We start from the raw sequence: 57,671 nt of genomic DNA, 5'->3' as shown, positions 1-57,671 counted from the left end.
ACTCTTCTAAAGCTTTAGCAACTTCTCTAAACTCCTCAGTGGGAATTTCTCGAATCACTTCTTCGCTTTCTTTATCAAAGACCTTAATAATAGGTGGCTCCCCTTGCTCATCAAACTCAAAGACTAAATTAGTTGACGTAACTGGAAGATATTCATTTAGCTTTTCCAAGTTCTGTTTAACTTCATTTACTAAATCTAACTTGCTCTTGAGCTTTATCCCACTCTCGACATTACCGGCTATTGGCTCTTTCGCCATCAATTCAGAGTCTTTCAACTCTTTATTGCTTAGCTGCCTAGGCTTTAAGGTACTGCCGTCTGAAGAAAGGGTTTCAGCAGGTCGTTGAGTTGAATTCATATCAATCATTATTACAACTCCTATTTTCCTCTTTAATATAGTTTAAGCCACTTTAAGAAAAATATCTCTTAAAGTGACTTGTAAACCTGGTAGATTACCCTAAGAGAGAAAGGGCGACCTGAGGACGCTGGTTTGCTTGGCTTAAGATTGATTGGCTTGCTTGCTGAAGTATTTGCGCCTTTGTTAAGCTCGCAGTTTCTTTAGCAAAATCAGTATCTTGAACCCTAGAGCGAGCAGCCGACAAGTTTTCTGAAATATTAGACTGATTTCGTATTGTCGACTGAAAGCGGTTCTGCACCGCACCTAATTCTGAACGTTTCTTGTCAACAACAGCAATTAATGCATCCATACCCGCCATTACGAGTTGAGCGTTATATTGAGTCGATACCGATATCCCTGTTTCAGTAAACGTCGTTGCAAATGTTGCTGTAGAAGCTGTAAATGCCGTGTCACCAGCAGCCGCAGCTAGCTCATTTAACTTCGTGATCCCATCAGCATCAACATAACCAGCAGCTGCTGCAGTCGACGCAGCACCGACCAAAGCACGACTACCAACTGCAGACGCAATACCTGCTATCCCAGATAGTGTAAATCCACCATTGGCAGTCAACGTATTCGTTGTGGCTCCAACGGTTTTCATACTAAAATCAATCGTCTGGGCAGCCTCTGCACCTACTTGAAAGCTTGCTCCGTAAGAGCCATCTAACAAATTTGTGCCACCAAACGAAGTATCTGATGCAACCCTGTTGACCTCATCCATTAATTGATGAATTTCTTCTTGAAGTGCTAAGCGATCTTCATCAGTGTTTGAGCCATTGGAAGCTTGTTGCGCAAGCGTGCGGACCCGTTGGAACATAGATGTTACTTCTTCCATCGCACCTTCAGCGGTCTGTGCTAAAGAAATCCCGTCGTTAGCATTCCTGATACCTTGATCAAGACCATTCACTTGACTAGTGAGACGGTTTGCGATTTGCATACCTGCCGCATCATCTTTCGCACTATTAATGCGCAAACCTGATGACAAGCGCTTAAACGAAGTATCTAGTGTGTTACCAGAGTTCATTAATTGTCTTTGTGCGTTCAGTGAACTCACATTAGTATTTACATATAAAGCCATTATAGCCTCCGCTTTTCAGTTTCTGAGCTAAACCGCGGGATACCCCTACCCTGCGACTTAGCTGATTTAGAGCACTAGACTTATAGTTCTCTAAATCAGTTATCGTCATATTGAGCGAAAGCTTTAGCAAAATTAGTAATTTTATTTAACTATTTTTATAAACTTTAGCCTTGTAATAGGCTTAATGCTGCCTGGGGTCTTTGATTGGCTTGACCTAAAATGGTTTGGCTAGCTTGTTGTAAAATTTGGTTCTTAGTTAACTTTGCGGTTTCTAAAGCAAAATCAGCATCTTTAATTCGAGATTTTGCGGCTGACAAATTCTCTGAAACGTTCGCTTGATTTCGAATAGTAGATTGAAAGCGGTTTTGAACTGCACCTAGCTCAGAACGTTTCTTATCTACCACAGCAATCAATGCATCCATACCAGCCATCACTAACTGGGCATTATATTGCGTCGATACTGATATTCCTGTTTCCGTAAATATTGTCGCAAATGTTGCAGTCGATGCTGTAAACGCAGTATCACCAGCGGCTGCGGCAAGCTCATTTAGCTTGGTAATTCCATCCGCATCAATATAACCTGCTCCTACTGCAGTCGTTGCAGCTCCCACCAGAGCCCTTGTACCCACTGAAGATGCAACACCTGCAATACCCGATAATGTAAAACCACCGTTTGCAGTTAGTGAATTCGCAGAACTTCCCACAGTTTGCATACTAAAACCAATTGTTTGAGCTGCATCAGCACCAACTTGAAAACTAGCTGCATAAGATCCATCTAGCAAATTTGTACCACCAAATGTGGTGTCTGATGCCACCCGATTTAACTCATCCATTAATTGACGAATTTCTTCTTGAAGCGCTATTCTATCTTCATCTGTATTAGAGCCATTTGCAGCTTGCTGAGAAAGAGTTCTCACTCTTTGCATCATGCTCGTCATTTCCTCCATTGCCCCTTCGGCTGTTTGAGCTAAAGAGATACCATCGTTAGCATTTCGGTTACCTTGGCCTAGCCCTAGTATTTGGGATTGCAAACGATCAGAAATTTGTAGACCAGCAGCATCGTCTGCAGCACTGTTAATCCGAAGACCTGAAGATAAACGCTTGAAAGACGTATCCAACTCATTTCCGGAGTTCATTAAATTTCTCTGGGCATTCAAGGAACTCACATTGGTATTTACATATAAAGACATAACTCACTCTCTTTTTGTCAAATCATTATCTAATTTAATAGATAGCTAAATGACAAAGCGGCACTTATGCATCGGGTATTTAACCAACTAAGGCAACCAATTGCCACTTTGACGCCAGAATTTACTGTAACTAGTAATAAGCAAATAGCAGGCCAAAAACCCAAAGCTATGATTAAATAAAACAGGAAACTTAAAAATAGGTATTAAATACTTTGTTTATCGAGGAACGACTAACTAGCATTTCGGCATCTAGCCGCGGCTTTTTTGATGGATGGAGAGGCTTCAGCTCAAAGTGTAGGGAAATAAAAAGAGGCCAGTTGGCCTCTTTAGATAAATTTGAGAGTGAGTGTCATTTTTCTAGCATAAAGTTGGCATACTTAATGCTTTGATTAACGTGTTCATTGTTTTAATGAACGCTATTGGATTTAAGCACCTCCGCTTTATCATCCAATTAGGTGCCTAAGCAAATACCCCATTCGGCTTAGGCACCTTTACTTTCCAACTGTTATCCTAGAAGACTTAAAGCAGCCTGAGGACGTTGGTTAGCCTGGCTTAGGATTGTTTGGCTAGCCTGTTGAAGGATCTGCATTTTGGTTAAGCTAGCGGTTTCTTTAGCAAAGTCAGCGTCCTTAATACGAGAGTTCGCAGCCGATAAATTCTCGGAAATATTAGACTGGTTACGAATCGTTGATTGGAAACGGTTTTGAACCGCACCTAATTCAGAGCGCTTTTTATCCACTACAGCTATAAGCGCATCCATTCCGGCCATTACTAGCTGTGCATTATATTGCGTTGACACAGATATGCCCGTTTCAGTGAATACGGTTGCAAAAGTTGCTGTCGACGCCGTAAATGCTGTATCCCCAGCAGCTGCTGCTAAATCGTTTAGTTTTGTAATCCCATCCGCGTCAACATAACCTGCTGCAGCTGCAGTCGACGCTGCTCCCACTAAAGCTCTGCTTCCCACTGCGGAGGCAACACCTGCAATACCCGATAATGTAAAGCCACCATTTGCTGTTAAAGTATTGGCCGTACCTCCGACTGTTTTCATACTGAAATCGATGGTTTGAGCTGCATCAGCACCCACTTGGAAGCTTGCAGCGTATGAGCCATCTAGCAAGTTTGTTCCACCAAACGTTGTATCTGAAGCAACACGATTAACTTCATCCATTAATTGATGAATCTCTTCTTGTAGTGCTAAGCGATCTTCATCGGTATTTGAGCCATTCGCAGCTTGTTGTGCAAGCGTACGAACACGTTGGAACATCGACGTCACCTCTTCCATTGCACCTTCAGCGGTTTGTGCCAAAGAAATACCGTCGTTTGCATTTCTATTGCCTTGATCGAGACCGTTAATTTGTGAGTTCAAACGGTCAGAAATTTGAAGGCCTGCAGCGTCATCAGCAGCGCTGTTGATACGAAGGCCTGAAGATAGACGCTTGAATGATGTATCTAGTGAGTTACCAGAATTCATTAATTGTCTTTGTGCGTTCAATGAACTTACGTTAGTATTTACATAAAGTGCCATGATGGTTCTCCCACTTTAAATCGAGTCTTTCACTCTCAAACTTAGATTCTTTTCCAGCCTTTGAATGTTTTTCACTCTCCGGCTTGGTTAATTAAGTTATCGGTCGGCAAAAAATTTCCTTTAGTATTTTTTTAAAAAAAAGTTTATTACTTTGATTACTAGGCACTTTATCTCGTAATAAAGAAGGAGTGACAACGTTTTGACATATGATGGCGAGAAAATAGCTCTGACCTTAAACCGACTATATTTCAATCGTTTAAAAGGGAAATTGAAGTTTAGTGGCTTTAAAAGAAAAATGGCCAGTAAAGGCCACTTTTTAGCGAATATAGTCTAGTAGTGTAAGATTAGTTAACCGACCAAATGTTGCTTGTGAAGCTTGAAGCGCCGTTTCATGCTTAGTCAGCTCTGAGATAGCGGAGTAGAAATCAACCTCTAAAAGAGAAGCCTTGTTTGCTTTGTTATCGATATCTAAATCTGAATTTGAATCTTTAACCAGCTTTGCCGCATTTAGCCTACCACCGAGCCCAGCTTGACCTTGTGATACTTTAATCTTAGCGTTTTCTAACCCGGTCAACCCATCTGCAAGTACCTGTTTGTAATCGTCACCTGTAATACTGGGGTCTCTCAATGACGTAATCATAGATTCTAATGTATTTAGAATGTTTTCCTTCTGGGGCTTTTCTAAATCAAAGCTTATTTGGCCTGGTGCAGCACCAGCGAAGTCAAACTCCATACCAGCGACTTTAATAGTTCCGCTTTCTGCAGTACCGGTTGAAATAACTGTACCTCCCTGCTCAAGCTGATAAGTATTTGGCGTACCCGCTGTCACCACTAAGTCAAAGGTGTTTGCACCTGCAGGCGCACTTGGATCCGCGTTGTAATTCGCTTTATGAAACTTATCAAACACAGCTTGCTCGTCTACATAAACCGATGCAGAAGTAATTCCACCAGAAACCGCACCTGTATTTGACGTAATATTCAGTCGCTTCTCTGCACTTTCAAATACATCAAAACCGTTATCACTTGAGCGTATTTCAACCCCTTCAGAAACTTTTATTTTATGCTGTCCTTGGTCACCGTTATATACGTACTTTCCAGTGGCTGAATCGAAACTATAAGTTTGCGTATTATCTTGGTAGCCGGAAAATATAAACTTACCATCCTCACTTTTTGAGTTCATTAAATCCAAAATAGTATCTTGGATGGACTCTAGCTCATCAGCAATCGCTTCACGGTCAACGTCAGATAACCCACCGTTACCTGCCTGTATTGACTTCGCATAAGCGCTATCAATGGCCGTTTTAATATTTTCAAGCACTGATTCTTGAGTATCTAATCTCGAAGACAACATAGTCAGGTTCTTGGTAAACTGATCGTTTGCTTGGATCCGGTCGTCAAAAAGCATGGCTCTAGCAGTCGCTGAAGCATCATCGGAGGCACTCAGTACCCGCTTTTGCGTGTTCAGCTGCTGTGTTGCTTTATTCACGTCCTGCTGATTACGCAAAATAGAATTAAGATTAGAATTAAAAATTTGATTTTGAGATAAACGCATAATTACCTCGCTGCACTTAATAAGGTATCGAACACAGTTCTCGCTGCCGAAATGACTTGAGCCGAAGCCGAGTAAGACTGTTGAAAACGTAACAAGTTGGCCGCCTCTTCATCTAGGTTTACACCCGATAGAGACTCAAACCATGCACTCGACTGATTAGCCAGCGCTTCAAATGCCGCGCCATTGGTTTTCGCTTGATTGGTAATAACCCCTACACCTGTGACAATATCGGCATATGCTTCATTAAAGGTTTTATGGCTTTCGGTACTACCTGTAGACTCTACATTTTGCCTAACTAAATCCGACGATTTCAGACCATCGAGCGCCGCGCCATTACGATTGTCATCAAAGCCACCGGTGTTAAAACTAATCTCAAAACTATCACCGATATTCGGTGTACCCTCGATATCGAAAGTGAAGCCAAGATTATCAAAAGGTGCAGGTGCAACTCCCACTCCAGAGAGAATATCTTTACCATCGGCAGGAGCCGTAAAGGTATGCGTTGTACCTGAATTACTGGTTAATGTATATTCGTTAGCATTGGCTGTTTTAGTCAAAGTATAAGGACCATCATTCAACGTTGGCGGCGTTCCCGCAGTAAACGCACTGGTCGCGGGATCGGTATCAGTGACGACTCCTGCTGAAATGGTCGCCGTACCATTATTGTCTGCTGATTTTTCAGTACGAATTGGCGACGCTAATGCGAGAGCTTCTGGTCTTTGAGTTGCAAGCTCCAACCCAGTTGCAGCCTGTTGATTTAATTTCACAAGAAATCTATCACCTGTTGCACCACTACCCGTTACGTTCATTTGTAAGCCAAAATAATCGCCGGTTCCCGTGATGACTCCACCTGCAATATTACCAGTCGTCGGCGTACCGATAGGATTGCCTTTGGCATCTACAGCTGTTATTTCAACGGTTGTTGCACTGGTATAAGTAACTTGAAAATCGGTAGCTGGCAACTCATTGCCGCGCCCAGGCTCAAGTGTTGCCGTAAGCGCTGCGGTGCCTGTATTTTCGCTGTAAGCAAAACCACCCACGGTGGGTATTTTAAATATATCTCCACCTATATTGCCATCTAAGTCCATTCCCAATCTATTTTGCTGATTAAAAGCATCTGCCAATGCGAGGCCAATTTGACCTAGTTGGTTTTGTGCCGGGATCAACACTTCATCTCTAAATGCCAGTAACCCGCCGATTTTGCCTTTCAAGCTGCCGCTATCTAACTCGAGTTGCACAACATTTTTATCTTTAATGTCTAGGATTAGTTCTTTATGATTAGGATCTGGATTGCCTTTCATCGCGAATAAATTGAAGGCACCACCTTGCATCACAAGCGCATCCCCAGTGCCTAAAAATACGAGCTTCTCGCCATTTTCACCGTCGAGTGTTTCTATATCTACGAGCTCAGCAAGCTCTTTAATTGCTTGATCTCGCTCATTAAGCACGCTGTGATCGACATTGTTAAGATTGAGCGCTGACTTACTCGCCACTTGCTTATTCAATTCACTGATTTTTTGCACAAGGTTATTGGCTTCTTCTGAGAAAATATCCAATTGCTCGTTCACGATACTGTTTTGATCAACAACAATACCTGACAATCTATCCATTTGATCGACTAGGCCTTGAGCGCCCGTCATAAATAAAGAGCGGTTAGTTGTCGATGAAGGCAAGTTAATCGCGCTTTGTAAATTATTAAACATCGAGTTGATGCTCTTGCTCAGACTGTTTGAGTCTTGTGCAAACAACGTATCAACGCGGCTTGCCTCAGTGACAAACTGCTCATAGTAAGATTGATTAGAAATATCACGATTTAATTGCTGCTGCGCAAATTGGTTGATCAAACGCACCGTTTCACCACGACCAACCATGCCACCTATCATCGTTCCGTGCTCAGTCCGTTCACGGATATACCCTTTGGTATTTAGGTTAGCAATGTTTTTACTGGTGGTTTGTAGTAACTCGGAGTTAGCCCTAACCCCTGCTGCACCAATATTTAATAGATCAAATGACATCTCATCTGACTCCCTTTGTTAGCGCACCGGATAAGAAATCGGATACATCAATACGCTTTAAAACTGACTTAATTTTGTTGGCATAATTCGGATCGGTCGCATAGCCTGCATTTTGAAGTTCACTTAAATAGGCGTGACTATCACCAGCCTTATTTAAGGCTTGCTCGTATCTCGGATTACCTTTTAGGAAACTGACATAATCATCAAAGCTTTGTTCAAGCGACTTATAAGCACGGAAATCGGCTTGCTTTTGCACCGGTAACCCTTGCTCAAATTCAAGTGTCGATTTTCTGGCGCTTTCACCACTCCAGCGGCTATCCGCTTTAATATTGAATAGATTAAAACTGCTACTACCATCCTTTTTGCTGATGATGTGTTTACCCCAACCGGTTTCCAGTGCAGCTTGTGCAACCATTACCGCAGGGTTCAAGCCCAACTTTTTCGCCGCTGTTTGAGCGTATTCCCAAATTCTGTCGACGAATTCCTCAGGAGAACCAAAGCCTGTTTGTTCATCGCTTGAGGCATCTGCCTTTACATTGACAACCTGCGGTTCGGGTTTATTCACACTCTCACTCGCTGTCGCCTGCTTTTTAAAGGAAATATCGCCGTCAGCTCTCATTACTGAGGCAGGCTTATACTTTTCAGAGTTAGGAGACAACTGCTGCACAATCAGATCTGCCAGTCCTAAGCTGCCTTGCTCAGATAAGTGCATCGAAAGTTGCTGATCATGCATTTCTTCAAAAAATTTGACACCACTAGAGTTAAATGGACTGTCTTTATCCTCTAGCGCCTCATTCGCTTTACGCATGCTTTGTAACAACATTTGCGTAAAGATAGACTCAAACTGTTGTGCCGCCTTCTTCAATGCCTGATCTGAGGCACCTTGATCGCCAGCACCTTTCAGCGCCTCTTTACGGATCGAATCAAGGTTTCCTAGGTCAAAAAAGCTTTGATTTTTCAATTGGTCGGTGTTCATACACTCAGCACTGTTTGACGTTAATAACTATACAAATAGAAATGCAAAATCCGAGCCAAAAAAAAGCCCCACAATTGCGGGGCTAACTAGTTGATTAATAATGGAACATCAAATGACGACTAATTGACCATTTATCGCGCCTGCTTCTTTTAGCGCTTCAAGGATCGCCATTAAATCGCCAGGTGCTGCGCCAACCTGGTTAATTGCCCTAACCAAGTCATCAAGACTCACGCCTGGGTCAAACACAAACGCTCGAGAGTCATCCTGATTTACGTCGATAATGCTTTGCTGCGTCACTGTTGTTTCGCCATTCGCCAGCGCATTAGGTTGTGACACATTTTGCTGCTCAGCAATTGTTACGGTAAGGCCGCCATGAGTAATTGCCGCAGGCTGCAACTTGACATTTTTGCCGATAACGATAGTGCCAGTGCGCGAGTTAACGATGATCTTCGCAGCGGTATCCGCTGGTTTGAATTCAAGATTCTCTAGCGTAGATAAATACGCAACGCGCTGAGACGGATCTCTTGGTGCAATTACTCGAACTGAGGCTGCATCCATAGGTTTTGCACTATTTGGTCCAACAAGGCCATTGATAGTATCGGCCAAGCGTTTTGCAGTAGTAAAGTCTGGTCTATTCAAGTTAAAGGTAATGTAATCACCCTGAGTAAACGGACTTGGTACCGCTCGCTCCACTGTCGCGCCGTTTGCCACCCGACCAACAGTCGGCGTATTGATCACAACTCGACTCCCATCGGCACCATCAGCACCCAAACCACCAACAATCAAACTTCCTTGCGCAATTGCATATACGTTACCATCGACCCCTTTTAGAAAGGTCTGAAGTAAAGTACCGCCTCGTAAACTACCAGCACTACCAATAGATGAAACGGTAACGTCAATGGTTTGGCCGGGCTTAACAAAAGGTGGCAGATCTGCGTGAACCGCAACAGCCGCAACATTTTTAATTTTTGGCTTTAAGCTTGCGGGCATCGTTATGCCAAAGCTATTCAACATCGCTTTAAAGCTTTGCTCGGTAAATCTGGTTTGCTCACCGGTACCAGGCAAGCCTACAACTAGGCCGTAGCCAACCAGTTGGTTTGAACGAACACCTTCAACCATACTGACGTCTTTAACTCGCTCAGCAGAAGCCAAAGAAGAAAAACCAACCAACGTAATGGCCGCACCGATAAGCAAAATATTCTTAAGCATATTGTTCATTTTCAGCACCTTAAAACGGCATCAGCGCGCTCATAAAGAAACTCGTTAACCAACCTGCACTTTGCACTTCTTGTTGGTCACCTTTACCTGAATATTGAATTCTGGCATTTGCCACTCGATTAGACTCAACAGTGTTATCTGCGGTCACATCCTGAGGTCTTACCAACCCTTCTAAGCGAATAAATTCCTCACCAGTATTGAGGGTTAACCACTTTTCACCGCGGATCACTAAATTACCGTTAGGCAATACTCGGGTTACATTGACCGATATATTCCCGAATAAGCTATTTGACTGATTAGACTTCGAATCACCAGAGAAAGAAGAACTGGATTTAGCACCAAACTGTATTGCTTCTTTTCCGATATTAATGGCATTGCCACCAAGACCAATCACAGGGTCTAAGCTCGAATCACTGGATTTATCCAGCTCAGAATTTGCAGCTTTGGTCGCCTGAGTCGTTTCTCTGAGTACGATGGTAATAATATCGCCGACTCTTAACGCTTTTTTGTCAGCATAAAGATCATTGGAAAACTGCGTATTAAATAATGACCCTGTTGCCACCATTTGGGCTTGATTATCCTCGGGATAGATAGGCGCATAATACGGATCGTCACGCACCACATTTTTATTTTGTGTTGTACTACATCCAGATAATGCAGCGACCGTTACGATGGCTAAATATAATGCACGCATAATACCCCCTACCCAATTACAGCTGTTGATTAATGTAGCTCAGCATCTGATCTACCGTTGAAATCACTTTTGAGTTCATCTCATACACGCGTTGTGTCTCAATTAGATTTACAAGCTCTTCGGTCACATTAACGTTTGACGTTTCAAGTGCGCCTTGCACAATCTTACCTAGCCCTTCAACGCTTGGATTACCTTGTACTGGTGCACCACTTACCGCAGTTTCTGTGTACAAGTTTTGTCCAATCGGTTCAAGACCTGATGGATTAATAAAGTCACTGATCGTCAACTGTCCGATAACAACGTTTTCAGCTTGTCCTGCAACGCGCACCGATACTTCACCATCTTGAGAAATAGTAATTGACTGCGCATCGTCGGGTACGTTCATCTCAGGTAACACAGGAAAACCCGCACCTGAGGTAACAATTCGACCTTCTTCATCCGTCGTGAACTGACCGTTTCTTGAATACGCAGTTGTGCCATCTGGCATCTGAATCTCAAAGAAGCCCGGGCCTTGGATCATCCAATCCAAAGAGTTTTCGGTACTTAACATATTACCTTGAGAAAAGTTCTTTTGGTTGGCGACTACTTTGGCACCTGCACCAAGCATCAAACCAGACGGTAATTCTGTATCTTGAGAGCTGCGGCCACCTGGCTGATTGATGTTTTGATATAATAAGTCTTCGAATATCGCCCGACTCTTTTTGTAGCCGACGGTACTGGCGTTCGCCAAGTTGTTCGAAATAACTGAAATATCAGTTTGCTGAGCATCTAAGCCTGTTTTACTTATCCACAATGCCGGATTCATGATCTCTACCTCACTCTTAAACTATGCGTAGGAGCGAAGTGTGTCGCTCATCTATTTCTTCAGCTGTTTTCATCAGCTTAATTTGCATTTCAAATTGTCTTTGATGGTTGATCATATCCACCATCTCATGAACGGGATTGACGTTGGACATCTCTAAGAAGCCACTCATCACTTTTGCGGTTGGTGATATTTCACAAAAGCCACAGATCCCATCTTCTAGCTTATCTTCTTTTGGTCTATAAAGGCCGTCATTGCCTTTTTGCAGCTTATTATTATCTGCTTCAATAATTTTCAGCCGATCAACCACTTCAAGAAAGTTAGCAGGAGCGCCTTGTGGACGCACTTGAATAGAGCCATCGTCACTAAACACCACTTTATCAACGGGGATAGGTAAGACAATAGGTCCACCTTCGCCAATAAGTTGACGCCCATGAGCTGTGACCAACGCACCGTCATTACGAATATTGAGCGTGCCGACTTTGGTGTAAGCTTCTTCACCCGAGGCATCAACAACACTGATCCATGATTTATCATCTACTGCAATATCTAGCTCACGGCCAGTTTCAACGATTGCGCCACCGGTCATATTGGTCCCTGGGCGTTCTTGCATAGCAAAAACCCGTGTAGGTAACCCTTCACCAAACGCCTGCATTGAGCGCGCTTGAGCAAAATCTGCTTTGAAGCCAGTCGTATTGGCATTAGCAAGGTTATTCGCCTTAAGTGCCACACCACGTAAGCTTTGCTTAGCGCCTGACATTGCGATATACACCATTTTATCCATGACGATGACCTATAAAATTCAAACTTAGTCTAGTTAATGCAAGCACAGTGCCAAAGTGACGAGATGTTTTTGACGGACATAAAAAAGGCTGCCTTTGTAGCAGCCTTTGGAGGGCATAATATATTATCGGATCTGTAATATATTTTGTTGTAATGTTGAGTTAACCTCAAGCGCTCGAGAGTTCGCTTGGAAGTTACGTTGGGCGCTGATAAGGTCAACTAACTCGTTTGTGAGGTTGACGTTCGATTGCTCTAACGCAGATGAACTAATACCACCGAGAGTACCTGTGTTTGGCTCGCCTGCAAGTGGTTCACCAGAAGATAGGCTCTTCTTCCACTCAGTATTACCAATCGCCTGAAGGCCTTGAGAATTCGGGAAGCGTACTAGCGCGACTTGCCCTAAGAACGTTGAGTCGCCGTTAGTATATGAAGCCACAACTTTACCATCAGTACCAATATCAATACCTGCTAAACGGCCAACGGTCGCACCGTCTTGCTCCAATGCTTTTACTTCAAATCGACCCGATGAATATTGCGTTGGTAGCTTTTGAGCAGTATTTGCTTCATCACGCCAGTTAACAACAATATCATTCGGAAAAGTTGCACCGTTATCAAGCAAGTTTGACATACCGATAGTTGGGTCAACTGCATCTTGAGGTCCAGCAAGACTTAAGGGGTTAAATGTCGAGCCAGTATTGTTGTTAAAAACAAGCGGCGTAGCTGAAGGATCGGCAGCCGTCTGTGATGGAATACCGCTAGCATCGAAACGGAACACACTAACTGGCGTATAAGGAACAGGTGGTGTTGCTGCTGGATCAATTTGCTGCGCATTATGGTTAAAAGGTTTATCGTCCATTGTTGCGTAAGTAGACCACTCATTATCCGCTGTTTTTCTGAAGAATAACTGCAATGTATGTGATTCACCCAACGAGTCATATACCGTAATTGCTGTTCTTGAATTATATGAGGCACGTTGCTCAGGATCAAAAGCAATCGTAGGTGGTTGCGCAGTCGCATCTAGGTTAAACGAGGTATAGATTTGCGATGTTGCACGAGGAGAACCTGATGCATCTGGAATTTGAACGGGTGATGTTGTGCTTAAACTCAAAGACGTGGTATCACCTGTAGATGGATCGACTGGAAAGCCTTGCAAGTAATCACCCTTAGCATTCACGATAAAGTTGTCTTTGTTGAGCTTAAATGCACCCGCTCGAGAATAGGTGAAATCTTGTGACTGGAGCGAGTTTGACATGGCAAAATAGCCTTCGCCCTCAATCGCCAAGTCTAGCGAGTTTTGCGTAAACTTTAATGATCCTTGGTGAAACTGCTGTGCAACCATGGTAGTTTGTACACCATCGCCATTTTTCGTTTTGCCAGAGCTAAAAACCGAAGACGCGTAAACATCAGCAAATTCTGCGCGAGACTCTTTAAAACCCGTCGTGTTCACGTTAGCAATGTTATTTGCTGTTACGTCCAAGTCTTTTTGCGCGGCGGCAATACCTGTCAGTGCTATATTGAAACTCATACTCTCACCTCTAAGTTCTTAAGGTTAATTCTTTAAAACTACTATGCTATTTCAGCAATATCAGTTAAGCGCACCGCGCCTTCTTTGGTATTAATGACGATGCCGTTAGCACCATTAACATTAACACTGTCTATATTTCTAAATGTGGCCGACGGTAAAGTTTGATATTCACCTTCAATCATACCCTCCGCTTTTATGGTGTATTCACCTGGAGGCATCATCTCACCGTCTTTATTTTTACCATCCCAATCGAATCGCACAGCGCCCACACTTTGTTCGCCAAATTCAAGCGTCTTTACAAGCGCTCCAGATTCATCATAGATACCCACTGATAGATTCTGAACTGGTTCCTGTACAATCACAGAACCTTTTGTAAGTGCATCGTCACCATGTTCTAACGTCGTTGATTCGAGTAATGCTTTCTTACCAATCAGCGTTGATGCTTGAAGCGCCGAGTTAGAAGTCATCGATGCAGCTAACGAGTCAAAGTTCTCATTTAACTTTGAGATCCCCTCGGCCATGGTAAAACTTGTCATCTGCGCGATCATTTGATCGTTGTCCGCAGGCTTACTTGGATCTTGGAAAGAGAGCTGTTGAGTAAGCAGCGAGAAGAAATCTTCTTGCGATAGCTCATCTCTGGGCTTTTTCTCCTCGGCCTGTTTCTGCCTGTCCCAGTAGAGTGAATCTACACCCGTTGAAGAAGTGGCATTTACATTATTACTCATCAGCTGTTACTCCCAATTTAGCGCTGGCCTAGTTGCAATGTTTTACTAAGCATTTGCTTTGCAGCATCTGCAACTTGAACATTGGTTTGGTAAGAGCGAGAAGCAGAAATCATGTTTGCCATCTCCTCTACCACATTCACATTCGGTTTATAAATGTAGCCATTTGCGTCAGCACTTGGGTGGTTTGGGTTATATTCAACTTGAAGCGGCTTATCGCTCTCAACCACACCTAATACTTTTACTCCAACTGACGATCCCGCGACATTGCTCTGGGAAGCTGAAGCTTTGGAAAGTTCAGCGGCAAATACAGGGTGTCTAGCGCGATAAACATTATCTTGACTAGAACTCACTGAGTTTGCGTTCGAGATATTACTTGCGGTGGTATTTAGTCGCACATTCTGTGCACTCATCCCTGAACCCGCAATATCGAAAACGTTATATAAACTCATAATTATGCCCCTTGTCCGCCGAGTGCCTTCTTAAGGCCACTGAACTTACCACCAAGAAATTGCAAACTGGCTTGGTACTCTAATGCATTCTGTACATACAAATTTCGTTCCACTTGTATATCTACTGAGTTACCATCACCTGTATCTGCTTGATTTGGCGAACGATATAGTTCAGATGAGTTACTCATTTTAGTACCACCACTGAGGTGTTTTGCATCTGTTCTAACCATATCATTGCCGCTTCTTTGCATTGTCTTTGCCGCTTTCAAAGCACTAGCAAAGTCGATATCTTTAGCTTTGTATCCTGGAGTGTCTGCGTTTGCGATATTGCTTGCTAGAATTTCAGCGCGTTGTGAGCGAAGCAGCATAGTATGCTGATGTATACCCAACGCTTTATCGAAACTAATTGCCATTATCTGACTCCAAAAAATTGACTCAGGTATGACAAAGCAATCTTTAGGCCAGTTTTAATGTTAAATTTATCCCTTAAATTTCATACAATTAAACTATATTTTAGGAATAATTAAACTTGAATCAGTGTTGAGTCGGTAACGTAAATAAGAGCAAATATTCGAATAATTGACAACTTGGCTGAAGCAATTTGAGGCTAAAAGGTAGGAGATGGTTATTAGAATTACGTTACACATTGCAAATACTAGCTATAGCGACTATCCCTGCCGCTATATGTGAGTATTAAGTCTTTTTCTGATAGATAATCCCAGGATTACAACGGATCATATTAAAGTCGTCACTCAACCCCGCCATCGATTCCGACGCCCCTAAAAACAAATAGCCATTCGGGTTTAACGACTGAGCAAATTGCGAAATGATTTTGGCTTTCACTTCAGGTGAAAAATAGATCAGGACGTTACGGCAGAAAATAACATCAAACTTACCCATCAACGCGTAAGAATCTAGCAAGTTTAAATGTCTAAAGCTGACCATTTTACGGATAGGTTCAACTACCTTAGCCATTCCATTACCGCTATCCATAAAAAACTTCTTTCTGCGCTCAGGCGACAACCCTCTCGCCAACGCCAACGCGTCATATTCAGCATTCTTACACATATCAAGCATCGTGTTAGAAATGTCTGTACCAACGATCTGAACACCCATTTTCAGCGCGCCTGGGCTTTTACTCACATATTCACTCGCAGACATCGCAATTGAATATGGCTCTTGTCCTGATGAACTTGCCGCCGACCAAATCTTAACTGGACGTCTCAAGTCTTTAAACTCTGGTAAGATTTTCGATTTAATTAGCTCGAACGGATAAGTATCCCTAAACCAAAGTGTTTCATTCGTTGTCATCGCATCCACCACAGCGGCACGCAATTGCCGCTCATGGGGACTGAGTGTTTTAGCTACTAAAGACGATAGTGTTTCCACACCAAAGCGAGCCATCAGAGGAGCGAGTCGGCTTTTGACCAAGTACAATTTATTGTCACCCAGTACAATACCGCACTGTTGCTCCAAAAAGGTTCTAAATTGGTCGTACTCTTTTTGCTCTAAATGCTTATTTTCCAAGTGCTACCACCAGCTTTAATCACAATGAACCCATTTTTTAACCGCTGAAGCTAATTCATCTGGGTTAAACTTAGCAATAAAATCATCAGCGCCAACCTTCTCAATCATGGCCTGATTAAATACACCACTCAGTGAAGTATGGAGTATCACATGCAATGGCGCTAATTTTGGATCAGCTTTTATTTCAGCCGTTAGCGTATAACCATCCATTTCTGGCATTTCAACGTCAGAAATCAATAGCCCAACTCGCTCGGTGACATTATTTTGACAGTCCATTTCGGCAATTTCACGAAGCCTGATAAGTGCTTCTTTACCATTCTTTGCCAGCTCAGTCTGAACACCTAATGGCTCCAATGCACGTTTGACCTGATTACGAGCAACCGCAGAGTCATCAGCGATAAAGACAATACGTTCGCCTAAATCTTTTTGCATTTCACCATCAGAGACAATGTCAGCACTGACTTCCGTGTTGATCGGGCAAATTTCATTGAGGATCTTTTCTACGTCTAATATTTCAACTAGCTCGTTTTCAATTTCTGTAACCGCTGTCAAATAGGAATAACGGCCTGCCCCAGATGGCGGGGGCATTATTTTTTCCCAGTTCATATTCACAATGCGTTCTACCGCACTGACTAAAAAGCCTTGAACTGAACGGTTGTATTCCGCAATTACAATAAAACAATTGCGAATATCTTGAATAGGAGGCCCACCAACCGCAAGTGACATGTCAATTACGGATATTGTTTGGCCTCGAATATGAGCAACCCCTCGAATCAAAGGGTTTGACTTGGGCATGCTTGTCAATGCTGGACATTGAAGCACTTCTCGGACTTTGAAAACGTTAATGCCGAAGCGCTGTCGACCTTGAAGTCGAAAAAGTAATAGCTCGAGACGGTTTTGTCCAACCAGCTGTGTACGTTGGTTAACCGAGTCTAAAATACCTGCCATTTCAATCTCCTACTGTATAAACCGCTAATCGGAACGATCTTTGCTTCGACTCTGATATGGTTTACCACCCTTGATTAGGTGCAGTTATTAAAGCAGAATCTTTATACCTTGTTTCACCCCATAAGCATAGTCGAAACATCATGAGTTTGTTAAAAAAAACCCATTACATTCAGTTTTTTTGTTTGTTCGCTTATTTTATAGGCGTTGACTATGGTTATTGTCAGCAATATGACAACAAAACTTTAGAACAAAGCGCAATAGAATTTGTTGAACCAAATGTAGAGCAAGATCCCGACAGCCAGCTATCACTAACTGCTATACCACTTGATTCAAGAATTCCAGCAAGGGATTGTCAATCACCGTTGCAATATAGTACAGCAATGACTCCGCCTTTTGACACTCAAGTGACTGTACAAATTAGATGCAACGATACCCTCAGCTGGACTCAATACGTCCACGTGCGTATCGATCACCTCTTCCCTATTTTAGTTAGCGCGACCATGTTAGAAAAAGGCCGTGTTATTCAGGATGACGATGTGAAAATAGAGTATCAGCCGAAACGTTTTCGTAGGGTTTCCTATATAGAAGATAAGTCGATACTAATAGGCAGTAGAAGCAAACGTAATATCAGAGAAGGTCAAGCCTTTACTCAGGCTCATATTTGTATGGTCTGCAAAGGCGATACGGTGACGATTATTGCTAAATCAGGTGGGCTTGTGATCAAAACTCAAGGAGAAGCGCAGCAAGATGGCAACCGTGGTGAACTTATTAATATTAAAAACGCTCGCTCTGGCAAAACCTTACGTGCTAGAGTAATAGAAGTGGAAACAGTAGAGGTGAATTTATAAAAAATTTGCTAAAGTAATACTATTAAACGCCGATAACAAGGCTGAGAGTATAATTTTATTGGGTCTACAATCATGGTTAATCAAGTTAACGGTCAGAATCAGTCTACATCCGTTGCTAATAATGTTAAGCAACAGAAGGCTGAATTGCAAAGAAATGATGCTAATAGTGCGTCAGTTAAATCACCAGCTACACCGAAAGCAGCTGCGGATTCAGTGAGCCTGACTCCACAAGCGCAACAGCTGAAAACGGTCAACGAAAAAGCGCAGCAGTCATCAGGCTTTGACGACAAGAAAGTCGAAGAACTGAAAAAAGCGATTGCAGAAGGCAAGTATCAAGTTGACGCGGAAAAACTAGCCAAAAACATAGCTGCATTTGAGTTCGAAATATATGGATGATTTGGTTCGGCTCTGCCACCACAAACTTTCAGAACAAATCTCGACGCTAGAAGCGATGACCCAGCTTCTGGCTCGTGAGCTTGACGAGCTCGCGTCTCGGCGTGGCGACAACTTAAAAGAAATCGCTCGTGAAAAGCTAACTCTCATTTCAAAACTGCAAAAGCTCGACAATGAATTGTCAAAAACTGAGTCTCACGTCTTTGAAAGCAGTGAAGTAGCCCCGCTCGTTGCTAAAGTGCGAGCACTACTCAGTGAGTGCCAAACCAAAAATGAAATCAATGCTAAAACGGCTCATCAGGCTAATGTAAGCACACGTGAACTAAAAGGGATCTTAATTGGCGCACCAACTTCAATTACATATGGTCAAGATGGCAGCGTGAAAAGTAGCGACAGTGAATTGGTACGTAACCTAAAGGCGTAGCCACGCCTGTCGTATTTTAGTATTGAGGAACAATCGAAGTGAAGCGCATTAAGTAAGCAATATGTGATGAGTGCTTACTTAAAGCTATAAGATATCTTCTTAATTTTCTGCGGCTTGACTTGAGTAATATACAAATCATAAACGCGTTTCATATCAAGCTCTAACTCCGTCGCGTAAGTATCACCAACTGCGTAACTTTTCAGCACCTTAGCCCCACGAACAAGTCCATTTACTTGGCCCTTAAGACCGTCGTTTTGCGCAACCGCTCCTTTTACCGTAATCGTGGATGTCAAATTCTGGCCATACAGTTGCTCAGCCAATTCACGATAGGCTTCTAATTTTGAGACTTTAATGGCCATTAGCTGCTTCTCACCCGCAGTTTTACCCGGCTGAGCACTCAAAGGAGCGTACCCCACAGCCCGTAAAACAGGAAAAGTTTCCGGTTGCACTGTTTCATATTCAATATGCTTATCAACGAGGCTTGAACAGCCGCTGAGCCCTGCTAGCGAACAAACCATAACAACTGAACTGATAGAATTAGTGATACGCATTTCACTACACTCCGCTACAATAAATACCAATCAAAATTTAACGCTTCCCCAGCATCTTGGTCTCGCAAGGGTTGTTGTGGTTTCATCGAGTATTGGCAATAAATAAAATTAACTTTCATAAAATATGATTATGCACGAACCTTGCCAAAATTTGGCACAGGTATTGCTGAGTTAAAGGGTAGTTTTTGATCTGGGCATTTAAACATGAAAAAGCAATTCGCGACCAGTCTATCATTGTTGTGTATCACCTTAACTAATCCCGCTTATGCTGAATGGTTTGAAGTTACCGGCATAGCTGACGTTAAAAATGGCGACCATCAAAAAGCCAAAAGAAAGGCGGTAAATGACGCCATCACACAAGCTTTGCTGTTTTCTGGCGCTTCGGTGAGTAGTGTGCAAACCGTCACCGATGGTGTACTCACCCAAGATCAACTTAAGATCCGCTCAAATGCTGAAATCCAAAGTGCCAACGTAATTGCTGAAGCAAAAGTTGGTGACTCATGGCAGGTGACATTACATATCGATATTACCCCACAGAGTGCTCAGTGCCCTACTAGTGCTTACGACAAACAGGTTGCAGTCACACAAAGTCAGTTAAAAAATAAACACCAAGCAACACTAGGTCAAATTTTTGACATAAATAAAGCGGTGAGCGAGCGCCTATACCAGACAATGTCTGAACAAAAGTTGAGCTTAGAACCTGTTCCTTATTTCGCACAGACCATAGACGTTAACCGCTTTTTCAGCCAGCGGTTTGATTATAATGAACAGCTAATCGAGACCATTACGGCAAATACGAACAGCCAATTTGTATTACTGAGTCAAATTACTGATATTGCAGGTGTCGATAAACTTAATAGCGACTTCGCATTTTGGCAAAGTGATAAATATTTAAGAAGCTTCAAGGTAGACTTTGCGCTGTTTGATGCACTTTCTCATGAAAGGGTGTGGCAAAAGCAATATGCCACTCAAGGCGTGTGGCCGTTTAAGAAGACCAAATTAATTGATGTGTACAGTGAGCGCTTTTGGCAGACAGATTATGCTGATGAGATCCAAACCACGCTGACACAAATCGCAACTGATTTAAACGCAGCGGTGGCCTGCTTACCAACCAACGGCAAAATCCTACATATCGATGATGAACAAGTCGTTATTAATTTGGGCCGCATGCATGGCTTAGAGAATGGCCAGATCCTTAACGTAGCGCATAGTAATCCGCTGACTAATGTCGATGGTAAAATATTTATGCATCAAATTAAAACCATTAATAAACTGCAAGTGATCCAGGTGAATGCGCAAAACGCCATTGCGGTAAATATCAGTAATCGCCCACTTCACAATGTGCAAATTAATGATTTGGTTGAAATTCAAATAGAAAATGAAAATGAGTTTGAACTGTAAGGTTAAGACTACCTATGACGCAGACAAGATTTTCGACGACTTTACACACTCTACATCATGCTTCCGCCGCCCATTTACTTTGGTAATTCCACGCAAAAGTGATACCAATGGCGTCCCCAGTAGGAATCGAACCTACATCTAAGCCTTAGGAGGGCCTTGTTTTATCCATTAAACTATGGGGACAATCTCTAAAGTCAGATAACGATCGCTTTTTTTGACCTTCACTAGCGGGATCTGCATTACTTAATACCCATGAAAGTCTGGAGTTGTCGATTCTCTGTTGTACTGCATCTCAGTGACTTCACTTTAGTATACTGATCTTAATGAACTTTTAAAGATTAATAGTCAATTTATTCGCGGTAATAAATGAGCTGGTTCAGTAGGTGAATACGCAGCAGTTAAGACCCACTACTGCGCTATCAGTTACTTCACTTGAGGTGTGAATAAGAAGTAGGATAGTTCTTCGTTTAATAAAACCTAAACGGTATTTTCTTCTAAAAACCGCTATTTGAAGTACTACCTTGCAGCGGTTGCCTGATCATCAAGGATAAAATACGGGATGGTCACCACCGTGCTTGCTATCACTAAGTTGGTGTTAAACTCTAACAATCTTGCATTTACCTCCACGCCTCGTGGACGGTAAACCATAGTGCCTGTGAGCAAATGGCTGGGAGATTGCGTGTTTTTCAAGCGGCTTGCGTTACGCGAAAAAGTCAAGTCGCCACTGGATGTCACTTCAATTTTCCCCAATGCTTTAAAGTCTAACGCTTGATAACCTAGCTTTTGCATTTGATGCATTAAGGACTCAGCCAATTGGTTTCCTAGCTGGTTTGTATCCCTTAATGATTCATTAAAGTTGACAAAACTGGCTACCGCTATCGACTCAGGCTTTTGCCCTAATACAGTATCTGACAGTTCCAACGCAATTTGATTGGCGTAGTTAGCAATTTCTTTGCGATGACGATAGCTAACGAAACCAATATCTTGCAATACCGAGGCTTGTGAATCTTCATTACGCTCTTGCTCTTCCATCATGGCATACAATATTTCCATGTCGGATTGCTGCGTTTCTGTAGGTTCGGAAGCCGTTTGTTTTGTCATTTCGCAGCCACCGAGTAATGCAAGTGTCGTCGCGAATAGCACTACATTTTTCATCATCGCCTCCGAATTAGTTCGCACGCTCTATACGAATGCCATCGTATGCCGCACCATCTTGTAGGGCGTTAACTACGTTTTGCGGTAAAAAGCCTTGAGCAGAACCCACGACACTTTTACTTCTAAGCCCAACCACTCTGGCATTAACCATAACCCCGCCCTGATGATTCACCAAAGTACCACCTAGCACATACAAAAAAGGATGGTCGTCAGATAGCTCTAAAAAGTCACGGCTAAAAATGAAATCGCCTTCAGGTGTCACCCGGATATAGTCTGTTGTTTTAAAGTCCACAACAGGGATCCCAAATGCATGAAGCTCATGGATAAAGCTTTCTGCCAACTGGTTACCCAGCAAGGAACCTTTATCAAATTCTTTATCTAAAAATACAAAGCTTGTCACTGCTACCGGCGTTTTCTCATTCACGTGTTTCAAGTTTGCAACCATGTCTTGCATAATAGACTGGACATAGTGAGTGACATTTTTACCAGCCATTTGCTGAGAAACAGAGAATTGTTTCATACCGTTTGGATTACTTTGATACATCGAAGATTTTTCAAAGCCATTACGCACGGGCTCAGCCTGAGCATTATCCACCGCAAAAAAGTTACTCTGAGCACAGCCAACCATCAATGAAAGCGGCAAAACCAAACTTAATACTTTTTTCATTACTTTCATCTCCACTAATATTGGCTCCGTATAATCTGACCGTCACGATTTGTGACACGCTCCGTACCCCACATAACAGCTTTTGGAATGCTGATTGATGCGGCTGAGACGGCTCGATTATGTAACGTATCAACCAGCCGCGCATTGACCAAATAGGTATCACGACTTTCTACGATTGTCCCGACCACCACGAGGTCAATTTTCTGGCGCTGATTCAGCACATTCAATTCTCGACTTAACATACTATCGGCAGAACTTTGTAAAGATAAAGCGTTTCTGAGTCGATATTCCACGACATCGGCCCCCATTTGACTTAAATGGGTCATGAGGGATTCTTGCAAGGCCACGCTCAAACCTGAACCTTGCCCAGCAACGGTATCATCCAGCTGATTAGCCTTAAAAAAACTTGTCACAGCAACCGTTGAGTTCGGCTTGAACGGCCGTACATACTGCCCGAGTTCCGCGGCTAACTGAGCGCCAAACCCATCTAAGTCAGGTAAGATTTCTTGCTGCTGGGTCGCTTCTCTTTTGCCGACCTGTTGGCTGTTTGTACACCCTGCCAACAACATAATCACTATGAGTGCTAGATATTTCATTTCACCAAGCCCACGATAAACTTATTGGATAAAATGCAAAATACGCACCAAGTTTTAAAGTCGATGACTGGTGTAATGGCTAACCAAACAGCTTAAACCTGCACGCTTAAGTTGCTGGCAACCTTTATATGCAGAGGCCTTATCTGCAAATGCACCTAATTTGAGCCGATAATATTTCGTATTTTGAATATCTATTTGCTCGATATTCACTTCGCTTGTTGCAAAGTCTTGCGGTAACTTATCCTTGAGTTGCTCGTAGGTTTGCCTAAGCTTGGTATATTCCGTTGTAGAGGCCAATTGAATTGCGAATTCAGCTATCTCGACAGGCTGTTTTTGTTTCTCGGTGGGCTTTGTTTTTTGCTCTATCACTTGCTCGGGTTGCTCTGCGAAAAGCTCAGCATGCTTTTGCTTTGCAAGCGAATTTGATAGCTGCATCGCAATAACATCTAAATCTTCCTGCACTTCTTCAAACCTAGCAACCTGCTGTTTTAGCGCTCTGAGCTGTTCTACTTCTTGTTGTAAGGTGCTTACCTGCTGTTCCAATAAAGATATCTGCTTCTTCATTTGTAATGAGTCAAGTTGACTCTTGCTCGCAGTTGCTTGGCAACCACTTAACGCAACGAAACTGAGCATAATGAGATGCCACTTAATTGATTGCATTGTTTTCTCTTTCATAAATAGTTAAGGCTTCCACCGTGCAAGAAACTTTGAAGGGAAGTAGATTTTGGCAAATATTTGCCGCATTTTGTGTGGCGTCATCTCTTAATATAAGTAAATAAGTGGCGTCGCCTTCTTGTTCCGCATACCCAAAACCACCGCTTAATAACGCGGGATAACGCTTAGCCAAAATCGCCGCGTACACTTTTAATATCGTTAATGTCTTGAAGCGTCCAACTACAGCAAACTCTCGCGTGGTTGCGCGCTGTCGTTGTAATTCGTGATTTACATCAAGCAGCAAGTCTCCCTCTGCACTTAACTCCACTTCTATCTGTTGAGTACTGGCTACCGCGAGCCTTTTCGCATCACTTATTGCTGTACGGTAAGTCCCAGGCTTCAAACCAGTAAATACATAGTAGCCGTCATATGCCGTCTGAGTGCGCGCGACTTCGTTACCCGTTTCATCAAGTAAACTCACGGTAGTGAATCCTGCAGGTCGGCGCTCAGTACCCTCATTGATTTCAACAATACCTTCAACTTCCGACGAGTTTACAAATGGTATTTCAACATATTCAATATGACCGGGTCTTGGAGTGAATGAAAAGCCATCATTAGCGGGAATTAAAAAGGGTTCAGGGATCGTTTCTTTGTCAACAATAATATCTGTTCGTTTGTAATTAACCATTGCGGGTAATAGAGCCACACCGTCGTCGTCAGTTTTACCTTGTGCAAAGTTTTGCAATGCTTTTATAGTTACCCCCTTCAGCGGTAACTCCCCATCGTCAAGATAGCCGTTATTATTTTGGTCGATAAAAGCACGAATCATCAAAGAGCCAAACTGCGACAAGCGTTTGCCAGTTAAAAAAACCTGATCTACGGTTTCGCCTGCTCCAATACTTACTTGTCCAGAGAGGCCTAGTTGCCAGTTATCATCGTTATCGTATTGCAAGTCTGTTAACAACCGAAACTTATCATGGTTCCAGCTCAATCCAAGTTCGGTTTTATAGTATTCCGCAGCAAAGTCTTTGTATAAGGTAATGCCAAGATCAAGCTCAGGACTTAGCGCTTTGCTCAACTCTAGCTCAGCAGCTGTAATTTCATTAGCAGGTTCTATGTCATACCAAGTAGTAAAACGACTATATATCCCAAAAATCCTTCGCTGCCAGCGCAAGTAGCCACTCACATCGCTGGCTTGATCTGTCTGCGCTTGCCACACAAATTGGTTACTGAAAGTGCCCCAATAATTCCCCGTGCTAAACAGCAGCGACGCTTGCTCGGTGGTGTCTATATTAGCTCTATTAAGCTGAAAGTATTCAGCACGATAGTAAATTTTAGCGGCATCAAAAAGAGACCAATCTCCCGCCGCCGTTAATTTTATCTCGGTCGCATTTTCATCCCGTTCTAAATCTTCCTTTAGCTCAAATTTAGCACCTACCTGCTGGCCAAATAGACGGGTTCGAGTATTTGCAGAGAGACGTTGGTTCGCTTCGCTCTTATTATAGTCAACATCCAGTAATAGTCGTTTATTAATATTGGTGTTAAACCCTGTAGAAAAGTATTGTTCTGAGGCGCTATTTTTTACACCTTGACGATGCTGCAAGCCTGCATACACCGCAAAGTTTTTAGTAAGACCGTAGTCAAATCGACCATTTATTTGCCAGCTTGATGCTCCTGATACCGCAGTCTTGTCGCCCAGTATACTTTTGCCCGTCTCAGTAATTGATACGGCAAAAAAGCCTTCGCCTTCGTTTACGGTGCTCTGTTCAACATAATAGGTCTGCACTTCTTTTGATACTTGACCTTGCCCTCCATACATCACCAGTTCAAAGGTATTTTCACCAAATAGTAAATCAATATTTTCAAACTCATAGCGCCCAGATTGAACATTATTTTCTTGCCCTATTAGCAAGCCATTTCGATAAAGCTCTACGTCCCACCCTACCTGAACAGGACCTGAGATGACAATGCGCTGACGGTTAGTGCGGCTATCTAACGGCGCGTTACTGAAGTTCACTCCTCGCCCTTCTTCATTTAGCGCATCAACTCCAACTTGAACACTCTGTACATCACCGAGCGATACCTTGGTAAAGTTGCCAAACGGTAAAACATCGGCTTTTTTAGAAGCACGGTTTAGGGATAATCGTGAGCGATTAATCACATCTCCCTCTCTACCAGCAATAAAATACTGAGCTTGCCAATAGGCGATGTCTTGCGAACCAAAAAGGGAATAAGACGTCTGACTAATGTCTTCAGTCACCTGCGCATTTATCTGAGCATCCAGCACTGGTTTACCGATGCTTTGATAAGGACTTGGTCGCCACGGTAATGTTGCGCTGGCATTGCGGTCAAACCTGACAACTTCTCTTCCTAATCGCTGTTGCTGTGCTTCTATTGGCAGAATTTGCCTACTTTTAACCGTAAGAGATAAATCCTGTATATCGGTAAACAGGCTCACATCGAATAAGGTCGCAACGATATAATCGGCGAGAAATACCTCACCATTGATAACCTGAACCTCCTTATCACTCAATTGCGTTCGCTGCCCTTTGCTCTCAACTAAATGCGCTTTGGCATTAAGACTAAAGGTGTTTTCAGGTGTGAAGAACCAGCCATCAAAAGTTCCTGATACATCTTCTGATACCACAAAGCCCAAAGCTGAAAACAAGCTCAAGAGTTCCACATTGACGCCTTGTTCCGACGTCACCGCGATCACTTCACCTAAATATAAATTTCCTTTATAAGCGGATAAAAACAGTTCCGTACCAACATCAACCCGAGAGACCTCCCGCTCACTTTGCTGTATCGCAAGTTTTGCTTTCACTCGTTCAACCCGTTCTAATAGCTGTTGCAAAGTATCAACCTGCGATGCCATAGCAGGTTGATAGCATAGTATGCCAATTAGTAACGCGCGCCAAATAGCGGGGGCTCTCATTACGTTCGCTTACCCTAAACTACAAAGATACCGAATCATCTACAAAGGTACGGTCAGTGTACTCCTCATCACCCACATACTTGATTAAGACCTTGCCTGATGGCCCAAGCTTAATTGCAGGGTCTATCGAGAATTCTACACTCCTTTGATTAAGCTCTGGATATACGGCAAACTTATTTAATACTCCGATCCGCACCGGTTTAACGTCATTTTTCCCCTGCCAATAAGCGGATAATTCGCCAAAGCTACTATATTTCCCAGTTCGATTAAGTAGTACCGTAATTGCCTGACGACCATTTTTCGCGTTGCTTACAATGACATCCTCAAGCTGTACTTGCGGGTTCGCATCGCCAACTCGTAGCATCACCGGAATGCTATAGCTCATCAGCACGTCAATATTGATACCTTCTTGCAGCTTGCCTTTATTATTCGGCAGCTCCCTAAAAAGCAAATGTGAGCGATACTCTCCTTGTTCCATATTCGCCTTTCTGCGCACAGCCAGCTTTATTACCTGACGCTCACCAGGCCCTAGTGTTACTTGCCTAGGTGAAATACGAATGAAATGGCTTGCAGCCATAGGGTTCATTTTTTGCTCGGCAAAGTTGGCATAACCACCTTCTTTAAGTGCTAGCTTCTCTTGAAATTCAAGTCGATAAGATTTGGTCACATCACCATTATTAATGATTGTAACCCTCTCAATTCTCTGACGCTCTTCGAAAGCAACCCGTGTTGGGGTGATCATCAGATTGGCGCTTACTTTACAGCAACAAAACAAAAGCAGCGTTAATATTAATTTATTCATAATTTAGTAAGACAAAGTTATTTCAACGTTCAAGGTTTGCACTCCATCCGATAGCGATTTACCATTGCCAGCAAAGCGCAATTGACCACCGACCTTAAACTCACCAGACCCAACACTATCGGTGTAAATCGCCTTCTCGTGATACAGCTCTGTCAATTGGAAGGCATCGGATGCACCAAGATTCCAATATCCAAACCAGTCGTTGTAAATGGTAGATTGGACGCTAATTTGGCGATTGTGAGGAAAATCGGTCAAGAGGATTTCTGCCGCATGACCAAACTCTACGAATAGAATATTGCTTGAGGTTTGTGGCCTGACATTAGGTTCTATTGTCACAGTGCCTGCGCTATTTTGGTCAATAATCGCAATAGTGCCAAAGCTCAATTTCTTAACGACCGATATATCTTGAGCTTTGGCCAAGTGACTGGCAAAAAGCAATGCCAGTACCATGTAACGCCACATGTTTTAGTAAGCGATTTCGATATCAACTTTACTGGTGTATACACCACCACCATACGTATCTGTTCCAGAAAGTGCTTTCGTACTTAATGTCGCACCAACGGAAAGCGTTGCGGCACCATTTGCATCAACCCTAAACTTGTTGTTTGTCACTTCACTATTAGGCTGTGCACCACTTACCACATAAAACTCAAAATCCTTTAAATCAAAAGAGGCATTACCCACGCTATCAACCGTAGTTGCGGCCGGAACTGTAATCGTTAGCTCAGTGTTTGGCGCTGCATCAGTGATATTGATAGAGCCTGCTCCACCTGTACTAATAAGGTTTATTACTGCGTCACCAGTATTCTTGATTTCAGGATCGGTCAGTGTTGGATCCGCCTCAATCTTCATCGTGGCGACATCAGCTGCATCGCCCTGCACTCGAATGATACCGAAATCAAGCGGATCACCAGCTTCCGCTGAAAATAAGTTTTTAACTTCTACTTTAACTTCAAGACGGGCAGTATCTTTAGCAATTGCTGAAGAAGTAAGTAAAGCAGCGGAAATAGAGCTTGCAACAAGCGCAGATTTAATCAGTGTTTTCATCTTTAAATTCCTTTAGGAGTCATTTTTATCATCACCGCAATGCCATTTTTTTGGTGACTTATTGTTTATCGTTCCCAAATGGGAAAACTTTAGTAAAAATTAAAGCATTAATCTCCTACAATCAATGCTTTGGATAGAAAATAGTCTACAGTAGATTTTTGCTTCTTGAGTTGATCTTAATCCAGAAACTGTTGCCCAATCCCACATTTCAAATGCTTGAATTCGAAATTCTGCCTCAGAGAATATACTAGGAAACTTTCGCTTTACTGCCGCTAATAGCGCTTGATGTTGCTCAACTTGAGGCATGGAATTGATGGATATTGGAAACAACTTGAGTTGAATTCCAGTCGTTTGATTCGCCTTTTGTTTACTGGCGGAATAACGCTTAACCTCTACGTCAGTAGTCGATGCTGCTTGGATATTATCGACGCTAGCTTGAGACTCTAACAAAGTCAGCAGGTTTGAGAGATCCTCTTCTAACGAGCTCAATCGCTTAATACTTTTGAGCTGTTGCTCACTTAACTGCGAGGGCTGTTGAACTGAATGACTACAGCCACCTAAGGTGATTACAGAGCCGAGTAGTATAAGTTTAAAAAACTGAATATTCACAATAAGTTATAACAAAAATCCATTTTCTGCTATGGTACATAAATCGCGGTAAATAACCAAATGCTTTTACCGCAAATATCGGTACATTTAACTTTTTGCAATAGAATCGATAAGAGAAGCAAGCTCAGTCGAATACTCTTCTCTTCGCATCGCATGCTCAACTATCGCTTTTAAATAGCCAATTTTACTTCCGCAATCATGGCTTTTTCCACGTAGCGAGTATGCATCAACTTGCTCTCGCTCCATCAACATGGCAATCGCATCGGTCAATTGAATTTCACCACCAGCACCTAGCGGTGTTTTTGCCAAAAGTGGCCAAATAGATTTATTTAACACGTAACGACCAACAACAGCTAAGTTTGAAGGTGCACTTTGCTGTTCAGGCTTTTCGACAATAGACTGCATCGCGCCTGACTCTCCTTGCGCGAGTGCTGCTCCTCCCAAGTCCACAATACCAAACTGAGAAACGAGTTCAGGCGCTACCGCTTCTACCATCACTTGGCTATTACCTGACGCTTTAAAACGCGCGATCATATCAGCAAGATTATCTTTTGTTAGATCGCATGCAGCGTCATCGACTAATACGTCAGGCAGCATAACCACAAAGGGCTCATCGCCAATCACAGGGGCAGCGCAATTGATGGCATGACCAAGGCCACGAGCCTCACCTTGACGCACATGGATCAGCGTAACGCCTTTGGGGCATATAGATTGTACTTCTTCTAGCAGCTGACGCTTAACCCGTTTTTCCAGTGTCGCTTCCAACTCAAAGCTTTTATCAAAGTGGTTTTCAATTGAGTTTTTACTTGAATGGGTTACCAGGACAATTTCTTTGACGCCAGCGGCCGCTGCTTCATCTACCACATACTGGATCAGAGGCTTATCGACAATTGGCAGCATTTCTTTTGGAATGGCCTTCGTTGCTGGTAACATGCGGGTGCCAAGACCCGCCACTGGAATAACGGCTTTCATAAATGCTCCTAAATCGCGACCGGTGCCTTTATATGCGGGTGACATTCGTAGTTCACCAGTTCAAAGTCTTCAAACTTAAAACCAAATATGTCTTTTACTTGAGGGTTGATCTGCATTTGCGGCTTCGCAAACGGCGCTCGGCTTAGCTGCTCTTCAACTTGTTCCATGTGGTTTAGGTATAAATGGGCATCGCCGAAGGTATGTACAAAATCCCCCACTTCTAAGTCACAAACTTGTGCAATCATCATCGTTAACAGCGCATAGCTTGCGATGTTAAAGGGCACACCTAAGAAAATATCCGCACTGCGCTGATAAAGCTGGCAAGAAAGCCTGCCATCTAGTACATAAAATTGAAATAACGTGTGGCAAGGTGGCAACGCTTGTTTGCCCATCGCTGCATTTTCTTTCGGTGAATAGTTAGTATCAGGCAAAAGCGCAGGGTTCCAAGCACTCACAATCAGGCGACGAGAGTCAGGGTTGGTTTTGATTTGCTCTACAACATCTTTGATTTGATCTATCACTTCACCATTTGGCCCCGTCCAAGAGCGCCACTGGCTGCCATAAACTGGCCCTAAGTCCCCTTCATCCGTTGCCCAGCCATCCCAAATGCTAACGCCATTTTCCTTTAGGTATTTGATGTTAGTATCGCCTTGCAAGAACCAAAGTAGCTCGTGGATAATCGAGCGTAGATGACACTTTTTCGTCGTTACAAGCGGAAAGCCTTCTTGCAAGTTGAAGCGCATCTGGTATCCAAAAACACTCACTGTGCCAGTGCCAGTGCGGTCTTCTTTTTTTGTGCCATTATCACGCACATGGCGCATCAGTTCTAAATATTGCTTCATTGTTCGCTACTCTTTAACTTTTAACTTGCTCGTTAGATGGGTTGCTACTTTCTCGCTTATATGCCCATACCATAAGGATAGCGCCTGCAATCACCATAGGGAGGGATAAGATCTGACCTTGAGAAATAAAGCCACCATATAAGCCAATATGTGCATCTGGTTCACGGAAATACTCGATTGAGAAGCGGAAGACACCGTAACCGGCTAAAAATAGACCTGCTACGCTGCCCGCTGGGCGCGGTTTTTTCCTAAACCATACCAACATCACAAACAATACCAACCCTTCAAAAAACGCTTCATAAAGTTGTGATGGGTGGCGCGGCTGTGGTCCGCCCGTTGGGAAAATAAATGCCCAGGGAACATCCGTTACGCGACCCCATAATTCGCCATTAATGAAGTTACCGATACGACCAGCAAAAAGCCCAACAGGCACCATAGGAACGACAAAGTCACCTACCGATAAAATCGAACGTTTGTTTTTAAGCGCATACACGATAATTGCCGTTATAACGCCCAATGCACCGCCATGGAAAGACATACCGCCTTGGTCCACCCTAAACAAATAAAGCGGGTTTTCAATAAAATGAGAGAATTGATAAAACAACACGTAACCAATTCGCCCGCCCAAGATCACACCGAGCATACAGTAAAAAACTAGGTCGCCAACTTGGTCTTTATTCCAACCAGAGTTTGGTTTTTTTGCTTCTTTCCCTGCCCACCACATGGCGAACATAAAGCCGATTAAATACATTAATCCATACCAACGAACACTTAACGGTCCGATGGAAAAAATCACAGGGTCTATCTGTGGAAACTGCAAAGCCATAGCCTTTCCTTAATTCATTAACATATTGCCAGCGATAACAATGAGTAACGCCGCAAACACTTTCTTAATCGTTGTGACTGGTAAGTGGTGCGTAGCTTTAGCACCAATAGGCGCCATAAACCATGAAGTTGCCACTATACCAAACAAAGCCGGTAAATAGACAAAACCTAAAAATCCATGCTCAATATCCACATGTTGGCTGCCAGAAGCGATATAGCCAAAGGAGCCAAAGATAGCGATAACAATACCACTGGCAGACGCACATCCTATCGCTTTTTTCATATCAACAGAGAAAAATGTCAGTAGTGGGACGATTAATGCTCCCCCGCCGATACCAATCATTGCAGACAGCGCCCCCGTTACCGAGGTTAGCATCGCAAGTATCGGTCCTTGCGGTATAGCTCTGGTTGATTGTGGCGGTCTTCTGGAACTCCACGCCATTTTCAATGCAATGCCCACAACACTAACCACAAAAATAATTCTGACGAGTTTTTCAGGCAACATCACTGCGGCAAAACCACTGCCCAACGCGCCGACTGCCACACCTAACATCACCCATGGAGCAATGTGCCATGGAACATTGTCATTTTTATGATGTGCTTTGGCTGAAGATGTCGAAGTGAAAATAATGGAGGCGAGAGACGTCGCAATTGCAACTAACACCACTTGATCTGTGGGTATAACATTAAATTTGGTCAAGATGACAGATAAAATAGGGACTATCAGCAGCCCGCCGCCGATACCAAGTAGACCTGCCAAAAAGCCAACTGCACAGCCGAGCAAAGCGCAAAGTACAACGATGAGTATAATAGTTTCCATCAACAAGCTCTTATTCTTATAGCGCCGTAATGGTAGCGTAAATAGCCTTAAGAAGCACCCTTTGCTTGGTGGCTGGTATAGAGTAATTCTGCAAAATGATGTTCTATCATAAATTCTTTAATAATTCGGCGCACTTGCTTAGATGACGGCTGTGCTAAACAATTTTCAAGTAAAGCTTCCATATCCGTTACTCTCAGTCTACGTAACACCCATTTTACTTTGTTCAGTGATGAAATATTCATACTCAAACGGCGATACCCCATTGCAATAAGCAAGATTGCTCCCTCAGGCTCACCGCCTAATTCTCCACACAGGCTAAAAGGCAGCTCGTGTAATTCACACTGCTGTGCAATCTGGTTTAACACTCGTAATACACTGGGGTGATAAGGGTCAAAAAGATCCGCTACTTGCGCGTTGGTTCTATCAACGGCTAATAAATACTGCGTCAAATCGTTACTGCCCACAGAGCAAAAATCAATTTTTTTCGACCACTCAGGTAACAAGTACACGCTAGACGGTACTTCGAGCATCACGCCGATTTCAGGTCGGTCGATGGTATAAAAAGGATCAGCCCATTCGTCTTGCAGCTCAAAACAAGCCTGCTCAATGAGTGCCATCGCTTCATCTATTTCCTCACTATGACCCACCATAGGCAACATGATCTGTAAGTTGCCAAGACCTGCGTTTGCTTTGATCATCGCTTTGATTTGATCCAAGAAAAGCTCGGGGTGATCCAGCGATACACGAATGCCCCGCCATCCTAAAAATGGGTTTTCTTCTTTGATATCAAAGTAATCTAGAATTTTGTCGCCACCGATATCTAAAGTCCGCATCACTACGGGCTCAGGGTGATAACGTGATAGCACCTCGCGATACCAGACTTCTTGCTCCGATTGTGTTGGGAATTGGCCTTTTTGCATAAACCAAGACTCAGTTCGATAAAGACCAACGCCATCGCAATAACTCGCGCTTAATGTCTCGGTCGATAGATCAAGCCCAGCATTTAAGAGTAAATTTATACGCTCACCATCGAGTGTAATAGGCGGCAAATCATGTTCCGCTTCAAACTTATCATGCAGAATGTTGTCTTTACGTTTGATTTCAACGTACTCATTGACCAACATTTGCGAAGGCGAAATATAAAGCCGTCCAGAATACGCATCCATGATCATAGACTTACCATCAAACTGTAATAATGGAATGTCTTCTATCCCCCAAATAGCAGGGACGCCCATCGCGCGAGTGAGAATGGAGGCGTGAGAGTTGGCCGAGCCATGCACACTGACTACCCCTTTGAGCTTTTCTTTTGGTACTTGCGCTAACATAGTTGGAGTCAAAGTATGGGCGATTAGAATCGTATTATCTGGATAGTGTTTAACAGCTTGTTCAGTTGAGACTAAATGCTGGAGCACGCGCAGGCCAATATCATTAACATCAATCGCACGCTCTTTGATATAAGGGTCGCTCATCATATCAAACTGAGCCACAAGCTTTTCGATAACAAGCTTTAGCGCTGTTTTCGCGTTCCAGCCTTGTTGTATTTCAGACTCTACTTGTTTACCTAAACTCTTGGCATCCAAAAGTTGCTGATAAACCTCAAACACAGCTACCGCTTCTTTTGGAATATCATCACTCAGAGTTTTGGCTAAAATATGGAATTCTTGCCGAGTCGCGGCCACCGCTTGATGAAACAGCTGAATTTGCTGCTGAATATTGTCACTATGCTGTGGTTCAATACTCGCAAAATCAATATGGGGTAACACCACATAACCATCGCCTAAGGCAATACCTGGAGCACTTGATACCCCTTTTAACACTGAGGTTCTGTGACTGCTTGCATCTTGTTGAAGTAAAGTTTGGATCTCGGTGTTGGCAAGCTGTGAAGCCAATTGCGCTGAAAGCGTAATAAGAAAGGACTCTTCATCATGGCTAAATACACGAGCAATCTTTTGCTGCACCACAATAACTCCAAGCACTTTACGCTGGTGTACAACAGGTACTGATAAGAAAGCATTGTAGCCTTCTTCATTGACCTCAGGTGACAGTTTGAATCTTGGGTGTGATTGGGCGTGGGCAACGTTAATTGGCTCTTCACGCTGGGCAACAAGACCGACTAGGCCTTCGGTAAATCCCATGCGGAATTTTCCGATTGCTTCAGGGTTTAAGCCATCCGTTGCCATCAGGATAAAGTTATCTTGACTGTAATCGGCAAAATAAACTGAGCAGCATTCAGTGTGCATGGCATCTTTGACCATAGTAACAAAGCAATTTAACGCGCTTTGTAGGTCACTTTGCTGTGCCACTGACTCAGCAATCGATCTTAACGTTGCTAACACCTGCTGCTCCTATTTTTATCGTTTTGTGCGCCAGAAATCCTTTTGCCCTTGCTGTTCACGTTTACCAAATGGCATCGCAAACGGAGCGAATTCCTTCATCACTCGACGATAGACATCACGCTTAAACGATACAACTTGACGTACTGGATACCAATAGCTAACCCAGCGCCAATCATCGAACTCAGGGTGATGCGTACGTAATAAGTCTACGTCTTCATCTTTACACCTAAGTTTCAATAAAAACCATTTCTGCTTTTGCCCGATACAGACTGGGCTTGAATCTCGTCTAATTAACCTTTTTGGTAGTTTGTAACGTAACCAATGTTTAGAACTTGCTACTATTTCAACATCTTCTGGCCTAAGTCCAACTTCTTCATGAAGTTCACGATACATCGTTTGCTCAGGTGTTTCCCCTTGATCTATTCCGCCTTGAGGAAATTGCCAAGAGTGTTGTCCGTAACGACGGGCCCAAAAAACCTGCCCCTGATTATTACAAATCACTATTCCGACATTGGCACGAAACCCTTCGGCATCAATCACCTTAGTGCCTCATTTATAAGTCGATTTTTAATGATTGTTCCACAACTCCCGCGCCACGGCAAATTTAATTCCATTCTATACCTAAATTATCTCAGCATACTCTCAAGTTACCCACAACTTGTGCATAACTAAGTGTTTTTCAGTTCAAATTACGAACAAATCCACAATTACACACTTCAAACCTCAGGTTTTCCACATATTCTGTGGATAATTATGTTTATAGTCTTGTATTTATCCAAAGCCATAAGATTTCCAAGCCGCTCTGACTGTAGCAAAATAAAAATAATTTCATATTTATCATATAGATAATAAAGTTATTACTTTAACCATATGTTGAAATAACAAACCACACTTAAGTTGAGTACAAAACAACCAACTTACTTCACCACATGATTTCTTTTATAATCGTGTTTTTAGGGGATAGACTCAGGAGTATCGCTTGCCATCAGTTACACCACCACGCTCTGTGGGCGAACTTATGCAGCGTGTTGAAAACATAGCCGGTTTAACATTAGGTGAACTCGCTCATCAGCTCTCGTTTAAAACACCACAAGACTTGCTCAAAGAGAAAGGCTGGGTAGGACAACTCATAGAAGCGGCCTTAGGTGCCACCGCGGGCTCAAAGCCTGTGCCTGATTTTGAGCATATTGGCGTTGAACTCAAGACTTTGCCCATAAGCTATCAAGGCAAACCGCTAGAGACCACCTATGTTTCTGTCGTGCCGCTGACTCAGTTAACAGGATTAACATGGGAAGCGTCGAGTGTTAAAAAGAAATTAGCTCACGTTCTTTGGCTACCCATATTAGCCGAGCGAGAAATTCCTTTAATAGATAGGGTTATTGGACACGGCTTCTTATGGCAGCCAGACGCGCATCAAGAACAATTGTTACGAAGAGACTGGGAAGAGCAAATCGAGTTAATCGCTACGGGCCATGTAGAGGAAATCTCAGGGCATCTTGGAGAAATCATGCAGATAAGGCCAAAAGCGGCAAATGCCAAAGCGCTCACCGATGCAATTGGGCCTAACGGTAAAATAGTGCAAACTTTGCCAAGAGGTTTTTATTTGAAAATCAATTTCACTCAATCGATATTAGCGCAAGAGTTTGGTGCTTAAAAACACCTGTTGACTTTTTATACAAAAAGTACAAATGTAACACAACCAACATCTTGTATGGATTTGGTTAACATTTATATTTTTTATAGAAGGAAACGACAATGAAATTAAAGTTCAACAAAAAATCGATTAAAGAACTTAGTGTGAACAAAATACTTGTGACCAAGATGACACCAGCTGTTGCTGGAGGTAATGGAGCAGCAACGATGGATGATACTTGTAATTCACTTCAAGTCTGTTGGACATTCCGATATGGCCAAGGACATTGTGAAGTTTGGTGATGAACGCTAGGAACAAAAACGCCAGTAACTAAACTGGCGTTTTTACAACACATCAAGTAATGCTAATTACTGACCTTTGATTTCACTACGGCCTTTGTATACCGCTTTTTCACCTAGCGCTTCTTCAATACGTAGTAACTGGTTGTACTTAGCTACACGATCCGAACGACAAAGTGAACCTGTCTTAATTTGACCTGCCGCTGTCGCCACTGCTAAATCAGCAATGGTTGCGTCTTCAGTTTCACCAGAGCGGTGTGAAATAACGGCAGTAAAGCCAGCATCTTGCGCCATTTTGATGGCATCAAGCGTTTCAGACAGTGAACCAATCTGGTTGAATTTAATCAAGATTGAGTTACCAATGCTTTCTTCAATACCACGCTTTAAAATCTTAGTGTTAGTAACAAAAAGATCATCACCCACTAGCTGAACTTTATCGCCGATTTTATCTGTTAGGACTTTCCAGCCAGCCCAGTCGCTTTCGTCTAGGCCATCTTCGATTGATACAATTGGGTAACGTGCTGCAAGATCGGCCAAGAAGCCTGCAAAACCTTCCGAGTCGAATGTTTTACCTTCGCCCTTTAGGTCATACTTGCCATCGACATAAAACTCAGACGCTGCACAGTCAAGTGCTAGTGTTACGTCTTTGTTCATTTCGTAGCCAGCTGCTGCAACCGCTTCAACAATCACTTCTAGCGCTTCTTCATTTGACTTAAGGTCTGGAGCAAAACCACCTTCATCACCAACAGCAGTGTTCAGGCCACGTGACTTAAGTACGTTTTTCAAGCTATGGAAGATTTCAGCACCCATACGTAGTGCTTCACGGAAGCTCTTTGCACCAACAGGCTGAACCATAAACTCTTGAATATCAACGTTGTTATCCGCGTGCTCACCACCATTGATAATGTTCATCATCGGAACTGGCATTGAGTACTGACCTGCTGTGCCGTTGATGTCTGCGATATGCTCGTATAGCGCCACGCCTTTGTCTTGTGCAGCTGCTTTTGCTGTTGCTAGAGATACCGCAAGGATGGCATTCGCACCTAGTTTTTCTTTGTTTTCAGTGCCGTCTAAGTCCAACATAATTTGGTCGATTGCACGTTGTTCTAGCGCGTTTTGACCTTCAAGTGCTGCCGCGATTTCGTTATTTACGTAGTTTACCGCTGTTAATACACCTTTACCTAAGTAACGAGACTTATCACCATCACGTAGCTCTAGTGCTTCACGGGTACCCGTAGATGCACCTGATGGCGCACATGCACGGCCGCATGCACCTGACTCTAGGTGTACGTCCGCTTCTACTGTTGGGTTACCGCGTGAGTCCATAACTTCACGGCCAATCACTCTAACGATTTTTGACATCTTGATTCCTCTTATTCCCAAAGTGGTGTGTGTTGCACTGCTTCTGTCGCAGGCGAATTCAGGGTCAATAAACCCGCTTTAAAGTTTGCCTTATCTCTGTTGCTTCGCAAAGTGAAGAATTTACACGTATCACATTGACGCGCCGGCAGATAAGAAAAAGTTTGGCGATAAACACTACTCTTAGCGCCTATTGCAAAACTTTCTGCAACAAAAAAGCCGTGCAAGAGCACGGCTTTTTCTTATTACGAAGATGCTTTTTGGTGGCTGTATGCCGCCGCAACAAAGCCTTCAAATAACGGGTGACCATCACGAGGCGTTGACGTGAACTCAGGGTGGAACTGAGCCGCGATAAACCAAGGGTGATCTTTATTCTCGATAATCTCAACTAGTTTCTTGTCTTCTGACAGACCAGTAAATTGCAGACCCGCTTTTTCAAGCTCAGCAACATAGTTGTTGTTTACTTCGTAGCGGTGACGGTGACGCTCAACGATTTCGGCATTACCGTATACTTCACGCACCTTAGAGCCCTCTTTTAAGTGGCAAAGCTGCGCGCCAAGACGCATAGTGCCACCAAGATCAGAATCGTGGTCACGTACTTCAATCTTACCGTCTGCATCTAACCACTCAGTGATCAGACCAACTACTGGGTGTGGGCTTTCAAGATCAAATTCAGTTGAGTTAGCACCAGTCAGACCTGCAACGTTACGCGCATACTCGATTAACGCAACTTGCATCCCTAAACAAATGCCTAGGTATGGTACTTTGTTTTCACGTGCATATTTTGCAGCTAAGATCTTACCTTCAACGCCACGGTTACCAAAGCCACCTGGTACTAAGATAGCATCAAGGTGTTCAAGTAACTCAGTGCCTTTGCTCTCGATATCTTGAGAGTCAACATATTCAATATTCACCGTTAAACGGTTTTTCAAACCAGCATGCTTCAATGCTTCGTTAACTGATTTATATGCGTCCGGTAATTCGATGTATTTACCAACCATACCAATTGTCACTTCACCAGTAGGATTTGACTCTTGATAAAGTACTTGTTCCCACTCAGATAAATCCGCTTCCGGACGCTCAAGGTAGAAACGACGACAAATGATGTTATCAAGCTCTTGCGACTTCAATAGCGCAGGGATCTTATAAATACTGTCTACGTCTTGTAGCGAGATAACTGCTTTTTCTTCCACGTTAGTGAATAGTGCAATCTTCGCGCGCTCGTTCGCTGGTAATTTACGATCTGAACGACAGATCAAAATATCAGGTTGAATACCGATTGAACGAAGCTCTTTCACAGAGTGCTGGGTTGGCTTAGTTTTCACTTCACCCGCAGGGCCTAAGAAAGGCACTAGCGTCAAATGCATAAACAAAGCGCTCTCACGACCAAGCTCTGTGCCTAGCTGACGAATTGCTTCTAGGAAAGGTTGTGACTCGATATCACCAACCGTACCACCGATCTCTACGATAGCAACATCATGGCCTTCCGCGCCTTCAAGCACGCGACGCTTGATGTCGTTTGTGATGTGAGGAATAACCTGAATAGTGGCACCTAAGTACTCACCTCTACGCTCTTTGCGCAACACGTCTTCAAATACACGGCCTTGTGTAAAGTTATTACGCTTGGTCATTTTTGTGCGAATAAAACGCTCGTAGTGACCAAGATCAAGGTCGGTTTCCGCGCCGTCTTCGGTTACGAATACTTCACCGTGTTGGATAGGGCTCATGGTCCCAGGGTCAACATTGATGTAAGGATCCAGCTTTAGAATCGTTACTTTCAAGCCACGTGCTTCTAAAATAGCGGCTAAAGAAGCAGCTGCAATACCTTTACCCAAGGAGGATACTACTCCGCCCGTTACGAAGATAAATTTTGTACTCATGCGAACCCTAGAAATTTCAGGAAAATTGGAATTTAAATAAGAATCAAGACGGGGCGATAGTATAGCAAAAGCACCTAAGTCATTCCAGCTAAAAATGACTTAGCACGGTAATATATTTTATCAGGAGGTCGTTTAAAATAACGAACAAACCGTAAAATCAGTCTCTGTTTTTACTGCGTTGACGACGTTTCACTGTCTCCCAAGCACCATCCATCTCCTCCAAGCTCGCATCTTTAAGTGATAGTGAGGACTCATTCAAAACGGCTTCGACTTGCACAAAGCGATTTTTAAATTTCTCATTGGCTTGACGTAGCAGCTGCTCCGGATCTCGTTTTATATGCCGGCTCACATTCACAGTTGCAAACAACAAGTCGCCCACCTCTTCCGCTGTATGTTCAGAGCGTGGATCAACTTGCAGCGCCTCGCTCACCTCTGCTATTTCCTCTTGTACTTTATCCCACGCGCCGTGATAACTTGGCCAGTCAAATCCGAGTTTGGCTGCTTGCTTTTGAATTTTGTAGGCTTTTGATAATGCAGGCAAGCTGCTTGGAATATCTGCCGCGAACGCCCCTTGTTTTTTTGCCTGTTTTTCTTGCTGTTTAATGGCGTGCCATTGCTGCTCAAGCTCTGCTTCGCTTAAGCTTTCCTGCTTTTCAAATACATGAGGATGGCGTCTCACTAATTTGTCATTGAGAGTTTGCACTATGTCAGCAAAATCAAACAACCCCTGCTCTTTTCCAAGCTGAGCATAAAAAATCACTTGGAACAGCAAGTCCCCCAACTCTTCTTTTAAGTGAACAAAGTCGCCTTGCTCGATAGCATCGGCAACTTCGTGTGCTTCTTCTAACGTATAAGGGACAATGGTTTTAAAGGTTTGCTTCTTATCCCAGTCGCATCCAGTGCTTGGGTCGCGTAGCTGCGACATAATCTCTAGCAGCTGCTCTATCCCCATTGTTGCCGAAGGCTTAGAGTCGTTTGGCATCAAAAACACCTTCGATTTGCATCAATTTAGTCAGCAAGCGATGCATAGCAGAAAGGTCATCCACCTCTACCTTCATCATAAATACCGCCACGTTTTTATCGTCTTGGGTTTGTACATTCATATTGAGCACATTGACTTTTTCATTGGCAAGCACAGCGCTAATGTCTCGGATCAACCCTTGGCGGTCGTGCGCTTCAATTTTTAATGTAATGGCGTACGACGCTTTAACATCCTCTGACCAACTGACTGCAATCTCACGCTCTGGATGTATATCCGTAATATGAGCAAACGACTCACAATCAGAGCGATGCACGGCAATACCTCGCCCTTGCGTGATGTAACCCACAATTTCATCGCCCGGTACTGGCTCACAGCATTTCGCCATATGACTCATTAAGCTGCCTACCCCATCAACGACCACTGCATTTTTGTCGCCTTTAGTGTGTTTTGGCGAGGAGATTTTTAACTTAGGTGTATCCTCAGGTTTATCTTGCACGTAGTTCAGGAATTGATTGATACGAATATCACCGGCACCAATCGCCACCATTAAATCGTCGAGTTCTTTAAAGTTAAAGCGGTCAATCGCGGGTTCTAAATCTTTATAGGTAATATCTAGTTTTTGCAGATGACTATCTAAAATTTCCTTACCCGCTTGAAGATTTTTGTCTCTATCTTGCTGCTTAAACCAGTGATGGATCTTACTGCGCGCTCTTGAAGAATGAATATATCCCAGCGACGGGTTTAACCAATCTCGACTTGGTGAAGCATTTTTCTGGGTAAGAATCTCTACCTGATCGCCTGTGCGCAATGTGTAAGTGAAAGGCACTATTTTACCAAACACTTTTGCACCAATGCAGCGATGTCCAACATTAGAATGAATGTAGTAAGCGAAGTCGAGTGGCGTCGAGCCTAGTGGCAAATCAAAGATATCGCCCTTGGGCGTGAATACATAAACACGGTCTTCGACAACCTGATTCTTCAGCTCATCTGCTATTTCGCTGCCATCTACCACTTCTTCTTGCCACTGCAACAGTTTGCGTAGCCAGCTAATTTTTTGCTCGTATCCTGAGTTTCTGCCCGGCAATGCACCTTCTTTGTACATCCAATGAGCCGCCACCCCAAGCTCTGCATCTCGATGCATGGCCTCAGTACGGATTTGGATTTCTACCGTTTTGCCCTCAGGACCAAATACCACGGTGTGGATAGACTGATAGCCGTTTTGCTTAGGCGTAGCAATATAGTCGTCAAACTCTTTGTTTAAATGCCGCCAACTGGTGTGCACAATGCCCAACGCGGCGTAGCAATCTTGAATTTCATCTACCACCACACGCATAGCTCGAATGTCGAACAACTGTTCGAATTCATAGCTTTTCTGCGCCATTTTTTTATAAATGCTATAAATATGCTTAGGGCGACCGTAGACCTGCGCTTTAATGCCTGCATCCGCAAGTTTTTGTGCCACCGAATTAACCATATTTTCCATATAAGCTTCGCGGTCTAGGCGTTTATCAGAAAGCTTCTTGGCAATAGACTTATACGTATCCGGGTGCAAATAACGGAAAGAGAGATCTTCAAGTTCCCATTTTAATTGGCCAATCCCCAAACGGTTCGCAAGTGGTGCAAAAATATTGGCAGCCGCTTTTGCAGCAACGACTCTTTCTTCTTCAGATGCTTTCTTAACCGCACGTAAATGGCAGATTTGCTCAGCAAGCTTAATCACTACAGCGCGCACATCTTCCACCATAGCGAGTAACATACGGCGGATGTTGTCGACTTGTACCTTACCGGAGCTTTGGTGTGCCAACGTACTAATAGTGTCCATATTCTCCACCCCTCTTAAAAGCAGTGAGATATTTTTGCCAAGCGCTTCCTCTACTTGCTCAAGGGACAACTTTCCAGCAACAAAATAAGGAGTTAAAAACGCAGTTGCTAAAGATTCGCTATCAAAATTTAAGTCTGCAAGGATCTCTACCATTTCGATGGCATTATTGAGATGTTCCGTTGACTCATCCGCGGGACAAAGTTCATAGGCCTTTTGCAGCCAGTCCCTTTGATCCTCTGACAAGTTTAAGATAGTGAGTCGCGCATCAAACTCCAGTGGCAAAGTGGTTTGATGCGACTGCCGAGTAGCAACCATGTTTTGATACCTCCTTAAAATTACTTACCCGCCTCATTTTCGGGTAAATTATCTAGCCTAATGCTCGGGCAATAACGGCCTCATAGCTCAGGCTATTTACACTGCTTTTTAAACAGCGCCATGGTTTCGATATGTCCCGTGTGGACAAACATATTCATTAAGCCAAGCTTCTCTATTTCAAAGCCTGCCTGCGCTATCACCAAAGAATCGCGCGCCAGTGTAACTGGGTCGCATGACACGTATAAAATACGGGTAAACTGCGTCAAAGGTAATTGCTGCAGTACCTCAAGCGCCCCCGGCCTTGAAGGGTCCAGTACTAATACATCCAGATTTGCGTCGAACCAAGCAGCCTCTGCAATCGACTGGGTTAGATCAAAACAGTGAAACTGAACATTACTGATTTTATTAGTTTGCGCATTTTGCTGAGCCATTGCAACCGATTGCGCTTCACCTTCTACCCCAATCACATTTTTTGCTTGTTTTGCGAGCACCAAAGAGAAATTTCCCACCCCACAGAAAAGGTCGAGGACACTTTCATCGTTATTCAGCTGTAGCCAGTCTGTCGCTTGGCGCAGCATTGCTTCATTTACCGATTGATTCACTTGAATAAAGTTGTTCAATTTAAATTCAAGTGTTAAGTCAAATTCACCAAGGTGATAGTGCGGCAACTGGGAATACACAACTGGCGTCTCGCCATCGTCAAACAGTACCTGACAATTTTCCAGCTCGTTTTGTAGCGTTTCGCGAGTCGAAGCGGACAGTGGCTTTGTATGACGACACAACACATAGTTATAGTTGTCAGCCTGACAAAGCTGAATATGACTGATTAGTCTAAACTCACTTAGCGACTGTGCTAGCAAACTTAGCGTGTTAACAATACGATCAAAAGGCGACACCAATACGTCACACTGCGCTATTTCGATAATCTGCTTCGACTGACTTGCTCTAAAGCCTAACTTGACGCTTTTGCTTTGTTTATCAAAAATGCATGCCAAACGAGCTGCACGGCGATAATGAAGCGCCATAGAGGTGATCGGCGCTTGCCAAGGTAAGTGCTCAATGTTGGCAAAACGCGCAAAAAGTTTTTCGACTGCATGTTGCTTTTCATTGAGCTGACCATCAATACTTTGATGCTGCAAGCTACAACCACCGCACTGCTGGTAATGCGGGCAAAACGGTTTAACACGCTCTTTGGAGGCATTAAGTACTTTGATCACCTTCGCTTCCAACAGTTTAGACTTTGCCTGTACAACCTGTGCTCTCACTCGCTCACCAGTCAAGGCACCAGCCACAAAACAGACCTTACCTTCATGGCGAGCAACACCTCGCCCCTGATGATCCATTGACTCTATGCTTAATTCTATTTGCTTTGACGGCTTAGCAGCTTTCTTAGCACGAAAAATCTGTGCCATTGGGTTCCTCATTTGTTTGCTTATCACGTCGGTAAAAGATAATCTTAGTTACAGATTTCTCTGCACTTTTTTGACCCTATGACAAAATTAAACCTGCGTGACAGTATTTTACTACTCACTCTTTTGCCAACCCTTTTGGTTGGCTTGCTACTTGGTGGTTATTTTACTATAAATCGCTACGTAGAGCTTGAGGAAATTCTGATAAGTCAGGGAAATCGCATTGCAGATTCACTTGCCATGTCAGTAGAATACCCAATAGAAAAACAAGATAAAGCGCACTTACACCGCATTTTAAGCCAGGCACACAATAAACATGCACCACTGGTAAAAAGCATCGCGCTGTTTGATAGCCAAAATCAGCTTATTCTTACCAGTAATTATCATAGTGAATTCGATAAATTACATTATTTTGGTGAAGTGCAAAAGCTACAAACCACCGAAGTCACTACACTAAAAAATACCTTTGTGTTTTATTCACCAGTTAAAAACCATTTAGCAAAAAAAACCGATTGGCACAGTGCAGAGCCGGCTACGCTGGCGATTTTAGTTGTAGAGATCAGTAAAGACCAAGCGTTGATATCGCAGCAACGCGCGCTGATTTTGAGTGCCATTGTTATTATTTTCTCCTTTTTACTTAGTGTTATGTTGGCCATGCGATTGTCACGTATGCTAACCAAACCAATTGCCAATTTGATTTTAGCCACAGACAAGCTCAACGAAGGTAAACAAGACATCGCAATCAATGAGCCGATGCGGGGTGAATTTGAGCTTTTGCGCCAAGGCTTGATCGTTATTGGCAGAAAGATGGCAAATCAAAAAGACGAAATGCAAAAGCACATTGACCAGGCAACTAGTGATTATCGTGAAACCCTAGAGCAGTATGAAACGCAGAATATTCAGCTCAATATTGCCAAAAAAGAGGCACAAGATGCTAACCGCGTAAAGTCGGATTTCTTGGCTAAGATGAGTCATGAACTTAGAACGCCGCTCAATGGTGTTATAGGCTTTACCCGTCAACTTTATAAAACACCATTAAATAAACACCAAAAAGATTATTTAGATACCATAGAGCTATCTGCAAATAGCCTGCTTACCATCATTAGTGACATCTTGGATTTTTCAAAGCTAGAAGCTGGTGCTATGGAGCTGGAGAATATCCAGTTTGAATTACGCGACGCCGTCAATGAGGTCATGACCTTATTAGCGCCAAGCGCTCACGAAAAGCAGTTGGAGTTTTCCATTTCTGTTAATCGCCAAGTGCCCGACAACTTAATTGGCGATCCTACGCGATTTAAACAGGTATTGACCAATCTGATCAGTAATGCCATCAAGTTCACGGAAAAAGGCTCAGTCAAAGTGGATATTAACCACCGTCTGATGGATGAATCTCAGTCCTCGTTGCTAGTGTCTGTCAGCGATACCGGGGTCGGTATTGCTCAGGATAAGCAAGACGCACTATTTACGCCGTTTGCTCAAGCCGATACTAGTATTACCCGTAAATTTGGTGGCACAGGTCTAGGTCTTATCATCACTAAGCATATTGTTGAGGCGATGAATGGTCGTATCACTCTTAACTCAGCACCAGGAAATGGCACCTGTTTCTCATTTAACGCGGTCTTTGCATTACCAAACCGCCTATACAACGACAACTTACCAAGCAAGCCGCTTGAAAATAAACGCGTGCTCTACTTTGAACCACAAGAGCATACTCATTATGCGGTAATAGCTCAACTACAAGCGTGGGAAATGCAAGTCACTCGCTGCCTTACCGAAGAAGAGTTTGATACTGCCTTAGGCCAAGATTTTAATTACGATATCTGTTTAATTGGATCTATGGCAAGCGTCGACCAAATGCAAACCGTTAAGAGTTACATCAAGCAAGCTCGCGGATCCGCAGACTACCTATATTTGATGGTTAATACCGTCTCACATAATATGCGTGAGGCACTTATTGGCAGTGGAGCTGACGCTTGTTTAAGCAAGCCACTTAACCACAGAAAACTATGCGAAATGCTTGCAGCACCTTATCGTTTAGACCATCCAGACATGAGTGCCAATGAAATCGAAGCCACAAGTCTGCCACTTAAAGTGCTGGTTGCAGACGATAACGATGCTAACTTGAAGTTGATATGCACATTGTTAGATGAACAAGTAGAGGCAATAGATACAGCGCATAATGGTGCTCAAGCAGTCAGTTTATGTAAATCAAGAAAATACGACCTGATATTTATGGATATTCAAATGCCCATAATGGATGGTATAAGCGCCTGTAGGAGCATAAGAGAGTCGTCCTTAAATGAGGATACTCCTATCATCGCCGTCACCGCACATGCGCTTGCTGGCGAAAAAGAGCAACTGCTTAAAGATGGCTTTAGTAACTATATGACTAAACCCATAGATGAAGATATGCTCAAGCAAATTATTTGCGACCATAGCGCGTCTTCACCAGTAGCGAGACAAAAAAATATTGAGAGTCATCAGCACAGCGTGCCGCCATTTAATAGCCAAATGTTAGATTGGGGATTAGCATTACAGCGAGCGGGTAATAAACCTGATTTAGCATTGGAAATGCTCAATATGCTGCTTTCTAGCGTGCCCGAAACGTTGCAGCAGTTGGAGTCTGCACAAGACGCAGAGGATCTCCCGACGCTGCTCAAAGTAGTTCATAAATTCCACGGTGCCTGCTGTTATACTGGCGTACCAACCCTAAAGAAATTGGCTGAGATCATTGAAACAGGATTAAAACAAGAAAAACCACTCAGTGATATCGAGCCTGAGCTATTTGAGCTGGTTGATGGACTAACTGTATTACTAACAGATTCTGATCTCACTCAATCCAGTTAAATCTTATACACACCTATCTGCTCGCTACTTTATAAAAACCCTTTTGAAGTGGCGAGTAGATTAGGGATGTAAGACAACAACGATTTCTTAAACAGATAACACTTCAAACAACGTTTCCCGACAATTTATTACACTTTCTAACAGCACTTTCCCAAGTCTTGTAACAAACTTCTTACATTCTAAATTCTCGCAATTTTTAACTTACGAAAGGAATTCTGTATGTATCTAATCAAGTCAGCACTCACGTCTGCTGCCGTCTTCACTTTAACCTTTGCTTCTTTTAGTCATGCCATTGAGCCGAAATCTAACGAATGGCAGGTTCGTTTAGGGGGAGGAGCCGCGGCTGCAGATTTGCCATGGAAAGGCATTGACAGTGAGTTTATCTCAATTCCCATTATAGATATTCAAAAAGGAAATTGGTTTATCAACAAAGATAGCCTAATTGGTTACCGCTTTCCTATTACTGAAGATTTATCTGTCTACTCTGGGTTGGGCTATCGTCAAGATGGCTATGACGGTGTATTCCGAGACGCAAAGTCTGAAGATAAGATTTTTGACGGATATGACGCGCCGGATGGCGATGTCACGGTTAACTATGGCGTCACCTACCTGTGGTTTACGCTAGCTGGCCATAGTGATATCTCCGATAATTCAGATTCGACCACGGCTACTTTTTCGGTATCAATCCCACTTTACAACGATGGTCGAGGATTTAAAATCTCGGCAGTAGGTAATGTAGAATGGCAGCAGTCTGATTATGTTAATTATATCTATGGAATAACTGGTGAAAATATCGATATTAGCCGAGGCCGATTCCGCTACTTAACTGCTGATGACGCTGTGAATTATTCCGCAGGGTTGACTGCGCATTATCAGATAAAAACACAACTCAGTCTGGTTGGTGGGATAACTCGAACTAAACTCGATGATGTTATTGCCAATAGCCCTTTGCTAGACAGAGACACCAGTGACCTCGCTTATGTTGGCCTAGTCTATCAATTTTAGGCTGTTGTCTGAGTTAAAATTAAATAAAAAACCCAAGTTAAACTTGGGTTTTTTATCATAATGCTTATTCACATCATCAACTAGTTTAGTCGCTTTCGGCGTTTTCCGCTTCTTGATTGTGTAGCTCAAGGCTTGCAGACATCGCGGCTTCACGATTAGACTTTGCCGAATCGTTGCGTAGCTCATCAATATGGTTGAGGTAGTTCTGGTCAACGTCACCTGTGATGTATTGACCATCAAATACCGAAGTCTCAAAGCGAACGATCTCTGGATTTTCTTGACCAACGGCTGCAATCAAATCGCTTAGGGATTGGTAGATCAAACCGTCCGAGCCAATACTCGCATTGATATCTTCCACTTCACGACCATGAGCGATTAGCTCTGATGCAGAAGGCATATCGATGCCATATACGTTCGGGAATCTTACCTCTGGTGCTGCTGATGCAAAGTACACGTTCTTCGCACCCGCTTCACGCGCCATTTCAACGATTTGCGCTGATGTTGTGCCTCGCACAATCGAATCATCGACAAGTAGCACGTTCTTACCAGCGAATTCTCTGTCAATCGCGTTAAGTTTACGACGTACAGACTTCTTACGCAGCTCTTGGCCAGGCATAATGAAAGTACGGCCAATGTAGCGGTTCTTAACAAACCCTTGGCGATAAGGAAGCCCTAGCACGGAAGCAATTTCAAGTGCGATATCACATGATGTTTCAGGGATTGGGATAACCACGTCGATATCTTTGTCGCCCCACTCTGTCGCGATTTTCTCACCGAGCTTGGTACCCATATTCACGCGAGTCGCATAAACAGACATTTTATCTATGTTTGAATCTGGGCGAGCAAAATATACAAACTCGAAGATACAAGGTGCAAGCGTCGTTTTAGCAGCGCAGATCTGAGAGAAAAACTCACCTTTTTCGGTTACGTAAATAGCTTCACCAGGTGCAACATCTCGCACAAACTCAAAGCCATCTGTTGCCAATGCAACACTCTCCGAAGCGAACATGTATTCCATGCCACGCTCAGTTTCTTTCTTACCGAACACAAGCGGACGAATACCATGAGGGTCTCTAAATGCCAAAATACCATGGCCGATGATCATCGCGATACTCGCGTAACCACCAGAAACAATAGACACAACCTCAGTTACTGCCGTAAACATGTCTTCCGCGTCTAATTTCATCTTGTCTGTTTTGCCAAGCTCGTGTGCTAAGATGTTCAGCAGGATCTCTGAATCAGACGTAGTATTAACGTGGCGACGCGCTTGAGTAAACAAACGCTCTTTTAATTTTTCTGCATTGGTTAAGTTGCCGTTGTGCGCAAGGGCAATACCAAATGGAGAGTTTACGTAGAAAGGTTGAGCTTCTGCTGAGCTTGAAGAGCCAGCAGTAGGATAACGTACATGACCAAGACCAATGTTGCCCTGTAGGCGTTTCATATGTCTTGTATGAAATACGTCTTTCACTAGACCGTTAGCTTTTCGTAAGCTAAACGTATTGTTGTCAATGGTAATAATGCCAGCCGCATCTTGGCCGCGGTGTTGCAAAACAGTTAAGCCGTCATAAATCGCCTGATTAACAGGAGATGTTCCGACTATCCCAACGATACCACACATTAAAAATTTCCTCGCCGATTAACGGTTTACTGAATCTAAAAAGCTCGAGTTATGTTCAAGATAGGAGAAAAACCACTCTATCACAAAGCCAAATTCAGGAATTAAGTTTGATGTTTTCCACCACTGCGTGTCTGGTGCACTGGTAAACGCATCAAGGAAAAAGAGTAAGGCGCTAACGACCAACACACCTCGAAGTCCACCGAATACAATCCCAAAGATCCTATCGGTGCCTGAGAGCCCAGTTCTTTGAACCAGTTCACTCAAGACATAATTAACAAGCCCGCCTAACATCAAGGTCGCAAAAAAGAGTATGGCTATTGCGGCTGCATTTCTTAAAAGGGGTTCTGAAATGAATGTTAGGAAGGTTGCGAGATATTGGTAAAAAATACTAGAGATGAAAAAAGCGCCGATCCATACGACAAGTGACATCGCTTCTTTGACAAAGCCTCGAAGCAAGCCAAAGATAGTCGATAAACCAACAATACCAAGAATGGCGTAATCAACCCAGATCATAGTAACCAATAAGTCGTTAATGTGGGGCGCATTCTAAAAGGTTTGGCATCTAAATGCCAGATCATTTTGTCACTTCAAATTGTGTCAAACGACCATTTAACTTTGTTAATTTCTTTAGTTCTGGTAACTTAGCTTCAAGTTCAGCTTTATTTAAGTCTGGTCCGACAAACACTTTTGTCAGTGTACCATTAGGGGTTTTAACGGGTTTTGTAAAGGTTTTAAAGCCATTGTCAGCAAGCTTCTTCGTCAGTGCATCGACGTTCGACTTATGCGAAAAGCTACCAAGCTGAATGACATAGGCCATTTTTGAAAAGTTAGCACTCTCTGGACGCGTTAATTTCGCCACCTCAACTTTGTTGGTCGTTGCGACGGGTTTCGCCTCAACGTGTGTAGGTGACGTATCTGATTGCGGCGTGTTGGCTAGCGTTGTCTCTTCCGTGCCTTCTAGTTTTGCATCATCGGCGTGAATATCTTCCAACGGCTCAGAGGGCAACTCAGGCGCAAGCTTGGCTTGCGCATCCACTTTTTCTTGGAGATCAATGGTTTTGAACTCAGGTCTTTCAGGGATCGCTTGAAATCCTTCCTTGTAGTGGACCTTTTCACCATCAAGGATATTTGGAATAAAGATCACCGCAGCAACCACGACGATACTCGTTCCAACAAGGCGATTTATAAATACTGAGTTCACAACTTTACTCTCTACTAAACGTTAAATCTTCTTTGGTTATTTTCGCCAGTATTCCATTGCCTCAGCAACGGTAAAGAACGAGCCAAATACCACCAATGCCTGATCGCTCGTAAGGGTATCGAGCTGAGTATCAAGTGCTGCTGTAACGCTATCGAATAAGGTGACATTGCAACTTGGGTCAAGCAAAGGTTTAAGGTTTTCCGCACGCTCTCCACGAGGCCCTGAAAGTGAAGCTAAACTCCAGCTATCTACATATTGGGTGACTTCTTTCAGCACACTGGCTTTATCTTTATCCGCAAGCATAGCGACTAAGGCATGAATTTTAAACCCTTTTTGCTTTAGTTCTTGTAACTTAGTTGCCAAATATCTTGCAGACTCTGGATTATGAGCAACATCTGTATAGACTAGCGGCGTGGTATTGAGTCGCTGAAAGCGACCTTCCACTTGCAAATTTGCCAAACAAGTCTTCACTGCATCATAGCTAGGTAGCAACTCAAGTTTAGCTAATACCGTTAACGCTGTCGCAGCATTTTGTGCTGGAATGGCTGGTTTGTCGAAGTGCCAATCAAAATCAAGATATTGCCATCTAAACTGAGAATCTAGCGGGGTAAAATAAAAATCGCGCTTTGATAACACCATATCTGCCGCAATTTCGTCGCCATAGTCTGTAACCGTATGTGGAATATTTAAATCGCCAACGATTGCAGGCTTACCACTGCGGAAAATGCCAGCTTTGTCATAGCCTACCAGCTCTCGGGTATCACCCAGATACTCTTTATGATCTAAGTCAACAGTCGTGATAACAGAGGCAAATGGCGAGACTATATTCGTCGCATCAAACCGCCCGCCTAAACCAACTTCAAGCAAAATATAATCAACCTTACAGCGCTTGAAAATACTTAACGCGCCAAGCGTACCAAACTCAAAATAGGTCAGCTGAGTGTCTTTGCGGGTGTCATCGAGGAATTTAAATGCATTGATATGATACTGATCTTCAAGCTCTGCCCCATTCACTCGGACACGCTCGTTGTAGCGCACTAAATGTGGTGAAGCGTAGGTGCCAACCGAAAACCCTTGTGCGAGCAACAACGACTCCAAGCACCTGGCCGTTGTGCCTTTACCATTGGTTCCACCAATTAGAATAATTTTACTGAAAGGCTCAAGTAATCCGGCTTGCTCGGCAACTTGCGCTACACGCTCAAGTCCCATTTCAATGGTGGCTGGATGAATTGCTTCTAAATAACAAAGCCAATCATCAAGGCTTGATGATTGGCTAGGCTGTTTAACCGTCATAAGTTGAGTAGCTCAATTTGAAAAATTTACGCTACTCTATGCTCTTGTTCAGTGGAAGGCAAGTCCATAAACTTCGCCAAAATACGCGCTAACGTATCGCGCATTTCACGACGGTCGACGATCATGTCAATCGCACCGTGCTCTAATAAGAACTCACTGCGCTGGAAACCATCAGGTAGAGTTTCACGTACAGTTTGTTCGATAACACGTGGACCCGCAAAACCGATAAGTGCTTTTGGCTCTGCCACATTGATATCACCAAGCATTGCCAATGATGCAGAAACACCACCCATAGTTGGATCGGTTAATACAGAGATAAATGGCAAGCCTTTATCACTCATTTTTGCCAATGCAGCACTTGTTTTTGCCATTTGCATCAATGACATAAGTGCTTCTTGCATACGTGCACCACCAGATGCAGAGAAACAGATTAACGGCATGTTATGTTCTAAACAAACGTTAACTGCATCAACAAATCTCGCACCAACAACCGACGCCATTGAACCACCCATAAAGGAAAACTCAAAAGCAACAGCAGCAACAGGAATACCCTTTACGCGGCCTTTCATTGCAACTAAAGCGTCTTTTTCACCACTTACCTTTTGCGCTTGAACGATACGATCTGAATATTTTTTAGAGTCTTTAAACTTTAATACGTCTTGTGGCTCATGCTCTGTGCCAAGCTCTTGACGATCTGCATCATCTAAAAAACTTTCAAGGCGCTTACGTGCCGTAATGCGCATGTGATGATCACACTTAGGACATACGTTTAACGACTTTTCTAATTCCGCTTTGTATAGGATTGAATCACAATCTGTACACTTTGCCCAAACCCCTTCTGGGATCTCTTTTTTACCAGAAGATTTAGTGGTTTTAGGTAAGATCTTTTCTAACCAACTCATTTGCAACTCTCTATCGTGCTTTATTCTGTTCCGTCAGTAAAGACAGACATCTTTTCCCAATTAAATCATGATTTAGCTATAGGTGATATAAAAAACTGGTCTTAAGAGTACAAGGTACTACATAAATATGACTGTTACACTAATTCCTCAGGCAAGAATAAAGGCCCAAGCGGCATCTTTTCTATTTGCCATTGTTCAGGATAGTCCACATCAACTAAATACAATCCGTTAGGTTTTGCCGTAGCACTTGCTAACGTGCGATCTTTTGCAACAAGCAGCTCCGCCATCCACTCAGGCTCTTGCTTGCCAACACCAATATCAAGTAAACAACCTGTAATATTGCGCACCATATGATGCAAAAACGCATTTGCTTTAATATCAATGACAATATATTTGCCAATGCGTTTCACCTCTAAGTGATGGATATTACGAAACGGCGTATTAGACTGACAATGTACCGCCCTGAAAGAAGTGAAATCTTGCTCCCCTATCATCACAGGGCATGCAACTTTCATTCTTTCAACATCAAGCTCGTGGTGAAAATGCGTTACGCCACTGCGTAAAATACCCGGCCTGTAGGTGTGATTATAAATAACGTAGCGGTATCGACGAGCTGTCGCAGAAAAACGAGCATGGAACTCAGGGTCGACTTCTTTAGCAAATCGTACCGCAATGTCGTCGGGAAGCTGAGAGTTCATTCCTAATGTAAAAGCGCTCATATCGCGAGCAGAATCCGTGTCAAAATGCACGAGTTGACCCGTTGCGTGAACCCCTGCATCAGTGCGCCCCGCGCAAGTTATCTCAACGGGATGATTACAGATATTCGATAGCGCTTTTTCTATTTCTTCTTGGACACTGCTGACATGATTTTGCCTCTGCCAACCACTATAATTTGCACCATTATATTCAATGCCTAACGCTACTCGCATACTTTTTCTATCGCAACCCATAACAAAAACGACATTTTATGCCATTGGCGATGTGAATTAAAGCGCTTAAGCTAAGAAGTAGATGATGATACCGGCCAAACAAGGCAATTACTTTGTTTGGTCGGTATCGTTGATGTGAGTATTAAGACTCTGTAAGACTGGATTTAAGCGACTTAGCCTCAGCTTGCACCGAATCCGGACCGTTCTCAATAACATCGTTGAGCGTTGATATCGCCGAATCATAATCTTGAATTTCGATATAAGCTTTCGCTAAATCTAATTTAGCGGCGAATCCTTCATCCTCTAAATCAACATCCGTGGTATTTTCACCCGCTAATAGCTCTTCAAAATCGCCAAGCCCAACATCCATATTTGCACCGACGTAAGGTTCAACATCGCTATCAAGATCGTCGCTTTGTTCAAGTAGGTCTTCAATTTCTAAGTAGTCTTCTGTACCTTCGGCGTCCGTTGGTAACGCTTGGGCTTCCCCTGCGACCAATTCGTCTTGTAACAAGCTATCGAAATCTACTTCAAAATCTTCTGCATTTCCGGCGTCAAAGTCACTGGGATCGTCCAGTTCGCTGAGTAGAGCATCGAAGTCTGCTTGGGTAAAGTCAGCCATAAATTCTTTTTCAATCTCGGCTTCATTGACCTCTGGTAATTCAGATTCAGTTTGTGGCTCAGAAAGTAGAGTTTCCAAGTCATCTTCATCGTTTAATTCTGGCAGCACGTCTTCGATTTCAAGCTCAGGTTCAGACTCAAGCTCATCATTTTCTGCAGCTTCGACCGGTGCTTCAGGTTCGTCTTCAAGCAAGGTCTCTTCGTCAAAATCTGCGTTTAACTCTGGCAGATCATCTTCGATTTCAAGTTCAGGTTCAGACTCAAGCGTATCACTTTCAGCTTCGTCGAGCGGCGCTTCAGATTCGTCTTCAAGCAAAGCCTCTTCATCAAAATCTGCGTTTAATTCTGGCAGCTCGTCTTCAACTTCCAGTTCAGGTTCAGACTCAAGCGTATCACTTTCTGCTGCTTCGACTGGTGCTTCAGGTTCGTCTTCAAGTAAGGTTTCTTCGTCAAAATCTGCGTTTAACTCCGGCAGCTCGTCTTCAACTTCCAGTTCAGGTTCAGACTCAAGCGTATCACTTTCTGCAGCTTCGACTGGTGCTGCAGGCTCATCAGCAAGCAAAGTCTCTTCGTCAAAATCTGCAGTTAATTCAGGCAGCTCGTCTTCAACTTCCAGTTCAGACTCAAGCGTATCACTTTCTGGTGCTTCAGGCTCGCCTTCGACTTCCAGTTCAGGTTCTGACTCAAACGTGTCACTTTCTGCTGCTTCGACTGGTGCTTCAGGTTCGTCTTCAAGCAAAGTTTCTTCGTCAAAATCTGTAGTTGACTCTGGCAGCTCGTCTTCGATTTCAAGTGCAGGTTCAGACTCAAGCGTGTTACTTTCTGCTTCTTCTGGCTCGTCTTCAAGCAAAGCCTCTTCATCAAAATCTGCAGTTAACTCTGGCAGCTCGTCTTCGATTTCAAGCTCAGGTTCAGACTCAAGCGCATCACTTTCAGCTTCGTCGAGCGGTGCTTCAGGCTCGCCTTCAGGCAAGGTTTCTTCGTCAAAATCTGCAGTTAACTCTGGCAGCTCGTCTTCGATTTCAAGCTCAGGTTCAGGCTCAAGCGCATCACTTTCAGCTTCGTCGAGCGGCGCTTCAGATTCGTCTTCAAGCAAAGTTTCTTCATCGAAATCTGCAGTTAATTCTGGCAGCTCGTCTTCGATTTCCAGTTCAGGTTCAGACTCAAGCGTATCACTTTCTGCTGCTTCGACTGGTGCTTCAGGTTCGTTTTCAAGCAAGGTATCTTCGTCAAAATCCGCACTAAATTCAGGCAAATCATCTTCATCAAAGCCAGAGATTTCATCGTCGAGAAGATCGTCATCAAGCCCGTCCTCTATATCAAATTGAGCGTCATTGGATAATGCTTCTGATAATGCTTTTTCGGTTTCGCTTTGCGAGTCAGTAGTTTCAAGTTCTTCGCCAAGTTCCAGCTCAGGGTAACTCTCTAGCTCTGCGCTTGGTTGCAGATCTTCTTCGTCAAGAAACTCTTCTTCTGCCAGTAAATCCACTTCGTCATTAAGTGGATCATCTCCCAGCTCAATTTCAACTTCTTCATCCGAAAAATCGTCTTCAAGTTCAGCATCCAACTCAAACTGTTCTTCGGCTTGAAGCTCCTGTAATAGTTCATCAACACTTTTTAAGTCAGGATCTTCAAATTCACTGTCTTCGTCAGCTTGAACATTCTCATCACTAAAATCTGCTTCATTGGCTAGATCGGACTGCAATGTATCTTCCATCAGTTCTTCAGATGATTCCGGAATAGCATCCTCTTCATCCAACATACCAGACAAGTGTCCTGACTCCGTTTGCTCAGGCTCAGCTAAAAGCTGTTTAGACTCCAGTTCAGGCTCGTCAGGTTCCTCTTCCAGCTTTGGTAAAGCATCTTCTGGTGCTTCATCTAATAAAGCATCAAGCTCGTTATCTGCTCTTCCAGCTCTGGCAAACCATCTTCTGGTGTTTCGTCAACTAATGCATCGAGATCGTCGTCGGCCAGTTCATCGGATTCTTCTTCCAGCTCTGGCAAAGCTTCTTCTGGTGTTTCTTCAACTAATGTATCGAGTTCAACATCGGCCAGCTCATCAGATTCTTCTTCCAGCTCTGGCAAACCATCTTCTGGTGTTTCGTCAACTAATGCATCGAGATCGTCGTCGGCCTGTTCATCGGATTCTTCTTCCAGTTCAGGTAACAGCTCTTCCTGTACTTCATCTAATAAAGCATCGAGTTCATCGTCGGCCTGTTCATCGGATTCTTCTTCCAGTTCAGGTAACAGCTCTTCCTGTGCTTCATCCAATAAA

Annotated in this window: 54 protein-coding genes and 1 tRNA gene (1 of these 55 running past the window's edge); 8 read left to right on the top strand and 47 right to left on the bottom strand. The window is 43.4% G+C overall.

What is annotated here, in order from left to right; genetic code table 11:
* The 17 genes from MHN32_RS03445 to MHN32_RS03365 all read right to left on the bottom strand — a co-directional run.
* A protein-coding gene (locus tag MHN32_RS03445) for a flagellar protein FlaG (protein ID WP_174168534.1) crosses the window boundary here: on the bottom strand, positions 1-364 show its 5' portion. 50 nt of this gene lie to the left of the window's left edge; only the first 364 of its 414 coding nucleotides appear in the window; it begins with the start codon at positions 362-364; its stop codon lies beyond the left edge, outside the window.
* Between the two features lie 85 nt (positions 365-449).
* Positions 450-1,472, bottom strand: a complete 1,023-nt coding sequence (locus MHN32_RS03440) for a flagellin (protein ID WP_174168533.1) — start codon at positions 1,470-1,472, stop codon at positions 450-452.
* A 164-nt stretch (positions 1,473-1,636) separates the two neighbouring features.
* Complete coding sequence (locus tag MHN32_RS03435; protein WP_174168532.1) at positions 1,637-2,662, bottom strand: flagellin; 1,026 nt, start codon at positions 2,660-2,662, stop codon at positions 1,637-1,639.
* Positions 2,663-3,167: 505 nt separating this feature from the next.
* Entirely contained in the window at positions 3,168-4,190 is a 1,023-nt protein-coding gene (locus tag MHN32_RS03430) for a flagellin (protein WP_174168531.1), read from the bottom strand.
* A gap of 316 nt (positions 4,191-4,506) precedes the next feature.
* Complete coding sequence (gene flgL, locus MHN32_RS03425; protein WP_239420878.1) at positions 4,507-5,742, bottom strand: flagellar hook-associated protein FlgL; 1,236 nt, start codon at positions 5,740-5,742, stop codon at positions 4,507-4,509.
* A gap of 2 nt (positions 5,743-5,744) precedes the next feature.
* The gene (gene flgK, locus MHN32_RS03420) at positions 5,745-7,757 is read right to left on the bottom strand and encodes a flagellar hook-associated protein FlgK (protein ID WP_239420877.1); all 2,013 of its coding nucleotides are present in this window, start codon (positions 7,755-7,757) and stop codon (positions 5,745-5,747) included.
* Between the two features lies 1 nt (position 7,758).
* Positions 7,759-8,733 carry a flagellar assembly peptidoglycan hydrolase FlgJ gene (gene flgJ / locus MHN32_RS03415; RefSeq protein ID WP_102056457.1) on the bottom strand — a complete coding sequence of 325 codons (975 nt, stop codon included), beginning with the start codon at positions 8,731-8,733 and terminating at the stop codon, positions 7,759-7,761.
* 108 nt (positions 8,734-8,841) lie between these two features.
* Positions 8,842-9,942 (bottom strand): flagellar basal body P-ring protein FlgI, encoded by a 1,101-nt coding sequence (locus MHN32_RS03410; protein WP_010606307.1) that lies wholly within the window; start codon positions 9,940-9,942, stop codon positions 8,842-8,844.
* A gap of 19 nt (positions 9,943-9,961) precedes the next feature.
* Positions 9,962-10,645 (bottom strand): flagellar basal body L-ring protein FlgH, encoded by a 684-nt coding sequence (gene flgH / locus MHN32_RS03405; protein ID WP_010606306.1) that lies wholly within the window; start codon positions 10,643-10,645, stop codon positions 9,962-9,964.
* Positions 10,646-10,661: 16 nt separating this feature from the next.
* Positions 10,662-11,450 carry a flagellar basal-body rod protein FlgG gene (gene flgG / locus MHN32_RS03400; RefSeq protein ID WP_010606305.1) on the bottom strand — a complete coding sequence of 263 codons (789 nt, stop codon included), beginning with the start codon at positions 11,448-11,450 and terminating at the stop codon, positions 10,662-10,664.
* A gap of 16 nt (positions 11,451-11,466) precedes the next feature.
* Positions 11,467-12,231, bottom strand: coding sequence for a flagellar basal body rod protein FlgF (locus MHN32_RS03395; RefSeq protein WP_102056456.1), 765 nt, complete (start codon positions 12,229-12,231; stop codon positions 11,467-11,469).
* A 123-nt stretch (positions 12,232-12,354) separates the two neighbouring features.
* A complete protein-coding gene (gene flgE / locus MHN32_RS03390) occupies positions 12,355-13,755 on the bottom strand; it encodes a flagellar hook protein FlgE (RefSeq protein ID WP_102056455.1) in 1,401 nt (466 codons plus the stop codon).
* 41 nt (positions 13,756-13,796) lie between these two features.
* Complete coding sequence (locus tag MHN32_RS03385; RefSeq protein ID WP_010369284.1) at positions 13,797-14,480, bottom strand: flagellar hook assembly protein FlgD; 684 nt, start codon at positions 14,478-14,480, stop codon at positions 13,797-13,799.
* 17 nt (positions 14,481-14,497) lie between these two features.
* A complete protein-coding gene (gene flgC / locus MHN32_RS03380; protein ID WP_010606302.1) occupies positions 14,498-14,929 on the bottom strand; it encodes a flagellar basal body rod protein FlgC in 432 nt (143 codons plus the stop codon).
* 2 nt (positions 14,930-14,931) lie between these two features.
* On the bottom strand, positions 14,932-15,342 hold the full coding sequence (gene flgB, locus MHN32_RS03375) for a flagellar basal body rod protein FlgB (protein WP_010369289.1): 411 nt from the start codon (positions 15,340-15,342) through the stop codon (positions 14,932-14,934).
* 280 nt (positions 15,343-15,622) lie between these two features.
* Entirely contained in the window at positions 15,623-16,456 is an 834-nt protein-coding gene (locus MHN32_RS03370; RefSeq protein WP_010369291.1) for a protein-glutamate O-methyltransferase CheR, read from the bottom strand.
* 15 nt (positions 16,457-16,471) lie between these two features.
* Positions 16,472-17,404 carry a chemotaxis protein CheV gene (locus tag MHN32_RS03365; RefSeq protein WP_010606301.1) on the bottom strand — a complete coding sequence of 311 codons (933 nt, stop codon included), beginning with the start codon at positions 17,402-17,404 and terminating at the stop codon, positions 16,472-16,474.
* Between the two features lie 140 nt (positions 17,405-17,544).
* On the opposite strand from MHN32_RS03365, the gene flgA reads away from it, so the two are divergent.
* From flgA to MHN32_RS03350, 3 genes are all read left to right on the top strand, one after another.
* Positions 17,545-18,252: a flagellar basal body P-ring formation chaperone FlgA gene (gene flgA, locus MHN32_RS03360; protein ID WP_010606300.1), complete on the top strand. Its 708-nt coding sequence runs from the start codon at positions 17,545-17,547 to the stop codon at positions 18,250-18,252.
* Between the two features lie 72 nt (positions 18,253-18,324).
* Entirely contained in the window at positions 18,325-18,648 is a 324-nt protein-coding gene (gene flgM, locus MHN32_RS03355) for a flagellar biosynthesis anti-sigma factor FlgM (protein WP_010369298.1), read from the top strand.
* The gene (locus MHN32_RS03350) at positions 18,641-19,069 is read left to right on the top strand and encodes a flagellar protein FlgN (protein ID WP_102056453.1); all 429 of its coding nucleotides are present in this window, start codon (positions 18,641-18,643) and stop codon (positions 19,067-19,069) included. The genes flgM and MHN32_RS03350 overlap by 8 nt, the downstream gene beginning before the upstream one ends.
* A 74-nt stretch (positions 19,070-19,143) precedes the next feature.
* Here the strand turns inward: MHN32_RS03350 and MHN32_RS03345 are convergent, their stop codons facing one another.
* The gene (locus MHN32_RS03345) at positions 19,144-19,620 is read right to left on the bottom strand and encodes a flagellar biosynthesis protein FlgP (RefSeq protein ID WP_239420876.1); all 477 of its coding nucleotides are present in this window, start codon (positions 19,618-19,620) and stop codon (positions 19,144-19,146) included.
* Positions 19,621-19,824: 204 nt separating this feature from the next.
* Here MHN32_RS03345 and MHN32_RS03340 point away from each other — a divergent pair, with 204 nt between their 5' ends.
* A complete protein-coding gene (locus tag MHN32_RS03340; protein ID WP_239420875.1) occupies positions 19,825-21,021 on the top strand; it encodes a flagellar assembly protein T N-terminal domain-containing protein in 1,197 nt (398 codons plus the stop codon).
* A gap of 108 nt (positions 21,022-21,129) precedes the next feature.
* Here the strand turns inward: MHN32_RS03340 and MHN32_RS03335 are convergent.
* From MHN32_RS03335 to rppH, 16 genes are all read right to left on the bottom strand, one after another.
* Positions 21,130-21,204 (bottom strand) — tRNA-Arg (locus MHN32_RS03335).
* A 333-nt stretch (positions 21,205-21,537) separates the two neighbouring features.
* A complete protein-coding gene (locus MHN32_RS03330) occupies positions 21,538-22,179 on the bottom strand; it encodes a FlgO family outer membrane protein (protein ID WP_239420874.1) in 642 nt (213 codons plus the stop codon).
* Between the two features lie 10 nt (positions 22,180-22,189).
* Positions 22,190-22,843: a FlgO family outer membrane protein gene (locus MHN32_RS03325; protein ID WP_017218092.1), complete on the bottom strand. Its 654-nt coding sequence runs from the start codon at positions 22,841-22,843 to the stop codon at positions 22,190-22,192.
* Between the two features lie 14 nt (positions 22,844-22,857).
* Positions 22,858-23,412 carry a FlgO family outer membrane protein gene (locus tag MHN32_RS03320; RefSeq protein WP_227387649.1) on the bottom strand — a complete coding sequence of 185 codons (555 nt, stop codon included), beginning with the start codon at positions 23,410-23,412 and terminating at the stop codon, positions 22,858-22,860.
* 81 nt (positions 23,413-23,493) lie between these two features.
* Positions 23,494-24,099, bottom strand: a complete 606-nt coding sequence (locus MHN32_RS03315) for an SPOR domain-containing protein (RefSeq protein ID WP_239420873.1) — start codon at positions 24,097-24,099, stop codon at positions 23,494-23,496.
* Entirely contained in the window at positions 24,086-27,028 is a 2,943-nt protein-coding gene (locus MHN32_RS03310; protein ID WP_239420872.1) for a hypothetical protein, read from the bottom strand. Before MHN32_RS03310 ends, MHN32_RS03315 begins: the two co-directional genes overlap by 14 nt.
* A gap of 19 nt (positions 27,029-27,047) precedes the next feature.
* Complete coding sequence (locus tag MHN32_RS03305) at positions 27,048-27,770, bottom strand: fimbria/pilus periplasmic chaperone (RefSeq protein WP_017218096.1); 723 nt, start codon at positions 27,768-27,770, stop codon at positions 27,048-27,050.
* Between the two features lie 63 nt (positions 27,771-27,833).
* The gene (locus tag MHN32_RS03300; protein WP_238536734.1) at positions 27,834-28,292 is read right to left on the bottom strand and encodes a DUF4402 domain-containing protein; all 459 of its coding nucleotides are present in this window, start codon (positions 28,290-28,292) and stop codon (positions 27,834-27,836) included.
* A 3-nt stretch (positions 28,293-28,295) separates the two neighbouring features.
* Positions 28,296-28,877, bottom strand: a complete 582-nt coding sequence (locus MHN32_RS03295; protein WP_010606289.1) for a DUF4402 domain-containing protein — start codon at positions 28,875-28,877, stop codon at positions 28,296-28,298.
* A gap of 99 nt (positions 28,878-28,976) precedes the next feature.
* Positions 28,977-29,486 carry a hypothetical protein gene (locus tag MHN32_RS03290; protein ID WP_239420871.1) on the bottom strand — a complete coding sequence of 170 codons (510 nt, stop codon included), beginning with the start codon at positions 29,484-29,486 and terminating at the stop codon, positions 28,977-28,979.
* Positions 29,487-29,573: 87 nt separating this feature from the next.
* Positions 29,574-30,458 (bottom strand): UTP--glucose-1-phosphate uridylyltransferase GalU, encoded by an 885-nt coding sequence (galU, locus tag MHN32_RS03285; RefSeq protein WP_237116871.1) that lies wholly within the window; start codon positions 30,456-30,458, stop codon positions 29,574-29,576.
* Positions 30,459-30,466: 8 nt separating this feature from the next.
* Complete coding sequence (locus tag MHN32_RS03280; RefSeq protein WP_211868403.1) at positions 30,467-31,300, bottom strand: thymidylate synthase; 834 nt, start codon at positions 31,298-31,300, stop codon at positions 30,467-30,469.
* Between the two features lie 13 nt (positions 31,301-31,313).
* Positions 31,314-32,126: a prolipoprotein diacylglyceryl transferase gene (gene lgt, locus MHN32_RS03275; RefSeq protein ID WP_206471542.1), complete on the bottom strand. Its 813-nt coding sequence runs from the start codon at positions 32,124-32,126 to the stop codon at positions 31,314-31,316.
* A gap of 9 nt (positions 32,127-32,135) precedes the next feature.
* Positions 32,136-32,945, bottom strand: a complete 810-nt coding sequence (locus tag MHN32_RS03270; protein ID WP_010606284.1) for a sulfite exporter TauE/SafE family protein — start codon at positions 32,943-32,945, stop codon at positions 32,136-32,138.
* A gap of 47 nt (positions 32,946-32,992) precedes the next feature.
* Positions 32,993-35,281 (bottom strand): phosphoenolpyruvate--protein phosphotransferase, encoded by a 2,289-nt coding sequence (ptsP, locus tag MHN32_RS03265; protein WP_017218101.1) that lies wholly within the window; start codon positions 35,279-35,281, stop codon positions 32,993-32,995.
* 15 nt (positions 35,282-35,296) lie between these two features.
* On the bottom strand, positions 35,297-35,821 hold the full coding sequence (rppH, locus tag MHN32_RS03260) for an RNA pyrophosphohydrolase (RefSeq protein WP_010369331.1): 525 nt from the start codon (positions 35,819-35,821) through the stop codon (positions 35,297-35,299).
* 439 nt (positions 35,822-36,260) lie between these two features.
* Here rppH and mutH point away from each other — a divergent pair, with 439 nt between their 5' ends.
* A complete protein-coding gene (gene mutH, locus MHN32_RS03255) occupies positions 36,261-36,935 on the top strand; it encodes a DNA mismatch repair endonuclease MutH (protein ID WP_275440160.1) in 675 nt (224 codons plus the stop codon).
* A gap of 101 nt (positions 36,936-37,036) precedes the next feature.
* Positions 37,037-37,216 (top strand): hypothetical protein, encoded by a 180-nt coding sequence (locus MHN32_RS03250; RefSeq protein ID WP_102056442.1) that lies wholly within the window; start codon positions 37,037-37,039, stop codon positions 37,214-37,216.
* A gap of 66 nt (positions 37,217-37,282) precedes the next feature.
* Here the strand turns inward: MHN32_RS03250 and eno are convergent, their stop codons facing one another.
* From eno to rlmD, 5 genes are all read right to left on the bottom strand, one after another.
* Complete coding sequence (gene eno / locus MHN32_RS03245) at positions 37,283-38,575, bottom strand: phosphopyruvate hydratase (protein WP_239420870.1); 1,293 nt, start codon at positions 38,573-38,575, stop codon at positions 37,283-37,285.
* 242 nt (positions 38,576-38,817) lie between these two features.
* On the bottom strand, positions 38,818-40,452 hold the full coding sequence (locus MHN32_RS03240; protein WP_010369341.1) for a CTP synthase: 1,635 nt from the start codon (positions 40,450-40,452) through the stop codon (positions 38,818-38,820).
* Positions 40,453-40,609: 157 nt separating this feature from the next.
* Complete coding sequence (mazG, locus tag MHN32_RS03235; RefSeq protein WP_239420869.1) at positions 40,610-41,434, bottom strand: nucleoside triphosphate pyrophosphohydrolase; 825 nt, start codon at positions 41,432-41,434, stop codon at positions 40,610-40,612.
* Entirely contained in the window at positions 41,418-43,571 is a 2,154-nt protein-coding gene (gene relA, locus MHN32_RS03230; RefSeq protein ID WP_239420868.1) for a GTP diphosphokinase, read from the bottom strand. Before relA ends, mazG begins: the two co-directional genes overlap by 17 nt.
* Before the next feature lie 92 nt (positions 43,572-43,663).
* Positions 43,664-44,983, bottom strand: a complete 1,320-nt coding sequence (gene rlmD / locus MHN32_RS03225; RefSeq protein WP_102056439.1) for a 23S rRNA (uracil(1939)-C(5))-methyltransferase RlmD — start codon at positions 44,981-44,983, stop codon at positions 43,664-43,666.
* 78 nt (positions 44,984-45,061) lie between these two features.
* Between rlmD and barA the strand changes: the two genes are divergently transcribed.
* On the top strand, positions 45,062-47,827 hold the full coding sequence (barA, locus tag MHN32_RS03220) for a two-component sensor histidine kinase BarA (protein ID WP_102056438.1): 2,766 nt from the start codon (positions 45,062-45,064) through the stop codon (positions 47,825-47,827).
* 219 nt (positions 47,828-48,046) lie between these two features.
* Positions 48,047-48,832, top strand: a complete 786-nt coding sequence (locus MHN32_RS03215) for a MipA/OmpV family protein (protein ID WP_010606275.1) — start codon at positions 48,047-48,049, stop codon at positions 48,830-48,832.
* Positions 48,833-48,917: 85 nt separating this feature from the next.
* Here MHN32_RS03215 and purF read toward each other — a convergent pair whose 3' ends face one another.
* The 8 genes from purF to MHN32_RS03175 all read right to left on the bottom strand — a co-directional run.
* Positions 48,918-50,450, bottom strand: a complete 1,533-nt coding sequence (gene purF, locus MHN32_RS03210) for an amidophosphoribosyltransferase (protein WP_239420867.1) — start codon at positions 50,448-50,450, stop codon at positions 48,918-48,920.
* 18 nt (positions 50,451-50,468) lie between these two features.
* Complete coding sequence (locus MHN32_RS03205; protein WP_010369359.1) at positions 50,469-50,963, bottom strand: CvpA family protein; 495 nt, start codon at positions 50,961-50,963, stop codon at positions 50,469-50,471.
* Between the two features lie 61 nt (positions 50,964-51,024).
* Positions 51,025-51,651, bottom strand: a complete 627-nt coding sequence (locus MHN32_RS03200; RefSeq protein WP_239420866.1) for an SPOR domain-containing protein — start codon at positions 51,649-51,651, stop codon at positions 51,025-51,027.
* A 36-nt stretch (positions 51,652-51,687) separates the two neighbouring features.
* Positions 51,688-52,944 (bottom strand): bifunctional tetrahydrofolate synthase/dihydrofolate synthase, encoded by a 1,257-nt coding sequence (gene folC / locus MHN32_RS03195; RefSeq protein WP_010606272.1) that lies wholly within the window; start codon positions 52,942-52,944, stop codon positions 51,688-51,690.
* 26 nt (positions 52,945-52,970) lie between these two features.
* Positions 52,971-53,846: an acetyl-CoA carboxylase, carboxyltransferase subunit beta gene (accD, locus tag MHN32_RS03190; RefSeq protein WP_010606271.1), complete on the bottom strand. Its 876-nt coding sequence runs from the start codon at positions 53,844-53,846 to the stop codon at positions 52,971-52,973.
* A 134-nt stretch (positions 53,847-53,980) separates the two neighbouring features.
* On the bottom strand, positions 53,981-54,775 hold the full coding sequence (gene truA / locus MHN32_RS03185) for a tRNA pseudouridine(38-40) synthase TruA (RefSeq protein ID WP_010606270.1): 795 nt from the start codon (positions 54,773-54,775) through the stop codon (positions 53,981-53,983).
* A gap of 142 nt (positions 54,776-54,917) precedes the next feature.
* Entirely contained in the window at positions 54,918-57,158 is a 2,241-nt protein-coding gene (locus MHN32_RS03180; protein WP_239420938.1) for a FimV/HubP family polar landmark protein, read from the bottom strand.
* A 116-nt stretch (positions 57,159-57,274) separates the two neighbouring features.
* A partial coding sequence (locus MHN32_RS03175; protein ID WP_239420865.1) for a hypothetical protein occupies positions 57,275-57,671 on the bottom strand: 397 nt, incomplete at its 5' end.

It is taken from the genome of Pseudoalteromonas sp. Of11M-6 (genome assembly GCF_022347905.1).
In the GTDB taxonomy this organism is placed as follows: Bacteria; Pseudomonadota; Gammaproteobacteria; order Enterobacterales; family Alteromonadaceae; genus Pseudoalteromonas.
Note: the sequence above shows the minus strand (reverse complement) of the source record. Positions and strands in the feature narration are given on the sequence as shown.

Bases quoted from the DNA above. Each gene is read 5' to 3' on its own strand.
- flgC (WP_010606302.1), bottom strand. From the start codon at position 14,929: ATGAGTTTATATAACGTTTTCGATATTGCGGGTTCAGGGATGAGTGCA.
- mazG (WP_239420869.1), bottom strand. From the start codon at position 41,434: ATGCCAAACGACTCTAAGCCTTCGGCAACAATGGGGATAGAGCAGCTG.
- flgL (WP_239420878.1), bottom strand. From the start codon at position 5,742: ATGCGTTTATCTCAAAATCAAATTTTTAATTCTAATCTTAATTCTATT.
- MHN32_RS03295 (WP_010606289.1), bottom strand. From the start codon at position 28,877: ATGAAAACACTGATTAAATCTGCGCTTGTTGCAAGCTCTATTTCCGCT.
- purF (WP_239420867.1), bottom strand. From the start codon at position 50,450: ATGTGTGGTATCGTTGGGATAGTCGGAACATCTCCTGTTAATCAGGCG.
- MHN32_RS03305 (WP_017218096.1), bottom strand. From the start codon at position 27,770: ATGATCACCCCAACACGGGTTGCTTTCGAAGAGCGTCAGAGAATTGAG.
- relA (WP_239420868.1), bottom strand. From the start codon at position 43,571: ATGGTTGCTACTCGGCAGTCGCATCAAACCACTTTGCCACTGGAGTTT.
- MHN32_RS03320 (WP_227387649.1), bottom strand. From the start codon at position 23,412: ATGTTGTTGGCAGGGTGTACAAACAGCCAACAGGTCGGCAAAAGAGAA.
- MHN32_RS03345 (WP_239420876.1), bottom strand. From the start codon at position 19,620: ATGCGTATCACTAATTCTATCAGTTCAGTTGTTATGGTTTGTTCGCTA.
- folC (WP_010606272.1), bottom strand. From the start codon at position 52,944: ATGACGGTTAAACAGCCTAGCCAATCATCAAGCCTTGATGATTGGCTT.
- MHN32_RS03435 (WP_174168532.1), bottom strand. From the start codon at position 2,662: ATGTCTTTATATGTAAATACCAATGTGAGTTCCTTGAATGCCCAGAGA.
- MHN32_RS03215 (WP_010606275.1), top strand. From the start codon at position 48,047: ATGTATCTAATCAAGTCAGCACTCACGTCTGCTGCCGTCTTCACTTTA.
- eno (WP_239420870.1), bottom strand. From the start codon at position 38,575: ATGTCAAAAATCGTTAGAGTGATTGGCCGTGAAGTTATGGACTCACGC.
- flgA (WP_010606300.1), top strand. From the start codon at position 17,545: ATGAGTTTGTTAAAAAAAACCCATTACATTCAGTTTTTTTGTTTGTTC.
- MHN32_RS03180 (WP_239420938.1), bottom strand. From the start codon at position 57,158: ATGTTGGATGAAGAGGATGCTATTCCGGAATCATCTGAAGAACTGATG.
- flgE (WP_102056455.1), bottom strand. From the start codon at position 13,755: ATGAGTTTCAATATAGCACTGACAGGTATTGCCGCCGCGCAAAAAGAC.
- MHN32_RS03430 (WP_174168531.1), bottom strand. From the start codon at position 4,190: ATGGCACTTTATGTAAATACTAACGTAAGTTCATTGAACGCACAAAGA.
- galU (WP_237116871.1), bottom strand. From the start codon at position 30,458: ATGAAAGCCGTTATTCCAGTGGCGGGTCTTGGCACCCGCATGTTACCA.
- flgH (WP_010606306.1), bottom strand. From the start codon at position 10,645: ATGCGTGCATTATATTTAGCCATCGTAACGGTCGCTGCATTATCTGGA.
- MHN32_RS03250 (WP_102056442.1), top strand. From the start codon at position 37,037: ATGAAATTAAAGTTCAACAAAAAATCGATTAAAGAACTTAGTGTGAAC.
- MHN32_RS03280 (WP_211868403.1), bottom strand. From the start codon at position 31,300: ATGAAGCAATATTTAGAACTGATGCGCCATGTGCGTGATAATGGCACA.
- barA (WP_102056438.1), top strand. From the start codon at position 45,062: ATGACAAAATTAAACCTGCGTGACAGTATTTTACTACTCACTCTTTTG.
- MHN32_RS03310 (WP_239420872.1), bottom strand. From the start codon at position 27,028: ATGAGAGCCCCCGCTATTTGGCGCGCGTTACTAATTGGCATACTATGC.
- MHN32_RS03330 (WP_239420874.1), bottom strand. From the start codon at position 22,179: ATGATGAAAAATGTAGTGCTATTCGCGACGACACTTGCATTACTCGGT.
- MHN32_RS03315 (WP_239420873.1), bottom strand. From the start codon at position 24,099: ATGCAATCAATTAAGTGGCATCTCATTATGCTCAGTTTCGTTGCGTTA.
- MHN32_RS03395 (WP_102056456.1), bottom strand. From the start codon at position 12,231: ATGGATAAAATGGTGTATATCGCAATGTCAGGCGCTAAGCAAAGCTTA.
- MHN32_RS03385 (WP_010369284.1), bottom strand. From the start codon at position 14,480: ATGAGTAATAATGTAAATGCCACTTCTTCAACGGGTGTAGATTCACTC.
- flgG (WP_010606305.1), bottom strand. From the start codon at position 11,450: ATGAATCCGGCATTGTGGATAAGTAAAACAGGCTTAGATGCTCAGCAA.
- MHN32_RS03240 (WP_010369341.1), bottom strand. From the start codon at position 40,452: ATGAGTACAAAATTTATCTTCGTAACGGGCGGAGTAGTATCCTCCTTG.
- MHN32_RS03440 (WP_174168533.1), bottom strand. From the start codon at position 1,472: ATGGCTTTATATGTAAATACTAATGTGAGTTCACTGAACGCACAAAGA.
- flgJ (WP_102056457.1), bottom strand. From the start codon at position 8,733: ATGAACACCGACCAATTGAAAAATCAAAGCTTTTTTGACCTAGGAAAC.
- flgB (WP_010369289.1), bottom strand. From the start codon at position 15,342: ATGGCAATTAGTTTCGATAAAGCGTTGGGTATACATCAGCATACTATG.
- accD (WP_010606271.1), bottom strand. From the start codon at position 53,846: ATGAGTTGGTTAGAAAAGATCTTACCTAAAACCACTAAATCTTCTGGT.
- MHN32_RS03205 (WP_010369359.1), bottom strand. From the start codon at position 50,963: ATGATCTGGGTTGATTACGCCATTCTTGGTATTGTTGGTTTATCGACT.
- MHN32_RS03350 (WP_102056453.1), top strand. From the start codon at position 18,641: ATGGATGATTTGGTTCGGCTCTGCCACCACAAACTTTCAGAACAAATC.
- MHN32_RS03410 (WP_010606307.1), bottom strand. From the start codon at position 9,942: ATGCTTAAGAATATTTTGCTTATCGGTGCGGCCATTACGTTGGTTGGT.
- MHN32_RS03340 (WP_239420875.1), top strand. From the start codon at position 19,825: ATGAAAAAGCAATTCGCGACCAGTCTATCATTGTTGTGTATCACCTTA.
- flgM (WP_010369298.1), top strand. From the start codon at position 18,325: ATGGTTAATCAAGTTAACGGTCAGAATCAGTCTACATCCGTTGCTAAT.
- truA (WP_010606270.1), bottom strand. From the start codon at position 54,775: ATGCGAGTAGCGTTAGGCATTGAATATAATGGTGCAAATTATAGTGGT.
- flgK (WP_239420877.1), bottom strand. From the start codon at position 7,757: ATGTCATTTGATCTATTAAATATTGGTGCAGCAGGGGTTAGGGCTAAC.
- MHN32_RS03365 (WP_010606301.1), bottom strand. From the start codon at position 17,404: ATGGCAGGTATTTTAGACTCGGTTAACCAACGTACACAGCTGGTTGGA.
- rlmD (WP_102056439.1), bottom strand. From the start codon at position 44,983: ATGGCACAGATTTTTCGTGCTAAGAAAGCTGCTAAGCCGTCAAAGCAA.
- lgt (WP_206471542.1), bottom strand. From the start codon at position 32,126: ATGGCTTTGCAGTTTCCACAGATAGACCCTGTGATTTTTTCCATCGGA.
- MHN32_RS03300 (WP_238536734.1), bottom strand. From the start codon at position 28,292: ATGTGGCGTTACATGGTACTGGCATTGCTTTTTGCCAGTCACTTGGCC.
- MHN32_RS03325 (WP_017218092.1), bottom strand. From the start codon at position 22,843: ATGAAAAAAGTATTAAGTTTGGTTTTGCCGCTTTCATTGATGGTTGGC.
- MHN32_RS03270 (WP_010606284.1), bottom strand. From the start codon at position 32,945: ATGGAAACTATTATACTCATCGTTGTACTTTGCGCTTTGCTCGGCTGT.